The following is a 57,671-nucleotide window of genomic DNA, read 5'->3' as shown; positions in this document are numbered from 1 at the left end:
CTCACCACTCCCCGTCCCGCACCACGGGGCGAGGACGAGCACGCGGCGGGTCGAGGGGGGCCGTGGGGGTGACGGCCGGTGGGGCTGGTGGACGGGGCTGTGGCTGGACTCGGTGAACGGGGGCACGGGCGGGCCCAGTGGTCACGGGCGGGCCCAGTGGTCACGGGCGGGCCCAGTGGTCGAGGTCGCGGGCGGGCGGGCCGGTGGTCGAGGCCGGGGCAGCGGGCAGGTCCCGTGGTCGAGGTCGAGGTCGCGGGCGGGCCTGACAGCCAAGGCCACACGCGGCCTCCGGACGGGCGCAGGCCAATCCCTCGGCCGGGGGCGCGGACAGGCCCGGTGAGCAGGGGCGTCGGCAGGTCCCGTGGTCAGGGCCGCTACGGGGCGGGGCCCGTGCACGGGGGCGCGGGCGGGACCGGTGAACACGGCCGTGGCCGGGACCGATGGCCGATCGCCGTGGGCGGCCCGGTGGCGAGGTCGCCAGGGCCGCCGATCGTCCGGCAGGTCGCCCCCTCCGCCGGGCGACCACCCACCCGGACTCCTCCGTCGGCGCCGCACCCCGGCCCGGATCCCCTCGGTCCCGCCGGGCCCCCAGGCGGTCGCGTCCTCCGTCGGGCGGCCGCCCGACGCGAACCTCACCCGTGGGACCCGGGCCGGCAATGACCACCGCTCGGCGCGGGCGCGGCCTGGATGGCCTCAGGCGCGGACACCGTACGGGTGGCGCGGCGACGGCGGCGCGGGGCACCCCGGCCACGGGCTCGCCCCCTCCGCCGGGCGAGCGCGCGGGCGAGCCCCTCGCCGGACGAGGCGGAAAGGATCCGCGCCCCCGCCGGCAGGCGCTACGCCTTGCTGTGGGAGAAGAGCTTGAGGACCGGGACGCCGACCTTGTGGCGGGCTCGGGAGGCCCAGTCGCGGTGGAAGAACTCCTCGACGTAGTGGGGGTCGGTCAGGACGATGACCTCGTCCGCGTCGACCTCCTCCACCCGGGTCTTCAGGGCGTCGAGCGGGTGGTCCTCGACGAGACGCCCCTCGGCGGCGCAGCCGGCCTGGTGCAGGGCCGTGAGCGAGACCGCGAGGGCCTGCTCGGCGGGGCCTCTGGCGTCGTCGCCCTCGGGGACGTCGCGTTCCTTGGCCGCCTCGTCCAGCTCACCCATCGCGACGTCGTCGATGGCCCGCAGCAGGCGGTCCGCCTGGTCCCCGCGGGGCTGGAGCAGCACATGGAAGGAGACCTCTTCGTCGCCGTGCAAGGTCGTGACGAACTCCACGTCGGCGGACGTCAGGGCCTTCTCGATCATCAATACGCTCGTGAACACGACGGGCGCCCTTCTTCTCCTACCGTGGCCCGCCCGGGAGCGGGTCACTGGGGACCTGCGGAAACCATCCTGCCCCGTGGCCGCACGGGGTCTGCGAGTTTTAGTGTGCCCAGCGGAAGCGAAACGGAACGACTCATTCCGCCGAGTGTCGGCGACACCGGTACCGGGAGAAGAGGAATCCGTCCTCCTCCAGAAGAGATGCCAGGTCGAAACGTTCCGGCACGACAAGAGTGGAACCCCTCGCGATGCGCTGCGCATCGCCCGCCGTGAGCATCGGAGACAGCGTCAGGCAGAGCTCGTCGAGCACCTGTGCGGCGATGAACTGACCCAGCATCCGCGGCCCGCCCTCCGTGAGCAGCCGCCGGTGCCCGCGCTCGGCCAGCGCCTGCACCGCCCGGTCCGGATCCACCGCCCGGCCCTCGCCCGCGATCAGCACCTCCGCGCCCGCCTTGCGCGCCGCCTCGACCCGGTCGGGCGCAGCCCCCGCGCCGGTGATCACGTACGTCGGGACCAGCGGCTGCGTGAAGAGCGGAAGGCTGAAGTCCAGGTTCAGGCTGCCGGTGATCACGGCGATCGACGGGACCGGACCCTGCCCCGCCGCCTCCCGCCGCCCGGCGAAGGCCTCCCGGGCGCGGGCCGGCCGGTACCCCTCCAGACGGACGGTCTCGGCCCCGACGACGACCACGTCGGCGAGTGCGCGCAGGACGCCGAAGATCCGCATGTCGGTCGGGCAGGAGATGGGCTGGGAGCGGCCGTCGTGCTGGGCCGCGCCGTCCAGGGTGGAGACCATGTTGGCGCGCAGCCACACGTCCCCCTCGGCCAGGTCGGGGTAGGCGTAGGCATCCGCGAGCGCGTCGAGGCCCCACTCACCGTCCGTGGGGCCGTCCCGCCCCTCCCGGCCCTGGTGATCTGCTGTTTCGTACGTCACAGGGAACAGGCGTCGCATGGGTGCAGTCTGGCACGGCACCTAGACTGAGGAGCTGTGTCGTCCTCCACCGAAGCCGCAGACATCCGCCATGCGGGTACCGCCCCCCTGACCGACGCGGGCCCGCTGTCCCTGTGCGCACGCGAACCGCACGTCCCGGCGGAGCGCCTCGTCGCCGAGATGGTGCCGCCGCCGCGCTTCAGCTCGGCCCGCTTCGAGACGTACATCCCGGATCCGAACCAGCCGAGCCAGACGCAGGCCGTCCAGATCCTCGGCTCCTTCGCCGCCGGGCTCGGCGCGCCCGCCGCCGGCAAGAAGCGCGGCCTGTTCGGCTTCGGCCGCAAGCCGGCCGTCGCACCGAGCGCCCCGCGCGGCGTCTACCTCGACGGTGGCTACGGCGTGGGCAAGACCCACCTGCTCGCCTCCCTGTGGCACGCCACCGCGGCGCCCGCCGAGCAGAAGGCGTTCGGCACCTTCGTCGAGCTGACGAACCTGGTGGGCGCGCTGGGCTTCCAGCAGACCGTGAAGACGCTGAGCGGCCACCGGCTGCTGTGCATCGACGAGTTCGAGCTCGACGACCCGGGCGACACCGTGCTGGTCTCCAGCCTGCTCGGCAAGCTGGTCGACGCGGGCGTCGCCCTCGCCGCCACGTCGAACACGCTGCCGGGCAAGCTCGGCGAGGGCCGGTTCGCCGCCGCGGACTTCCTGCGTGAGATCCAGGGTCTGTCCGCGCACTTCCGCCCGCTGCGCATCGACGGCGAGGACTACCGCCACCGCGGCCTGCCCGAGGCCCCGCCCCCGTACTCCGAGGAGCAGGTCACGAAGGCGGCGTACGCCACCGAGGGCGCCTCGCTCGACGACTTCCCGCATCTGCTCGAACACCTCGCGCGCGTGCACCCCAGCCGCTACGGCGCCCTGACGGACCATCTCTCGGCGGTCTGCCTCACCGAGGTCGGCGCGATCCCCGACCAGTCGACCGCCCTGCGGCTCGTGGTCCTCGCCGACCGCCTCTACGACCGCGAGATCCCGGTCCTGGCCTCGGGCGAGCCCTTCGACAAGCTGTTCAGCGAGGAGATGCTGAACGGGGGCTACCGCAAGAAGTACTTCCGGGCGATATCCCGTCTGACGGCACTGGCCCGCGACGCCAAGGGGCTCGTGCGGAACTGAAGCCTGACGGGCAGGCCCCCGACCGGGGCCGCGCCGCGTGCTACGCGCGTGGTTCCCGTGGCGAAAGTCGCGTGATAGACACAGCCGGGTCACAGTTCCTGTCCGCCAGCAGGAGGTTGCACCCATGTCACGCACGTCAGATGCACGGCAGTCCGCAACACGACGTCAGATGCTCGCCCGGACCGGCGCCTTGGGCGCGGGCATCGCCTTCGCCGGGAGCCTCGGGGAGCTGTTCGCCGGTTCGGCGGCGGCGCAGGGCCGCAGCGGTTACGGCGACCTGGTGCCCGACCCGGCCGGGCTGCTCGACCTGCCGAAAGACTTCCGCTACAAAGTCCTCTCGCGCGAGGGCGATCCACTGCGCTCCGGCGAGGGCAAGGTGCCCAGCAACCACGACGGGATGACCGCCCTCGAGGGCAGAGGCGGCCGGGTCCACCTGGTGCGCAACCACGAGAACCGGGTCACGGCGAAGATCGGCGTCCCGACCGTCGAGGGACTCACCTACGACCCGATGGGCAAGGGTGGCTGTACGGCCCTCACCCTCGACCGCGACAACAACGTGCTGTCGGAGCGGGTCGGCATCGCCGGCACCGCGGTCAACTGCGCGGGCGGGCCCACCCCTTGGGGCACCTGGCTGACCTGCGAGGAGACCGAGGACAAGGCGGGGACGAACGGGTACACCAAGGACCACGGCTTCATCTTCGAGGTCGACCCGGCCGACCCGCACCGCTCGGGCGCGGTGCCGCTGACCGCGATGGGCCGCTACCAGCACGAGGCGATCGCGATCGATCCCCGGCGCGGGATCGTGTACGAGACCGAGGACTCGTTCCAGTCGCCGTTCGGCCTCTTCTACCGCTTCCTGCCGAACCGGCCCGAGGGCGGTCTCGGTTCGCTGCGGGCGGGCGGCCGGCTCCAGGCGATGCGGGTGCCGGGGGTGCCGGACCTGTCCGCCGTGCAGGAGACCGGCGCGAGCTTCGACGGGATCGAGTGGGTCGACGTGCCCGACCCGCTGGCCGCGCAGACCCCGATCCGCAACCAGGACTTCGGCCCGAAGGGCATCACCCACGCCCAGAAGCTGGAGGGCTGCTACTGGGGCGGGTCCTGCGTCTACTTCGTGTCCTCGTACGCGCGCAGCCGCGAGGGTTCGGCCGGTGACCACTTCGGGCAGATCTGGCGCTACGACCCGGCCGCCCGCCGCCTCACTCTCGTGATCGTCTTCGGGCCCGGCACCGACCTCCAGCTGCCCGGCGAGGAGCCGGACAACATCTGCCTCGCGCCGAGCGGCGGCCTGATGGTGTGCGAGGACGGCGCGGGCGCGCAGCACGTGTTCGGCGTGACGCGCCGGGGCGAGGTGTACGCGATGGCGCGCGGCCGGCAGAACATCGGGACGCCGGACGCGCCGGAGTGGGGCGAGTTCGCCGGCGTCACCTTCTCGCCCGACGGCGACACGATGTACGTCAACTGCTACACGCCCGGGACGACGTTCGCGGTGACCGGCCCCTGGCACCGTTAGGGTCGGTCCGCCCGCGGGTTCTCCCGGGCGACCGGGAACCCGCGGGTGGAGGCCTGACATGACCAGCAAGTTCACGGAACTGGCGATCGACTGCGCCGATCCGGAGGGGCTCGCCGGGTTCTGGTGCCTCGTGCTCGGCTACGTGGTGCAGGGGCGCGAGGAGGGCCTGGTGACCATCGGCTCGCCCCAGGTGCCCGAGGGCAAGGAGCGGCCGGGGCCGGTGCCGCCGACGCTCACCTTCGCGCGCGTGCCCGAGGGCAAGGCCGTGAAGAACCGGCTGCACATCGACGTGAACCCGACCGACACGGACCAGGCCGGCGAGGTGGCCCGGCTGCTCGCCCTCGGTGCCCGGCACGCGGACGTCGGCCAGGGCGACGACGTCAGCTGGGTGACCCTGCACGACCCGGAGGGCAACGAGTTCTGCGTGCTGGCGACCCGCTGTTCCTGAGCGGCGCGGGTGGCGCGCCGGGCCGCCGCGGAGCAGGATCGAGAACACCTGCTCCGGTCCGAGAGGTCCGGTCCGAAAGGGGTGCGCGGTGGCGAAGAACGGCGGCAAGAAGGGCGCGGGGAAGACCGGGCGGCAGCCGGGGCCCGTCCCCCTGCGCGAGCTGCTGCGGGTTCCCCGGGACGAGCGCGTCGACCTGTCGTCCTACGACGCGGCCGGCACGCCCGGCGGTCCGCCCGACAAGGCCGCGGGCGTCGCGGCGAGCGCCCGCGCGGGCGAGCGGCTCGCGGAGCTCCAGGAGCGGTTGTGGGCGGCCGGTTCGGCGGGCGGCGACCGGCGCCGGGTGCTGCTGATCCTCCAGGGCATGGACACCAGCGGGAAGGGCGGCACGGTCAAGCACGTGATCGGCCACTTCAACCCGTCCGGCTGCCGCATCAAGGCCTTCAAGGCGCCGACGGCGGACGAGCTCAAGCACCCCTTCCTGTGGCGCATCGCGCGGGCGCTGCCCGAGCCGGGCGAGATCGGCATCTTCGACCGCTCCCAGTACGAGGACGTCCTGATCGCCCGTGTGCGCGACCTGGCCCCGCGCGACCGGCTGGCCCGCCGCTACGACGAGATCAACCACTTCGAGAAGTCCCTCGCCGAGGACGGCGTGACGCTCGTGAAGTGCTTCCTGCACATCTCGTACGCGCAGCAGAAGCGCCGCCTCCTGGAGCGGCTCGACAACCCGGACAAGTACTGGAAGTTCAGTCCGGGCGACATCGAGGACCGGGCGTTGTGGCCCGCCTACCAGGAGGCGTACGAACGCGCCCTGGAGCGCTGTTCGACGGAGACGGCTCCCTGGTATGTGGTCCCCGCCGACCGGAAGTGGTACCGGAACTGGGCGATCAGCCACCTCCTCCTGGAACATCTGGAGGAGCTCGATCCGCAGTACCCGAAGGCGGAGTTCGACGTGGCGGAGTGCCGGGACCGGCTGCTGGCGATGCCGTGACGTGAACGCGCCGCACGGCGACCGCAGTTGAGGGGTTGCCCCACATGCCCCGCCGGTCGCGTGGGCAGGGTGGCCGTATGACTTCACCATCCGCACACACATGGGAATTCACCGACGACCGCGGCCACCGGGCCGCAGCCCCCGGCGTTCCGGAGCGGATCGTCGCGTACATCCAGGCCGGGGCCGGGCTGCACGATCTCGGGGTGACGCCCGTCGGCATCTTCGGCTCCTACCATGACGGGGAGCGGGCGGACCGGGCGAAGGCCGGCGCGCTGCCGCTCGGGGAGGTGGCGTATCTGGGCGCGGGCGCGGGGCTCGGCCTCGACGACGTGCTCGGGGTGCGCCCGGATCTGGTGGTGGCGCTCACGTACGGGGGCGGGCAGGTGTACGGGATCGAGCCGGACACGGCCAAGCACCTGGAGGAGCAGGTCCCCGTCGTGGTGTTCGACGTGGGTCAGGGGCGGAGCCTGGCGGACGTGCGGGAGCGGTTCGCGGAGCTCGGCGCCTCGCTCGGGGCGGGCGAGGCGCCGGCCGCGGGGGCGGCGCTCGCGCGGGCCGAGCGGGACCTGACGGAGGCCGCGGGCGCGGCGGGCGGAGCGCGGGTGCTCGCGCTGTCGCCGGGCGGGCCGGACAGCGTGCATCTGGCGCGGCCCGCGAAGTGGCCGGACCTGAGCGCGCTCACCGCCCTCGGTGTGGCGACGGTCGAGCCGCCCGAGGGCCCGGGGGCCAACTGGCACACGGGCGGCTGGCCGGACGCCGCCGCGCTCGCCCCGGACGTCGTCCTGCTGGACGCCCGGGCGAACGCGGCGCCGGAGGCGGCGTACGGGACGGACCCGGCGTGGGCGGCACTGACCGACCGGGCGACGGTCCTGCCGTGGAACCCGGAGATCCCACCGAGCGCGACGGCCCACGCGACGCTCCACCGGAGCCTGACGGAGGCGCTGCGGGCACGACGCGACTGAGCCGGGACAACCGGCGCCGAGCGGCCTTGCGCCGGTCGGACCAATGACGCGAGGGGCACGGGGCCGGAAGCCGAAGCCTGCCCGATGTGCCGCATTAATAGGCTTATCGTCTCGGCGTGATCAACTCCGTACGCCGCACCGTGTCGACCTGCGTCCTCGCCGCCCTCGCCCTCGGTGCCGCCGCCTGCGCGGGCGACGGCACCGGGCCCGCGCACCCCGCCCGCGCCGACCGGCCCGCCAAGAGCCCGACGGCCGCCCCCTCCCCCGCGGGCGCGCCTACGCTCGCCCCCGGACCCGGGGGCCTCACCCGCGTCTTCAAGAACGCGCCCCGGTCGAAGGAGCGCGTCGTGGCGCTCACCTTCGACGCCGACATGACCGCCGACCAGGGCCCGCGGGCCGCGGCCGGCGAGCACTTCGACCACCCGCAGCTCATCTCCACGCTCCGCAGGCTGAAGGTGCCCGCGACGGTCTTCATGACGGGGCGCTGGGCCGACCAGTACCCGGCCGAGGCCCGTGACATCGGCGCCGACCCGCTCTTCGAGGTCGCCAACCACTCGTACAGCCACTACGCCTTCACGAACGACTGCTACGGCCTGCCCACGGTGCCGCCCGCCCGGATGCGCACGGACGTCGAGCGGGCGTTCACCGCGTTCCGCAAGGCCGGGGTCGAGCACGTCGTGCCGTACTTCCGCTTCCCCGGCGGCTGTTACGACAAGCAGGCGCTGCGGGCCCTCGCCCCGGCCGGGGTGACGGCCGTGCAGTGGGACGTGGTGAGCGGCGACGCGTTCGCCACCGACGCGGACGCCGTGTCGCGGCAGGTGCTCGACGGGGTGCGGCCGGGTTCGGTCGTCGTCCTGCACTGCACGCGCAGCGCGGCCCCGACGACGGAGCGCGTGGTGCGCACGGTCGTGCCGCAACTGCGCGCGAAGGGCTACCGGTTCGTACGGGTCTCCCAGCTGATCGGGGCCGCGCGCCACGGGTGAGAGGCGTGCCCTGCGGTCAGCGGCGGGACGCCAGGGCGCAGGCCGCCGCCGCGCCGGCCGCCGCGAGGGCGAGCGCGCCCAGGAAGGGCAGCGCGGGCAGCGGGATCTCGCCCCGCTGGGAGCCGGTGATCAGGGCGGTCACGGCGGAGCGCGCCGGGGAGCCGGGGGCCACGAGGGCGAGCAGGGTGCCGAGCAGGAGCGCGGCCACGCCCGCCCCGGTGCCCCGGATCACCGGCCATGTGGTCAGGGCACCCACGGCGGTACCGGCGAGGGCGCAGGTCCAGGCCGTGAGAAGCCCGGCGCCGGCCGCCGGCAGGACCGCGACCGGAACCCGGTGGTCGGTGCTCACGCCGTCCGCGAGGAGCGCCACGACGAGAGTGGCGAGGGCGCCGAGCAGGGCGGTCGCGAGCAGGGCGGTGAGCAGGCTCGCGAGGTGCGCCCGCCAGGGCGTGGTCGCCGCGGCCGTGCAACCGCGGGCGGCGGGCGGCTCGTTGGAGACGCAGATCCGGGCGAGCCAGGCGCCCGCAGGCAGCAGGCCCGCCGCCGCGTAGCCCAGCGAGTCGAGGACCGGCTGCCCGCCCTGGAGCCCGACCGCCAGGACCGCCGCGTACAGCACGACGGGCGCGAGCCAGCGCTGGGAGCGCAGCAGAAGCCCGGACTGGTAGGCGAGCAGGGCCGTGGTCATCGGGCCTCCGGGGAGCTGGGCGATTCGGTCCGGACGGCGACGACGTGCCACGGTGGGTGGGCTTCCAGCAGCGCGCGCAGGACGGCGTCGGAGTACGGGGCGGACGTGGTGACCCGGACGGTACGGGCGTCGAGGCGGGTCAGCGTGTGCGGCTGCGGAAGCCCGGCCGGATCGTGCGCCGGACCGGTCGCCTCGACCACCACGAAGTCCTCCCCGACGACGCGGGGCCCACTCGGCGCACCCCGCCGCACCGCGTCCGCCACGCCCGCCGGGTGCCGCTGATCATCGTCTGCGTGGACGAGGACGCCGCCGACCGCCACGCCCCCGCCCGACGGGTCGCGGCCGGCGAGTTCGCAGCCCACCGACTCCCGGTCCGGCACGGGCACGACCCGGCCCCCGGCGCCGGTTCCGGCGGGGTCGGGCCCCGCCGGTTCACTGTCCGGCACGGGCGACACCCGGCCCCCGGCCACCTCGTACACCGCGTCAGCGGCACCCGCCAGGCGGCGCGGGTCGTGGTCCACGTAGACGACGGCGCCGCCCGCCGCCGTGCGCTCGGTCACGGCACGGTCCAGCTCGTCGCGGGCGGCGGGGTCGAGGCCCGTCCACGCCTCGTCCAGGACGAGCAACTCCGGTGCGGCGAGCAGGGCTTGAGCGACGGCCACCTTCTGGCTGCTGCCCTTGGAGAGTTCGGCGAGCGGGGTGTCCGCGTACGCGGCGGCGCCGAAGCGCTCCAGTTGCTCGCGGGCCCGCCGGTTCGCCTCGGGGCGGGCGAGGCCGTGGACGCGGCCGAGGTGGGTGAGGTAGCCGAGCGCGGTGAACGGCAGGGCGGCGGGGAAGCGTTCGGGGACGTAGGCGGTACGGGGGCGGCCGAGGACGCGGCCGGCGCCGGGGGCGTCGATCCCGGCCAGGACGCGCAACAGGGTCGACTTTCCGGAGCCGTTGGCGCCGCGCACCCGGATCAGGGCCCCGGCCGGCACGTCGAGGTCGACGTCGCGCAGGACCCAGGGTCCGCGGAGCCCGTAGCGGCGTCCGACGCGGCGGAGGGCGAGCGGTCCCGCGGGCGGTGCGGTCGGGGTCGGCATGGCGACCATCGTGGCGCATCGCGGGCGCGGGCGGGGCGGCAGGGCCGAAGCGGGCGCCGGGCGCGGATCGGTGGCTGGCAGACTGGTGGGTGTGACCAGCGACGACGACCTGAGCCAGGACCTGGACGGCCTCGACCGGGACCTTCCGCCCGCCGACAGCCCGTTCCGCACCGAGCCCACGCCGCGTGACGAGGCGCCGCAGTTCGTGCTGCCGCTCGTGGCGCGGATCGAGCGGGCCGAACCGCCGGCGCGCACGGCCGCCCTGGAGACCGCGGCGCGCGCCGTCCTCGTGCTGCTGTCCGACGACCGCGCGCTCGGCGACGGGGAGTGGGCGCGGGCCGTGCGGGACTGGCAGGACGCGCGGATCCGCAAGGTGGTGCGGCGGGCCCGGGGCGCCGAGTGGCGGCGTGCCGAGGCGCTCGACGGCATCACGGTCACGGGCGGCGGGGCGGAGGTGCGGGTGTTCCCGCCGGTGCCGCTGGACGGCTGGCCCAAGGACCTGGCCCGCCTCCAGGTGTCCGGCACGGACCTCGACGACCCGGAGCCGCCGCCCGCCCCGGACCCCTCCGCGCCGGTCCTCTGGCTCAACCCCGACCTCGGGATGACGGCGGGCAAGGCGATGGCGCAGGCCGGGCACGGCGCGCAGCTGGCCTGGTGGGCGCTGTCCGAGCCGCAGCGCAAGGAGTGGCGCGAGGCGGGCTTCCCGCTGGCGGTCCGCACCGCCGACCCGGCCCGCTGGGAGCCGCTGACCCGGGCCGGTCTGCCGGTGGTGCGGGACGCGGGCTTCACGGAGATCGCGCCGGGTTCCTGCACGGTGGTGTCGGAGGGCGGCACCCGGTACGCGCCGCTGGGCCGCGTGACGCGGTAGTCCCGGCCACGGCCGAACCTCAAATGTTGCTCTGAACGTCCTCGCTCGTGGATTCGGGCGCGCGCGGCGGGGTCATGACACCTGCACGCGGCAGCACGACCACGCGGCAGAGGGGGACGGACATGGAGCGCCTGACAAGGCTGGGCACGGGGATCGGCTGGCGGCCGGAGATCGCGGAGATCGTCGAGGCCATGCCCGGCATCGACTGGGTCGAGGCCGTCGCCGAGAACGTGTGCCCGGGCCATCTGCCCGAGTCGCTGGTGCGGCTGCGCGAGCGCGGCGTCACGGTCGTGCCGCACGGCGTCTCCCTCGGCCTCGGCGGCGCGGACCGGCCCGACGAGGGTCGGCTCGCGGATCTGGCGGCTCGCGCGCAGGCGCTGGGCGCGCCGCTGGTCACCGAGCACATCGCGTTCGTACGGGCCGGCGGCGAGCGCACGGCGTCACCGCTCCTGGAGGCCGGTCACCTGCTGCCCGTGCCGCGCACCCGGGACGCGCTCGACGTGCTCTGCGCGAACGTGCGGATCGCGCAGGACGCGCTGCCGGTGCCGCTCGCGGTGGAGAACATCGCGGCGCTGTTCTCCTGGCCGGGCGAGGAGATGACGGAGGGCCAGTTCCTGTACGAGCTGGTCGAGCGCACCGGGGTCCGGCTGCTGATCGACGTCGCGAACCTGCACACCAACCACGTGAACCGGGGCGAGGACCCGGCGAAGGCGCTGGCCGAGCTGCCCGTCGAGGCGATCGCCTACGTCCACGTGGCGGGCGGCTTCGAGCGCGACGGCGTCTGGCACGACAGCCACGCCCACCCGGTCCCGGAGCCGGTCCTGGACATCCTGGCCGACCTGGCCTCCCGGGTGAGCCCGCCCGGCGTCCTCCTGGAGCGCGACGAGAACTTCCCGGACGACCCGGCGGAACTGGGCCGCGAGGTCGAGCGGATCCGCTCGGTGGTGGCAGCGGCCTCGGCCCCGGCCGCACCCGGCCACCCGGCCGAGCGGCCCGACCCCGGGCCCGTCGCCGAGCCCACCCGTGGTCGCGTCGCCCTCGCCCAGGCGGCGCTGCTGTCCGCGCTGGTGGCCGGTACGCCCGCGCCGGAAGGGTTCGACCGGGGGCGACTCGGGGTGCAGGCGCGGGCGCTGGCCGGAAAGCGGGCCGATGTCGTCGCCAAGGTGGCGCCCGAGCTGCCGCAGATCCTGGGCGCGTCCGCGTACCGGGCGGCGTTCCTGGGATACGCGCAGCGGCGGCCGATGACGGCCGGCTACCGGCGGGACGCGCTGGACTTCGCCGAGGACCTGCTGCTGGGGCAGCGGGTCACGGAGCCGGGGGCCCGGCGCCGGCTGACCGACTGGTGGCTGGACCGGTCGGGCCCGGCCCCGCTCTCGGGCCGCCCGGTGGCCCGAGCCCTGCGGGCCGCGCGGTTCGCGCTGCGCCGGGGATGAGCCGGTGCACCGGTGGGCGGGCTGACCGGTTTCGTCGCCGGGTGCGCCAACGTGGGGGCTGGTCGCGCCCCGCGGCGGAGCCGCTGATGGACAGAGCCCCGCGCCCCTGAAATGCAGACCCTTCGGGCCGCATTTCCCCGATGGCGGCTCCGCCCCGCCTCGCCCCGACCCGCGCGGAAATCTCGTCCGCATATTGAACGGGCCATAGCGGTTACCCGGAGACCTGCCGTAGAAACTCTCCATGTTCTGGCTCCTGTTCCTGGTACTGGCCGGCGGCCTCGCCCTGGTCACGTGCGGGCGGCTGTGCCTCGCCGCCGTGCGGGCCGCCGACGCCGAGCGCGCCGCGGGCGACGGCGAGGGCCCGCACGAGCGGGTGCTGTCCCTCTACGAGACGGCGTTCCTCTCGGGCGGCCCGCGCCGCGTCGCGGACGTGGCGCTCGTGTCGATGGCGCGCAACCGCCGGCTGCTGCTCGCGCACACCGGCTGGGCGACGGTCGTCGACCCGGTCGGCGTCGACGACATGGAACGCTCCGTGATCGGCGCGATCGGCCCGGAGGGTCAGTCGCGGATAGCGCCGGTGCGCTCGGCCACGGCGTCGGGCGACGCCGTGCGCACGCTGACCGCGCGTCTCGTGGCGGCCGGCCTCGCCACCCCGGACACCACCCGCATCACGGTCGCCGCGGGCGTGGCCCAGGTGAAGGCGGCGGCCGTGACCATAGCGGTCCTGGCGGCGGTCGCGACGCTGATGCCGGGTCAGGAACCGCCCAGGAACATGCCGGTGGCGCTGTGGTTCCTGCTGCCGCTGCTGCTCACCCTGTGCTGCCTGTTCGTCGCCCGGTTCGAGATCCACCCGTACACCCACTGGGCCTCCCCCACCGGTCAGCGCCTGCTCTCCGCCCTGCCCGACGGTACGGGCAGCCTGCTCGCGGTGGCGCTGCGCGGGGTGCCGGCGGTGGACGACCCGGCGCTGCGGTCCGCGTTCGCCCACCCGGCACGCGAGCCCGGGGACCGTCTCTGAGCCGCACGGGTCCGGCGGCGCATCGGGGTCATTGATCCGACACCGGCGGCCCGGTGCTTTACTTCGCCAACTACCGCCCCAAGGATCCCTTTTGTTCACGACGAAAGGGATGACCCCGAGCGATGAGAGCAGCAGCGTCCGCCTCCGCCCGCTACGCCGCCGCGGGATCGCTGGTCCTGGCCGCGTTCGCGGCCGGCCCCGCCCCCGCCGCGGGCGCCCTGCCCGCCGGTCCCGACGACGCCCGCGCGCGGGGCACCGCGCTCGCCGCCGAGCGGGCCGCGGAGGCCGGGATCCGGTTCGGCGCCTGCCCGGCCGCCGAGAACCTGCCGGAGCCGCTGACCTGCGGCACCGTCACCGTCCCGCTCGACTACGCCGCCCCCGACGGCAAGAAGATCAAGCTCACCGTCAGCCGGGTCAAGGCCACGGGCAGGGCGGGCGGGAAGAAGGTGGCCCGGCAGGGCTCGTTCGTCTTCAACCCGGGCGGCCCCGGCGGCAACGGCATGTACTTCCCGCTCGCCGGGATGATGCCGGAGTGGAAGCGCATCGGCGCCGCCTACGACCTCGTCGGGTACGCGCCGCGCGGCGTGGGCCGCTCCGCGCCGCTGTCCTGCCGGGACCCGAAGCACCTCGGCAAGGGCCCCACGCTCGCGCCGACCCACCCCTCGGAGTCGTACAAGAAGGAGCGGATCGCCCGCGCGAAGTCGTACGCGCGGGGCTGCGCGGAGCGCAATCCGGACCTGGAGCACTTCACGACGCTGAACAACGCCCGGGACCTCGACGTCCTGCGGGCCGCGCTCGGCGAACAGCGGCTCACGTACATGGGCGCTTCCTACGGGACCTACATCGGCGCCGTGTACGCGACGCTGTTCCCCTCGCACGTGCGCCGGATGGTGTTCGACTCGGCGGTCGACCCGTCGCCCGGGCGCGTCTGGTACCGGAACAACCTGGCCCAGTCCGCCGCGTTCGAGCGGCGCTGGGCGGACTTCCGCACCTGGGTCGCCGAGCACGACGACACGTACGGCCTCGGGAAGACGCCCGAGGCGGTGCAGCGGACCTACGAGGAGGTCCGGGCGGAGCTCGCGCACACGCCCGCCGGGAAGAAGGTCGGCCCGGGCGAACTGCAGTCCGCGTTCCTCCAGGCCGGCTACTACGACGACTACTGGCCGATCCGGGCGCTGGCCCTGTCCGAGTACCGGGCGGGCAATCCGGAGCCGCTCATCGGCCAGGCCGCGCCGGTGGCGTCGCCGATCGCGGCGAAGGAGAACGAGAACGCGGGCGCGGTCTACACGGCCGTCGAGTGCAACGACGCGCCGTGGCCGGAGGACTTCCGCGTCTGGGACCGGGACAACACGCGGCTGGCGCGCGTGGCCCCGTTCGAGACGTGGGACAACGCGTGGACGAACCTGCCCTGCGCCTACTGGAGCGGCCCGCGTCAGCAGCCGCTCGACGTGCGGACGCTGCCGGGCGCGCTGCCGCCGACGCTGATCCTCGCCGCGGAGCGGGACGCGGCGACGCCGTACGCGGGCGCGAAGGAGATGCACCGGCGGATCGCCGGGTCCGTGCTCGTGACCGAGCGGGACGCGGGGACGCACGGCGTGGGCGGCGGCCCCAACGCCTGTGTCAACGGGCATCTGGACGCGTACGTCCTGGACGGGCGGCTGCCCGAGCGGCGGTCGGCGTCCTGCGCGGCGCACGCGGCGCCCACGCCGCTGGGCTCGGGCGGGCCGCCGGAGAAGGCGCTGCGGGCCCGGTGACCCGCGCGTGAGCACGCGTGAGGGGCGGGGCCGCCGTGGCCCCGCCCCTCACCCATGCCTCAGGTCCGTGCCGCCGTCGCTCAGGCGAGGCCGGCGACCAGGTCGGCGACGCTCTTGCGGCGGCCCGTGTAGAACGGGACCTCCTCGCGCACGTGCCGACGGGCCTCGGAGCCGCGCAGGTGACGCATCAGGTCGACGATGCGGTCCAGCTCGTCGGCCTCGAAGGCGAGGATCCACTCGTAGTCGCCGAGCGAGAACGAGGCGACCGTGTTGGCCCGCACGTCCGGGTAGCCGCGGGCCATCTTGCCGTGGTCGGCGAGCATCTTGCGGCGCTCGTCGTCGGGCAGCAGGTACCACTCGTAGGAGCGCACGAACGGGTAGACGCTCACGTAGTTCCGGGGCGTCTCGTCGGCGAGGAACGCCGGGATGTGCGAGCGGTTGAACTCGGCGGGGCGGTGCAGCGCCATGTTCGACCACACCGGCTCCAGGGCGCGGCCCAGCTTGGTGCGGCGGAAGAGGTTGTACGCCTCCTGGAGCTGGTCGGCGGTCTCGGCGTGCCACCAGATCATGAGGTCGGCGTCGGCGCGCAGGCCGGACACGTCGTAGGTGCCGCGGATCGTGACGTCCTTCGCGGCGAGCTGGTCGAACAGCTCCTGGACCTCGTCCGCGTAACCCGCGCGGTCCTCGGGCAGAACGTCCTTCAGCTTGAAGACGGACCAGAGGGTGTAGCGGATGACCTCGTTGAGGTCCTTGGCGAGCTTGCCCTTGTTCGGGATCCGGGCAGCCTCGGGGGTGGTCGTGGTGTCGTCGCTCATGCCCTTATTCTCCTGCTCCGCCGTGCAGGCTCTGCACCGGGTTCGCCTCCAGGGCCGCACGGCCGCTCGCGTCGCCGCGCAGCTCGTCCACGGCGGCGTACGCGCTCGCGATGCAGGCGGGCACGCCGACACCGTCGTAGGCGGCGCCGCACACGGCGAGACCGGGCAGCTGCCCGATGAAACCGCGGATCCGGGCGACCTTGTCCGTGTGCCCGACCGGGTACTGGGGCAGGCCGTCCTGCCAGCGCGTGACGTGCGAGGCGACGGGCGAGGCGTCCAGGCCGGTGGCCTCGCGCAGGTCGTGGCGGGCCACCTCGACGAGGTCGGCGTCGTCGCGGCCGAGGTCCTTCTCGTCGCCGTAGCGGCCGACGGAGGTGCGGACGATGTGCAGGTCCGGGTTCTCGGCGGCGATCCAGCCCCACTTCTGGGAGGCGAACGTGGCGGCCTTGATGGTGTGGCCGTCGACGGGCGGTACAAGGAAGCCGCTGCCCTCGGGGAGTGCGGCCGTGTCCTTGGCGTAGGCCAGGGTGATCAGGGCCATGGAGGCGTACTCGATGCCGCGCAGTTCCTGGGAGGCCATGGGGGCGGCCGTGCGCAGGAGGCCCGCGGCCGGCGTCGCGGGGAGGGCGACGACCACTTGGTCCGCTTCATAGGTGCGGCCCGATTCGGTGACCACGCGCCATTGGGGTGCAGGGGGCGTTGTCGAGCGCGCGTTCGTGGTGGCTGATCGCGCAGTTCCCCGCGCCCCCAAGGACGTTGCCCGCTCCCCCAGAATGATCTTGCCGCCCCTGCGGCGCACCGACTCCGCGACAGCGATCGGCAGCGTGCCGATGCCGCCCTCGATGCCCATGAAGACCGGGCCCTGCTGCTGGGTGCGGGCCGTCTTGGCCTGGAGGGCCCGGACCGCCGCGGTGAGGGAGCGGTGGTGGCGGGCCTCGGCGAAGAGCTGGGGGACGGCGCTGCGCAGGGAGATCTGGTAGGCGTCGCCCGCGTAGACGCCACCGAGCAGCGGTTCGACGAGGCGGTCGACGACCTCGCGGCCGAGCCGGGCCGCGACGTACTCGCCGACGGCGACGTCCTCGCCCATCTCGGTGGGCGGCAGGTCGGCGTCGAGCTCGATGCGGCGCAGGCCCTCGTCGGAGAGGACGCCGGCGAGCGCCTCGGCGGTGCCGGGGACGCCCATGACGTGGCCCTTGGGCAGGGGGCGCAGCGCGCCGCGGGTCCACAGGGAGGCGGTGGCGGTGCCCGGTGGCTGGAGCCGGTCGCCGAGGCCGACCTCGCGCGCCAGGCCGACCGCCTCGGGGCGGCGGGCCAGGAGCGACTCGGCGCCGAGGTCGACGCGGGCGCCGGCGATCTCGCCCGCGCGGAGCTTGCCGCCGAGCCGGTCGGAGGCCTCCAGGACGGTGACCCGTACCGGTTCGTCGCCGTCGAGCAGCCGGTGGGCCGCCGCGAGTCCGGTGATGCCGCCGCCGATGACGAGGACGTCCTTCTGCCGCCCGCTCGCCGTGGATGTGTCCGCTTCCGGTGTCTCCGCTTCGTGCATGACCCCACTCTCTCAGAAGGGCTCCGGCTCACCGACGTGTCCCGAACGTGACCGCTTCGGGACCGTGCGGCAACCACCCGAAGGGCGGCTCGCGCGTCGAAGGGGGCGTCCATGTCGGTTCCGTTCCACGGGTCCTGGGGGTACGTCCATGCGTGCTGGTGCTGCACGACGGCTGCGGCCGGTTCATGTTCTGGTGGTGCCGTTGCTCGGCGCCGTGCTGGCGGTCGCGGGCTGTTCGGCGGGGGGTGACTCCGGCGCGTCGGAGAAGGCTGCCGCGGCCGACGCCAAGACGGGCGGCGGGTCCGCCGCGCGGGACGGCGCGGCGGCGCCGTCCGGCGAGTCGGCGGCGAGAAAGTCGCCGAAACTGACCGGGGTCCACATCATCCGCACCGCGCATCTGACGGTCCGGGTGAAGGACGTGCCGCAGGCGCTGGACCGGGCGCGGTCGCTGGCCGAGGAGTCGGGCGGCATCGTCGGCAGCGAGACCACCGACCGCGACGGCCACGGCCGCGAGCGCACGCTCGTCACGCTCCGGGTGCCGCAGGAGTCGTACGCGGACGTGCTGGAGCGGCTGTCGGGCAGCGGGAAGCTGCTGGAGCGGAACGTGACGGCGAAGGACGTCACCGACCAGGTCGTCGACGTGGACAGCCGGATCAAGTCCCAGCGGGCCAGTGTGGCGCGGGTGCGGGAGCTGATGGACCGGGCGACGAAGCTGAGCGACGTGGTCACGCTGGAAGGCGAGTTGAGCAACCGTCAGGCCGAGCTGGAGTCGCTGCTCGCGCAGCAGGCGTCGCTGAAGGACCGGACGACGCTGGCCACGATCACGCTGCGGCTCACCGAGTCGGCGCCCGCGGGGGCCGGTGACGAGGACGACGGTCCGGGGTTCCTGGACGCGCTGGCGGGCGGCTGGGACGCGTTCGTGTCGGTGTTGCGCTGGATCGTGATCGTTCTCGCGGCGGTGCTGCCGTTCGCGGCGGTCCTGGCGCTCGCCCTGTTCCTGTGGCTGCGGGTGCTGCGGCCCCGGCTGCCGCGCCGCCCCGCGCCGGTGGCCCCGCGGCCGGGCTCGCTGCCCGCGCACCCGGCGCGCGGCTCCGACGACGAGCGGGAGTGACGCGGCCCGGCGCGGTGCGCGCACGTAGCGTGGGCGCATGAGTGCTGGAGAACGTGTGCGTGAGCGGCTCGTGGTCATCGGCGGCGACGCGGCGGGCATGTCCGCCGCGTCGCAGGCGCGGCGGCTGCGCGGCCCCGACGAGCTGGAGATCGTGGCCTTCGAACGGGGGCACTTCTCGTCGTACTCGGCGTGCGGCATCCCGTACTGGGTGGGCGGCGACGTCGAGGACCGCGACCAGCTGGTCGCGCGCTCGCCCGAGGAGCACCGGGAGCGCGGCATCGATCTGCGGATGCGGACCGAGGTCGTGGAGATCGACGTGGCCGGGCGCCGGGTGCGGGCGCGCGAGGTGGACGGCGCGGGCGAGTACTGGACCTCGTACGACAAGCTCGTGATCGCGACCGGGGCGCGGCCGGTGCGGCCGGAGTTGCCGGGGATCGACTCGGCGGGTGTGCACGGGGTGCAGACCCTGGACGACGGGCAGGCGCTGCTCGACTCGCTGCTCGCGGCGAAGGGGCGGCGGGCGGTCGTCGTCGGGGCCGGCTACATCGGCGTGGAGATGGCCGAGGCGCTGATCCGCCGCGGTTACGAGGTGACGGTCGTGAACCGGGGCGCCGAGCCCATGTCGACGCTCGACCCCGACATGGGGCGCCTGGTGCGCGAGGCGATGACCGGGCTCGGGGTCACGATGGTCGACGACGCCGAGGTCACGAAGATCCTCGCCGGGGACGACGGGCGGGTGCGGGCGGTGGCCACACGGGACGCCGAGTACCCCGCGGACGTGGTGGTGCTCGGCATCGGGGTACGGCCCGAGACCTCACTGGCGCGGGCCGCGGGGCTGCCGGTGGGCGCGTTCGGCGGGCTGCTCACGGATCTGTCGATGCGGGTGCGCGGGCACGAGGACATCTGGGCGGGCGGCGACTGCGTCGAGGTGCTCGACCTCGTGTCGGGGCGCGAGCGGCACATCGCGCTCGGCACGCACGCGAACAAGCACGGGCGGATCATCGGGACGAACGTCGGCGGCGGGTACGCGACGTTCCCCGGGGTCGTGGGCACGGCCGTCAGCAAGGTCTGCGACCTGGAGATCGCGCGGACGGGCCTGCGGGAGAAGGACGCGCGGCGCGCGGGCCTCCAGTACGTGACGGTGACCGTGGAGGCGACGGGGCGGGCCCGGTACTACCCCGGGGCGGCGCCGATGACCGTGAAGATGCTGGCCGAGCGGGGCACGGGGCGCGTGCTCGGGGTGCAGATCGTGGGGCGCGAGGGGGCGGCGAAGCGCGTCGACGTCGCGGCGGTCGCCCTGACCGCCGGCATGACGGTGGAACAGCTGACCTCCCTGGACCTCGGCTACGCCCCACCCTTCTCCCCCGTCTGGGACCCCATCCTGGTCGCGTCCCGCAAGGCGGTGAGCGCAGTACGCAACGCCTGACCGGCACCCTTGCCCTGCCGCCGACGCGCCCCTGGGGCACGCGGAGCGTGCCTCCCAGGGGCGCGGGGAACTGCGCGAGAAGCCCCACCGGGCGGCACCCGGCGACGATCGTCGGCCCCTACGGCGGCGAGCCGCAGCCGAGGCCGACCCGAACGCCAGGGCTACTTGGCCGTCTGCGTGTGGACGTAGTCCACGAGGCGGGTCAGGGCGTCGGGGTTGGTCGTGGGAAGAACACCGTGGCCGAGATTGAAGACGTGGCCCTCCAGCCCGGCCGCCGCGTCGAGCACCTCACGCGTCTTGACCTCGACCGCCTCCGGCGTCGAGAAGAGGATCGCCGGGTCGAGGTTGCCCTGGAGCGCCTTGCCGGGGCCGACACGCCGGACGGCCTCGTCGAGCGGGACGCGCCAGTCGACGCCGACGACGTCCGCCCCGGCCTCGCCCATGAGCCCGAGCAGCTCACCGGTGCCGACACCGAAGTGGATGCGCGGCACGCCGTAGCCCGCGACGGAATCGAAGACCTTGGCGGATGCCGGCATCACCGAGCGGCGGTAGTCGGCCGGGGCGAGCGCGCCGACCCACGAGTCGAAGAGCTGCACGGCACTGGCACCGGCCTCGATCTGCACCTTCAGGAAGGCGGAGGTGATCTCGGCGAGCCGGTCGAGCAGGTCGGCCCACAGCTGCGGGTCGCCGTACATGAGGGCCTTGGTGTGCTCGTGGTTGCGCGACGGCCCGCCCTCGACGAGGTAGCTGGCGAGGGTGAAGGGCGCGCCGGCGAAGCCGATGAGCGGGGTGGAGCCGAGCTCCGCGGTGAGCAGGCCGATGGCCTCGGTGACGTAGGCGACGTCGTCCGGGGTCAGGTCGCGCAGCTGCGCGAGGTCCGCGCGGGAGCGGATCGGGTTCGCGACGACGGGGCCGACCCCGGGCTTGATGTCGAGGTCGATGCCGATGGCCTTGAGCGGCACGACGATGTCGCTGAAGTAGATCGCGGCGTCGACCTTGTGGCGGCGCACCGGCTGCAGCGTGATCTCGGCGACGAGTTCCGGCCGCATGCAGGACTCGAGCATCGGGATGCCCTCGCGCACCTTGAGGTACTCCGGCAGCGAGCGCCCGGCCTGCCGCATGAACCACACCGGCGTGTGCGGCACGGGCTCGCGCCTGCACGCCTTGATGAAGGCGGATTCCCTGGTGGCTTCGATCGTCGCTGACGGCTGCTGGCCCGTGGCCTCGGTATTGGCACTCACACCGGAGAGTCTCGCACGGCCGCCGCGCGGGCCGAGACGGTGTCCTTGGCGGGTGTCCCTGCCTGCGCGCGGCGCGACTTCCCCTTAATCTTCCCCGCATGGCTGCGGCTCAGGGACGACGGTCCGACGGCCCGGACGGGCGGTCCGGGATGAGTGAATCGGTGCGGGAGGGGCAGAACGCTCGGGACATGAACGCTGCACACGAGGACGACCCCACCCCCCTTCCGTTCCGCACGGCGGTCGACGCCCTGCGGTCCGCGCGACTGCGTCCGGAGATCGAGATCGATCCCACCCGCCCGCCGCAGCGCCTCGCCCCCTACTCGTACGCGCTGGAGGCGGCCGTCGTCGACGGCGAGGAGGATCTGGCCGACGGCCGGCTCGTCCTGCTGCACGACCCGGCCGGGCACGAGGCCTGGCACGGAACGTTCCGCCTGGTGACGCTGGTGCGCGCGGAGCTCGAACCGGAGATGGCGGCCGATCCGCTGCTCCCCGACGTGTGCTGGTCGTGGCTGACCGGCGCGCTGCAGGCCCGCGGGCTGGGCTACGGCGAGCCGTCGGGCACGGTCACCCGGGCCAGTTCGCACTACTTCGGCGGGATCGGCGACCGGCCGGCCGCCTCGCAGATCGAGATCCGGGCGTCGTGGACGCCGCGCGAGGGGCTCGGCGGGGTGCCGGACACGGCGGCGCATCTCGCGGCGTGGTGCGAGCTGCTGTGCCAGGTGGCGGGGCTGCCGCCGGTGCCCTCCGGTCAGCCCGGGTCGGACGGCTCGGTGGTGACGCTGCCTCAGCGCCGGGGGCCGCGCCCGTCCTGAAAGGTGTCGTGTGCAGGGGCTTTTTTCGGCCGCGTCGGGCGAGTGTCCGACGCGGCCGACGCTCGTTTGCCCCCACGGGACGATCACGGCCGCTCCGGTTCGGATCGCTTCGATCTTCGTTCGATCTTCGGATGATCGATAGTGCGTCCGAATTGCGTGAATTGTTACTCACCAAATCGTGATCTTTCTCTAAAGCCAGGCAGGTTTGGTGCCGAAGACCTCTGTGACCTTGAAAGCACGGTTCATCCCGGCTTCATCCCCAGAGCCGGCTCCGTCCCGCACCCCAGGAGGCCTGGTGTCCGTTCTCCTCGAGCAGCCCTCAAGCCTGGTCGCCTACCGCCCGAACAAGCCCACCGCGATGGTGGTCGTGGCCGACCCGCGCGTCCGCTCCACCGTCACCCGCCATCTGTGGGCGCTCGGTGTTCGCGACGTCATCGAGGCCTCGTCCGTCGCGGAGGCTCGTCCCCGCATCGGCAACCCCCGTGACATCTGCGTCGCAGACGTCCATCTCCCCGACGGCTCCGGCCTCACCCTGCTCTCCGAGACCCGGGCGGCGGGCTGGCCCAACGGCCTGGCCCTGTCCGCCGCCGACGACATCGGCGCCGTGCGCAACGCCCTCGCGGGCGGCGTGAAGGGCTACGTCGTCACGGGCACCCGGACCAACGTCGGACTGCCCACCCGCCCCGGCGCCGCCCCGATCGGTTCCGCCGCCGCCCGTATGCACCGCCGCCCCCCGGGTGCCCCGAGCCACCCGGGCGGTTACCGGGAGCTGTCGGGCCGTGAGGTGGAGGTCCTGCGGCTCGTCGCCGAAGGCCAGTCGAACAAGGCGATCGGCGTCTCCATGGGCCTGTCCGCCCTGACCGTCAAGAGCCACCTCGCCCGCATCGCCCGCAAGCTCGGCACGGGCGACCGGGCCGGAATGGTGGCGGTCGCCCTGCGCACCGGAATCATCCACTGATCACAGACTGGCCGGATCCTTCCGGTTCACACGCCTTCAGCGCCCGTCGACGGAACGTTCCGTCGACGGGCGTCGTCGGTTGACAGATACCCTTGATCTGTAACGCATCCTGACTGACCTGCACTTTCAGTCAGGCAGCACCATGATCAGGGCACATCGGGGGCACATTGCCGAGCACCTTATCGACGGCCGCCCTGGTCGTGTCCTCGTCGGTGGGCCACAGGTGGGTGTAGGTGTCGAGCGTGATGGAGGGCTTCGAGTGCCCGAGCCTCCGCTGGACGGTCTTCACGTTCTCGCCGCGCTTGATCAGCAGGCTCGCGTAGTAGTGACGCAAGCTGTGCATCGTCGTCCCCGAGGGCATGCGCTCCTCCGTCCCTGCGGCTTCGAGAGCGGCGTTCGCGCGCCGCACGACGCCCGACCATGTCCGACCCCACGGTGAGCGCCGCATGGGCCGCCCAGCGGCGTTCGCGAACACCAGACGCGCGACGCGCTGCACCGGCTTGAGCGGATTCGAACGGTCCCAGACCTCGACTTCCCGGGCCGGGTACTCGGCGAGGTACGCAGCGACGGCATCGACTGCGGCCTGAGCCAGCGGCACCGTCCGAGTCGACTCATGAGTCTTGGGAAGACCGAGGTACGGGCCACCGGATCCGGTCTCCGTGACCTCGGAGAGCTGCTGCTCCACCCGCACCTCGCGGCGAAGGAAGTCGATGTGACGCACTTCGAGCCCGAACAGCTCCCCCTGCCGCAGCCCGGACGCCGCTGCGAGAAAGATCACAGCACGTTCTCGTGATGTCGGAGCCGCGCCGATGAGCGCGCGCACGGCTTCGTCGGTGGGTGGCACGACCTCGGGCCGCCGGTACACGGGGAGCTTGATGCCGTCGCAGGGTGAGGTGCGGATGTTCCCGTCTCTCACCGCCATCCGCATGACGGCCTTGATGATCGCGTACGTGTTCTTCAGGCTCAGGGGCGCGAGTACCTCGGAGCGCCCCTTCACCCACGCACTGATCTCCGACGGGCGGATGTCCGCGATCGGCCTGTCGCCGAGCGCCGGATAGATGTGGTTCTCCAGCCGTTGCCGGGCACTCGCCGCCGAGGTCGGACGGTGGTGAGCAACGGCCCTCCACCGTTCGGCCACCGTGCGGAACGTCTCTTGACTCGCCCGGCGGTCTACGAATTCACCTCGGTTGAGATCGGTCTCGACGGCAGCAGCCCGCGCGTCCGCCTCCGGCCGGCGCGCGAAGTTCTCCTTACATTGCCGCCGCGTGACGTCGCGGTACCGCACCTGCCAGCGCTTGCCCTTTCCGTGGTCGGCGGACGCCACCAGAGGCCTGGTCTTACTACTGTGCTCCCCGCAGGGCTCCGCTCCGGCCTGCGGCCGGGAAAGGTGCCACCTGTCAACCACCTGAGCCATCGTCAACATCTCCCTCCAGGGCCTCTACAGCCCATTGGGTGGGCTGCGAAAAGACGACTCGCTGCAGCTCTTCCTCTGTGAGGTAAGGCTGGTTCGCCGCCAGCCACGGGAGCCGGTCAACCCAGTCCGCCCGGGCAGCGAGCGGCAGTTGACCGTGCATCCAGCGCCAAGCGACCTGCCAACTCGGGACGGTCAAGTGCTCCGCCAGGGGTACGGCACCGCCTGGATCTTCGCGAGGCAGCATCAGCGTCACCGGAGACACCCCCAGCGCGGCCGCCAGGGCAACGAGGTCGTCCGCATCGACACGACGGTCTCCGTTCTCGATCCGCGAGAGGCCCAGGGTCGGAATCGGTCGGCCCACCAAGTTCGACAGTCGCCGGGAAAGCTCGGCCAGGGTCAGATTCTGCTCCTCACGAAGGACCTTCACGTTCTCCCGAACGACGTCACCGACCGGACCGAGCGGATTCCTCTTGGATGCCATGCCCCCAGATTGGCATCATCATGAGCGCATATCAACCCTTTTTGCTTTCTTCTCGATACCTCTTGACATGCAAAATTTGACAGGTCCAGCCTCGATAGGGACCGCAGGGCGCATCACGCCGAGCCCACACACCACTGGTGGACACCTTGATGAAGGCACGCCCCGCCGCCGAAGTGGCATTCGCCGACGAGGGCGACTGATCGAAAGCGGGCAGCGGCCCTGACGACACCCCCACCACATCCCCTTGGACAACCAGTCCGCCCCCTTCCCCTCAGCCCAGCTCGTCAACGCAGCCTGTTGCAGCTCAGCCTGGCCATACGGCGCTTGCAAGCCATTCGCTGACAGCAGTGCCCACCTCCGCATGCCTCGCCCCCGGTCACAAGCTCGGCGAAACATACGTCCGCGCCAGATTCCAGTGCCCACTGGTTTCAGCCATGGGGCGGTGACCATGCACGACAAGGGCGGCAATCGGCTTTCACACTGGTCTCGCTCGCCTCACCCACTTCGGATGCGGCGGACAGGGAACGCGTCGGCTGGGCCTGGGGCCCACTCCCGCCCCAGAGCGCAGTGCGCTCCGGGTGGCGCGTCCCACCCAGGGTCTGGGGCACCGAGAAGGCGACGGCACGAGCGTCGGCCTGTTTCGGAGTCTGAGCCTGTGGGCGTCGCCTTTCCGGGGCCACATCCCCCGTCCCCGGAAAGGCGGCACTCCCTAGCCGGTCTGAACGCATCGGTCGGGGACATGCTGTGTGGGTCCCATCCCAAGGGCAGGGGAGTGTCCGCCGAGCCCTGCAGAGTCCGCTCCTCAGACGATGGTGGAGTGTCCTGCATAGACGGGCGTGTGCCGGCACCACCGGCCTCGGGAGGGGCCCACCGGGCAGGCAGACTCGGTTACGGGACGGTGGCTTCGCGCCAAGTCCCGCACCTGGGGGTGAGTGAGTACAGGTACTCATGTGCAGTAGTAGCAAACGCCACTAGTGTCACGGCGGTTGGCCACAAACCACGGGGTGTTGAGGAGGGCGAGCGAGTGTCCACGGGGGACAGCAGCTCCTGGTCGTCGGGCATCGCCGACGCGGCCATGAACGCCGCGAACGCGGCTGCCGACATGATCACGGAGCTGACGTCATTCACGAAGTTCCAGAAGCGAATCGACGAGCTGATCCGCGACCTCAAGGAATCACCCGCGAGCGCCCACCGGGTCGGGACTGACCAGCCCGCTCGCGGCAGCTTCGGCGGCGGCGAGGGAGCCTGGGGCTCGGCCGACGTGCTCGGCGGCGCCCACGAGAAAGTGATCAGCGAGCTGGAGAAACTCTCCAAGCTCCTGTCCGATTCGATCGAGGGCATGGGCATCGCAGTCGTCGCCTCCCACAAGGGCTACGAAAACGTCGATGCCGACGTTCGCGACCGCCTCCGCGCCATCACGACGGAGGCCAAGAAGAGCTACGGCGGCGACTACGTGCCCGACCTTCCCAAGCGCGGAGACAAGAGCAGCGCCGAGGGCAGCAGCACATCTGCGGCGGAAGCATCAGGCGGCGAGACCGCGGGAGGCATCTGAGATGGGCAACAATCCGTTCGACGGTATGACCCACGAAGCCATGCTGGCCTGGCTCGACAAGGCGGATCCCGCCCAGGTCCAGGCCGGTGCGGACAAGCTGATCGCGGCGGCCAAGGAGATCGAGAAGATCGCTGGCGAACTCAAGACCCGCCCGCAGTATGTGGAGTGGAAGGGCAAGGGCGCCGACGCGTTCCGCGCCTGGGGCGGCGACCTGGCCAACGCCACCCTGCGCATCGCCGACTACAGCGATGATTCCGGCCAGTTCCTGTCGCATGCCGCCGAGGCCATCGCCCGTACGCAGTCGTCCATTCCCCGCGACGACGGCGGCGCCCAGGCGAACATCGACGCCGCGAAGTCCGCACCGAACGACCCGGACGCGGCGAAGGTGCTGGCGAAGGCCACGGCGCAGAAGGAGGCGGTACGCGAGCAGGCGGCCGCCGAGATGACCAAGCTGGGGCAGGCGTATCAGCAGTCCGCGGAGCGGATGAATGCGCTGGAGCCTCCGAAGATCCCACCGCCGCCGGATGCGATCGTGCCGGGAGCCCAAAGCTTCGGTGGAGGCAGCGACAGAGAGCTGCCTGGGGCAACTGGCGCCAACAGCACATCAGAAGGGTCTGGACACGTAGGTGGCGCGCCGATGGGCGGGAGCGCGCATGTCGTGCAGGCTCCGCCGCCAGAACACCGCGGCGGGGTGTCGGCAAGCACCACGCCTCACGTGGAACCTGTCAGCGTTCCGCACACCACCATCGACTCCGCGGCCACGCTGCCTGACACTCGGACCACGGGCCCAGTAGGCGGAACGTCGCAGCCCGTCCACAGTCCGACTGCGCACGCTCCTGGTCTTCCGACCGCACCGGTGCCACCGATGATGGGTGGCGCCAAGAGCACCGTGAGGCCGGTCGGTGGGACGGCGAAGAGGCTGCCGTCCGGGACTTCGCAGGTACCAGGTCAGGGCCGGTCTGTGGCCACCGCGCGGCCCACAGCACCCGTCCAGGGAACCACTGGGCCGAGAGCTGGCGCCACCGGGTTCGCAGAGGGCCGCGGACCAGCATCCGGCACCGGAAGAGCAGCAGGACCTGCCACCCCGTACGGCCGCACGCCTGGAACCTCCAACGGAGTCCACGGTGGCCGCCCCTCCCAGCCTCAGCCCGGGAGACCGACGCCGTACCGCGGCACGGTCGTCGGCCGGGAGGCCTCGGGCGGCACCACCGCCGGCGGTCGCCCTGCGCAAGGGAGTCAACCTGTCGGCCGGAGTGTCCAAGGCACGTCCACAGGTAGCCGAATCGTGCCCGGAACTCAGTCTGCGGCCCGGTCAGGGCCTGCCGCCCAGCCCGGTACCGGCCGCGCAGTCACGCCGTCAAACCAGGTACCGGCGGGAGGACGCCCCTCGACACCAGGACGTGGCGTCGTCGGCGCCCCGCCCGCGCGGCCCGCCTCCCGTACGAACACCGGCGAACGCGCAGTACCCGGCAGCGCCGCTCTGTCCCGAGACGGCATCGCGGGCGGCTCCGGCTCCCCGAACCGGGATCCCAAGAGCCGCCGCAAGCAGGAGCGACGAGATCAGCGCCCGGGCTTCGTGGCCGAGGACGAGGAAACCTGGCTGCCGGACGGACGCCGTATCGTGCCCCCAACCGTCGACTGACAGCCCGCACCGCAGGAAACGGAACCGTTCCTATGCACAGCTTTCGCCCCCACGTCCGACGCACGGTCGTGGCTGCCGCCGCACTGCTCCTGACCGGCATCGCAACTGTCCCTGCTCACGCGGCGTCCGTCCGCGACGAGCAGTGGCACCTCGACGCCATGAAAGCCGAGGGGATGTGGAGGATCAGCACGGGCAAGGGCATCACCGTTGCCGTCATCGACACCGGGGTGAAGGCGGATCACCCCGACCTCAAGGGGCGCGTCGTGCCCGGCAAAGACCTGGCCACCAACGAGACGGGTGACGAGCGCACCGACTACGACGGCCACGGCACAACAATGGCTGGGCTGATTGCGGCAACCGGTGCGAGGGGGGCACAGACCGGTTCCTTCGGACTCTCGCCCGGAGCGAAGATCCTCCCTGTGCGTCTTCCTCGTGCTGACCAGCTCCCGGGCGCCGAGAGCGACAAAGTCTTTGTCAAAGCCGCATCAACCGCGATCCGTTTCGCTGCCGACCAAGGCGCCAAGGTCATCAACGTCTCGCAGGGATCGACACTCAGCACACCGCAGCTGACTGCGGCAGTGAAGTACGCGTTGGACAAAGGATCTCTGGTCTTCGCCGGCGCCGGCAACGAGGGAGCATCGGGCAATCCGGTCATGTACCCGGCAGCAACACCCGGGGTAGTGGGCGTCGCTGCCATCGGCAAGGACCTCAAGCGGACCTCGGAGTCCGAATACGGACCGCAGGTGGACATGGCCGCACCCGGCGAGGGCATGGTCACAGCCTGCGCCGGCAAGACCGGCCTCTGCACATCGCACGGCACGAGCGACGCCACTGCTCTCGCCTCTGCCAGCGCTGCACTCATTTGGTCCGCGCATCCGGACTGGACGAACAACCAAGTGCTCCGCGTCATGCTGAACACCATCGGCGCGCCAGTCGACGGCTCGAAGCGCACGGACGCCATCGGCTACGGCATCGTCCGCCCCCGCATCGCCCTGACCAACCCCGGTGACCCGGGTCCTGCCAACCGGTATCCGCTGCCGGACTTCCCGGTGAAGGCTTCAGCAGCTCCGTCAGCGTCGCCCGCCACCGCAGCAGGTGGCACGGACCAGACAGTCGCCGCCAAGGACGGCTCGTCGTCGAACACGACGGTCTGGGTGGCTACCGGGGTCGGAGGCGTGGCTGTCGCTGGCGCAGTCACCGGTCTCGCAGTGATGCGGCGCCGCAAGCACGCGGCCGGATCCGGACATGTTGCCGGCCCCCAGGCGCCGTACGGTCCGCCGCCGGCCTACGGCCCGAGCAGCACGAACGGCCAGGATGAGCGGCGATCGTTTTAGGCCGCGGCGGAATCACGTGCCCGTGTTCCGCCAACGGTGCGGGACGTAGGTACGGATACTCAGGGCCGGTTTGAGTGATCCGGCGGACGTGACGCAGCGCACCCGGCCCGTAACGTCTGTCTCGGCAACCTCACAAGACACGCACAGTGGAAACGGGGCTCTCCCGGGCTCGGCCCGGGACACGGGGAGGACGATCGCCGATGGCGTGGGACGAGTGGGAACAGCTCAAGGCGCAGGCCGCCGAGCGGCACACCACGCACATGCAGCTCAACGGCCTTCAGGGCGAGGGGGGCTACTCCAAGCCGTCAGGCGGCGGGGGTGGCGACAGGCTCAAGCACAAGGGCGGCCCGTGGACGGATGCGTCCCGTACCTCGGATGAGCTTCACCGGAGCACACGCTCCACCCGAGGTGACCTGGACAAGGCCCACGACGGGATCGGCGGTGGCCTCACGGGCCTGGCCAGCCTCGGCTCCCTCAAGGCGGTCAGCAAGTCGTGGCAGGAGCGCCTTGGCCGGGTCAGTCACGAGTGTGGATCGCTGGAGCCCAAACTGCGCAAGGTGGCGGTGGACCTCGGCGAGCTGGACGCCGAGGTGGGGAACAAGGCCAGGGCTGTTAGCGTGCCGGGCACGAGGAGGGGCGAGTAGACGATGGCTGCGGAATCCGCACTGACCTGGCAGCAGCTGCGTGACCTGAAGCTGTCGGAGCTGACCGACGCCGCCGACGGCTGGGGCACCGCGTCCAAGTTCGCCGACCACGCGCGTGAACGTGTCGACGCCGACATGAGTGGTCGGCTCGCCAAGACGCAGGACTCGGAGTCCGCCCGCTCAGCGGTCAAGCGCATCAAGCGGCTCAGCGACAACTACCACTACATCCAGACCGAAGCCGGGCTCATCCGCGGCACCCTGGATGCTCTCGCCACCGAACTCAGCGCCCCGCAGAAACGCCTCAACGGTGCACTCGCTGAGGCGTTCACCCTCGGCTACACCGTCAACGACAACGGAAGCATCACCTACCCAGCCGGCGGCGAGAACGGTGCCACCGGCGACCCGGTGCCCGGCGGGGCCGTCATGGGCAACAACGGCACCATCGGTGCCGGAAACCCTGGCCTTTACCAGGACGCGGACGGTAAGTACGACCCTGCACTCGGGCCGGCCGCACCAGGTTTGCAGAGCCCTAACCCTCACCGCGCCAAGGCACAAGGCATCGCAGACCGCATCGCCCATGCCCTGCATGAGGCACGCGAGATCGACGAGCGCTACAGCGCAACACTCCAAAAACTGAAGGCTGCTCCCGGTCTCCAGGTCACCTCTGATACCTGGGCCGACGTTTCCAAGGATATGGATGTCGTAGCGGAATCAGCCGGCAGGGACATCCCGAGGGATGCATCACCGAAGGAACGTAAGGAGTGGTGGGACGGCCTCAGCAAGGCTGAGCGCGCTGAATACCTTGCCGCATTCCCAGAACTGATCGGAAGCCTGGACGGAATCCCCGCGGTTGCGCGCGACGAGGCCAATCGAGCAAACCTTGAACTACTCATCGGGAAGCTGGAGGGGCGCACGGACGAGAAGTCGCAGACCATGCTGGACGGACTGACCACGATCCAGTACCAGCTCGAACATCCCGATCGCAAGTTTCCACCTCCTTATCTTCTAGGGATCGGCGACCAGGGCAACGGGCGAGCGATTGTGAGCTACGGCAATCCGGACACGTCGAGAAATGTCTCCGCATACGTTCCGGGACTAAGCACGTCACTTGATCACCACTTCGCTACGGCAGATTTGCAGCGAGCCGCAGATACCGCCAAGGGTGCGCAGAGATTCGACAAGTCCAGCGCATCCATCGTATGGCTGGGTTACGACGCACCCCAGAGCATGGACGTGATGGGCGCTCACGATGCGAGGGCCGGTGCACCCGCATACAACCAGTTTATGGCGGGAATCGCAGCAACCAACGAAACCAGCGATCCTCACATCACCGCCATTGGCCACTCTTACGGCTCGCTCACCGTTGGGCAAGCCGCACAAACGAAGGGTGGAATCCCTGGCGCTGATGACATCATCCTGGTTGGAAGTCCGGGCACAGGCGCAGACACAGCTGATCAACTGAACGTCGGAAAAGATCACGTATTCGTCGGCGCAGCAGATAACGACCCAGTCACGAAACTTCCCACTCGCAAGGAAGAGCACGGAATGGTGAGTGGAGCAGTCCACGGGAGCGGATTCCTGGGGACTCTTATCGGCGGCGCATTGGGTTACGAAACCGGCGGAATAACCGATGACCCCGATGATCGCTGGTTCGGCACGGATCCCGCCAGCCGCGACTTCGGCGCTCACCGCTTCGCCGTGGACGACGGCCCGAAACCGTTCCGCGACGCCCACGACCCAACTCCCGCTCACTCCAACTATTTCAATCCAGCCAAAGACAGCGTGTCTGCCGAAAATATCGGGAAAATCGTCGCTGGACACCCTGAAAGCATTTCCACGGAGCGCCCCCGATGAAGAGGTACCCGCGGTTCATGGCCGCTGCCCTGACCTGCCTCCTATTGGTCACGGGCTGCAACACCGTGCGTGACGCCGTACATTCTGATTCACCCGAGAGGCGCGGGACGAAGACAATGGATATCACCATGCAGGAGGCCGCCGAACACGAGGACGCCATCCTGGATGCAACCTTCGCTGCGATCAAGCCACCGGTCCATTGGACACACAGCGGCACATCAAAGGGCGAGAACGACGTATCTCGCGAGCGCATGGTCATGACCGTGATCTCCGAAGAGCGCCTGGGTAACTTTATTGGCGTGGTGCAGAGGTCATGGGAGCACAAGGGTTACCGCATGACCTCGGTGAACAAGGATAAGGAATTTCCCGCGATGCACTTCCAGTCTTCTGACGGGTTCGGAATCAGCCTGATCGTCGGCGATCAGCGTCAGGTTTCCTTCATTGTCGACTCTCCGAGGGTAAAGAGTTCGAGCGTCAGCGAGCCGACTACACCGCCGAACGGGCCCGACTATGACTATCCCATCCCGCGCCCCAACGTCAGATCTGACTTTTGGTCCTCGGACGAGCCGATTCCCACTGGCAAGCCCAGCACCAGCTGACCGCTCGACACCGCCACAGACCGCCCCACAGGAACGAGCGCGGAAATGAACTCATGGAATACACCTGGAAGGCATTCACCGCCGGCGTAGCGACGCTCGTCGCAGTGTCGATCGTCGGCATACTCGGATATCAGCAAATTTTCACGAAAGGGATCGACCGGCTCCCTGGCATGGTTTGCGACAAGTCGGTGGACAGAGGAATCATCGGAACCCTACTACCGGCGTCCAGGTCCGCCGATCAAGATGCCGGAGCAACTGGAACGGGGGAAGATTTCCTCTTCGGCTGCAGAGTCAGCACAAGCGGGGATTCCATCGTCTCGGGCGAGGTTCGAGTATCGGACGCATCCATTACTTCATGGGTCGACCACTATCGACACAGCGAGAAAGTGACCCGCGTTTCCGTCGGAAAAGTCGAGGCATTCGCTACGTCCAGACTCGCCACCGTGTACGTCCCATGCACCCCGAAGGATCTCAAAAGGTCCGATGCGCAAGAATCCTATGCCCTGACAGCCGATGTCTCAGTCATTGGCGAAAGCCGAGCAAAAGGCGCCGCCCTGCGTCAGGCCCTTGCGGACTTCGGTTACCAGATGACCAAACACGCTTACGATCTTGCCGGGTGCAGCCCGAAACGGACCTTCGCGCGAGAGTTGCCGAGGTTCGGGAGCTGATGCCCAGCAGCTTCTCGGTTGTCTCGCGTCCATGAGTGCATCCAGCAAGGGTTTCAGCCTCGACAGCTCGTCAGTGCCGGGCGCGCGTCGTCGTCGCATCCTGCTAGTCACGCGGAGAAGCGGTAGGCCTCGGGCCGTCCTCACACCCTCTCCAACAGGGGCACACCCGGCCAGGTAAGCCGCCCTGCCCGCTCAAGATCAGGGCACATTCAGGGCACATGAGGCGGAGAAGTGGTGCGATCCACTGTGACGTACCGAGACGTGTTTGCGCAGGTCAGGGGACGATTGGCCGGAACATGCAGGTCAGCAGTACGTACGTGAAGATACCCTTGACAGGTGACAGACGCCCAAGAGACCGCAGCAGCCAGCACCCCGACCGAAGGGACAGCGGTCCCGCTGCTCGAGCCGCGCGAGGGCATCCCGCCGGTGATCGCCGACGAGGCCGCGCTCGCCGAGGTGGTCGCGGCCTTCGCCGCGGGCACCGGCCCGGTCGCCGTCGACGCCGAGCGCGCGTCCGGCTACCGCTACGGGCAGCGCGCCTACCTGGTGCAGCTGCGGCGCGAGGGCGCGGGCTCCGCGCTGATCGACCCCGTCGCCTGTCCCGACCTCTCCGCCTTCGGCGCCGCCGTCGCCGACGCCGAGTGGGTGCTGCACGCCGCGACGCAGGACCTGCCGTGTCTGCGCGAGATAGGCATGATCCCGTCGAAGCTGTTCGACACCGAGCTGGCCGGGCGTCTCGCCGGGTTCCCCCGGGTGGGGCTCGGCGCGATGGTGGAGAACGTGCTGGGCTACGTGCTGGAGAAGGGTCACTCCGCGGTGGACTGGTCGACGCGACCGCTGCCCGAGCCCTGGCTGCGCTACGCGGCCCTCGACGTGGAGCTCCTGGTCGACCTGCGCGACTCCCTGGAGAAGGAGCTCGACCGGCAGGGCAAGCTCGACTGGGCCCACCAGGAGTTCGACGCCATCGCCTCGGCCCCGCCCGCCCCGCCCCGCAAGGACCCCTGGCGCCGCACCTCCGGCATGCACAAGGTGCGCCGGCGCCGGCAGATGGCGGTCGTACGGGAGCTGTGGACGGCGCGGGACAAGGTCGCGCAGCGGCGTGACGTGTCGCCGGGCAAGGTGCTCGGGGACGCGGCGATCGTCGAGGCCGCGCTCGCGCTGCCGGCGAACGTGCACGCGCTGACCGCGCTGCCCGGCTTCGGGCACCGGATGGGCCGCCGTCAGCTGGAGCAGTGGCAGGCCGCGGTGGACCGGGCGCGGGAGCTGCCCGAGTCGGAGCTGCCGCAGCCGGGCCAGCCGCTGACCGGTCCCCCGCCGCCGCGCGCCTGGGCGGACAAGGACCCGGCGGCAGCGGCGCGCCTGTCCGCGGCGCGGGCCGGGGTGTCGGCGCTGGCCGAGCAGCTGAACATGCCGCAGGAGAACCTGATCACGCCCGACACGGTCCGCCGCGTCTGCTGGGAGCCGCCGGTTCCCGCGGACCCGGACACCGTGGCGGCGGCGCTGGCCTCGCACGGGGCGCGGCGCTGGCAGGTCGAGCAGGTGACCCCGCTCCTGGTGAAGGCGCTCGCCACGCACGTGTGAGCGGCGCCCTGCGGGTCTGTTGCAGGATCCGGACATCGTCGCCGTGTCGGACGGGCTCGGAGATCACTAGTTTCTGAGCATGTTCAAAAACAGGTGGGGAGCGGTCCGGCAGGAGTACGCGGACTGGGTGCGGGACTTCGAGGAGGCGCGGGAGCGGCGGGCCGCGCAGGGTGACCCGGACTGGTCCCGGGGGTCCCGGCTCCCCCGCGCCCTGGTGCGCAGCGTGCAGCGCTTCCAGGTCGGCGAGGACGGGGACGGCGGGGCGCTGCTCGCGAAGGCGGCGCGGGCCGGCGACCCCTCGTACACGCGGGCGGCCCGGCTGTTCGTCGCCGAGGAGCAGAACCACGCGCGGCTCCTCGCGGAGGTGCTGCGGGCGGCGGGCGCGCCTACGCTGCGCTCGCACTGGAGTGACGCCGTCTTCGTACGGCTGCGGCGGCTGCTCGGGCTGCGGCTCGAACTCCTTGTGCTGATGATCGCGGAGGTCGTGGCCCTCAGGTACTACCGGGCACTGCGGGACGGGTCGCCGGATCCGCTGCTCGCCGAGGTCGCCGGGCGCATCCTGGGCGACGAGGAACGGCACGTGCCCTTTCACTGCCGGCGCCTGAGGGAGGGGTTCGCCGGGCTGCGATCGCCTGCGGGGCGGCTGGTCGGGGCGTGCTGGTTGCTGATGCTCGGCGCGGGCGCGGTGGTGGTCGCCGTCGATCACGGTGCGGCTCTGCGGCGCTGCGGGGTGCGCCGTCACGCCTTCGTCCGCGACGTCACCGGGACAGGCAGGGGGCTCCTCCCCACCTTCGCCGACTGCCGCTGAGTGGGGGCTGATCGCGCAGTTCCCCGCGCCCCTGAGATGCATGGCGCTGCGCGCCGCATCTCCCCGACAAAGGCGCAGGGCACCTTTCATCTGGGGAAGGCGCGGCGAAGCCGCTGCCTTCCAGGGGCGCGGGGAACTGCGCGACCAGCCACAACGAGAGCCGCAGCCGCCCGACCAACAGAACCCCGCACACGAGGAGGCGGGACCCGTCCCGAGCGGCCAGCGGAAGTGTGACGTTCGCCGCTCCGGGCGCGGGGGCTGGGCAGCATGGTTACTCACAAGTAGCATGAAGGGGTGAGCGCGCGCTCAGGTGCGCGCCGCGGCAGTGCCGTCCCGCATCTTGGAGGAGAGCCATCGTGCCTCGTACCGTCAGGGACGTCGTCTTCGTCGACGGCGTCCGCACCCCGTTCGGCAAGGCGGGCCCGAAGGGCATCTACCACGAGACCCGGGCCGACGACCTGGTCGTCAAGGCGATCCGCGAGCTGCTGCGCCGCAACCCGGCCCTCGACCCGGCCAAGATCGACGAGGTCGCCATCGCCGCGACCACGCAGATCGGCGACCAGGGTCTGACCCTGGGCCGCACGGCCGGCATCCTGGCCGGGCTGCCGCAGTCGGTCCCCGGCTACTCGATCGACCGCATGTGCGCCGGCGCGCTGACCGCCGTGACGACGACCGCCGGTTCCATCGCGTTCGGCGCCTACGACGCCGTCATCGCCGGTGGCGTCGAGCACATGGGCCGCCACCCCATGGGTGAGGGCGTCGACCCGAACCCGCGGTTCGTCAGCGAGAAGCTGGTCGACGAGTCCGCCCTGTTCATGGGCATGACCGCCGAGAACCTGCACGACCGCTACCCGACCATCACCAAGCAGCGCGCCGACGAGTACGCCGTGCGCTCGCAGGAGAAGGCCGCGAAGGCGTACGCGAACGGCAAGATCCAGCAGGACCTGGTCCCGATCTCCGTGCGCAACACCAACGCCGAGGTCGGCGAGACCGGTTGGGGTCTCGTCACCGCCGACGAGCCGATGCGTCCGGGCACCACGCTCGAGAACCTCGCCGGGCTCAAGACGCCGTTCCGCACGCACGGCCGTGTCACGGCCGGTAACGCCGCGGGTCTCAACGACGGCGCCACCGCCTCGATCATCGCCTCCGAGGACTTCGCCCGGGAGAACAACCTCCCGGTCAAGATGCGCCTCGTCTCCTACGCCTTCGCCGGCGTCGAGCCCGAGGTCATGGGCTACGGCCCGATCCCGGCCACGGAGAAGGCCCTCGCCAAGGCCGGCCTGTCGATCTCGGACATCGGTCTGTTCGAGGTCAACGAGGCCTTCGCCGTGCAGGTGCTCGCCTTCCTGGAGCACTACGGCATCGCCGACGACGACGCGCGCGTCAACCAGTACGGCGGCGCCATCGCCTTCGGTCACCCGCTCGCCTCCTCCGGCGTCCGTCTGATGACGCAGCTGGCCCGCCAGTTCGAGGAGCAGCCCGAGGTCCGTTACGGCCTCACCACCATGTGCGTCGGCTTCGGCATGGGCGCGACGGTCATCTGGGAAAACCCGCACTTCGAGGGGGACAAGTGAGCACCACCGCCGAGCTTCTGAAGGGTGCGGCCGAGCTGTTCCCCGGCGAGGTCGTCACGTCCGCGCACGTACGGCACCTCGAACTGCCCCACGGTGCGGGCCGCTTCGCCCTCATCACGCTGGACAACGGCTTCGACCACACCAAGCCGACCACCTTCGGCCCGGGTTCGCTGGCGAACCTGAACGTCGCGATCGACCAGGTCGAGGCGGAGGCCAAGGCCGGTGAGATCGTCGGTGTCGGCATCACCGGCAAGCCGTTCATCTTCGCCGTCGGCGCCGACCTCAAGGGCGTCGAGCTGCTGAAGAACCACGACGACGCGCTCGCCATCGGCAAGGGCGGCCACGAGGTCTTCAAGCGCCTCTCGGATCTCGCCGTGCCGACGTTCGCGTACTACAACGGTGCCGCGATGGGCGGTGGCGTCGAGGTCGGTCTGCACTGCTCCTACCGCACCGTCTCCAAGGCGCTGCCCGCGTTCTCGCTGCCCGAGGTCTTCCTCGGTCTGGTCCCCGGCTGGGGCGGCTGCGCGCTGCTGCCGAACCTGATCGGCGCCGACAAGGCCGTCTCGGTCATCATCGAGAACAGCCTGAACCAGAACAAGCAGCTCAAGGGCAAGCAAGTCTTCGAACTCGGCATCGCGGACGCGCTGTTCGAGGGTGCGGACTTCCTGGAGCAGTCGCTGATCTGGACGGCGAACGTCCTGAACGGTGACGTCAAGGTCGAGCGCGAGGGCATCGACCGCGGCGAGGCCTGGGACCAGGCCGTCGCGCGCGGCCGGTTCATCGCCGACTCCAAGGTGCACGGCGCGGCCCCGGCCGCCTACCGCGCCCTGGAGATCATCGCCGCCGCCAAGGACGGTGACCTGCAGGCCGGGTTCGACGCCGAGGACAAGGCGCTCGCCGACCTCATCATGGGCGGCGAACTGCGCGCCGGCATCTACTCGTTCAACCTGGTGCAGAAGCGCGCCAAGCGCCCCGCCGGCGCCCCGGACAAGAACCTGGCGCGCCCGGTCACCAAGGTCGGCGTCGTCGGCGCCGGTCTGATGGCCTCGCAGCTCGCCCTGCTGTTCCTGCGCCGCCTGGAGGTGCCGGTCGTGCTGACCGACATCGACCAGGAGCGCGTCGACAAGGGTGTGGGCTACGTCCACGCCGAGATCGACAAGCTGCTCGCCAAGGGCCGCGTCAACCAGGACAAGGCCAACCGCCTCAAGGGCCTGGTCTCCGGTGTCCTGGACAAGGCCGAGGGCTTCTCCGACGCGGACTTCATCATCGAGGCCGTCTTCGAGGAGATCGGCGTCAAGCAGCAGGTGTTCGCCGAGGTCGAGGCCGTCGCCCCGGCGCACGCGATCCTCGCCACCAACACCTCGTCCCTATCGGTCTCCGAGATGGCGTCGAAGCTGAAGCACCCCGAGCGGGTCGTCGGCTTCCACTTCTTCAACCCGGTCGCGATCCTCCCGCTCCTGGAGATCGTGCGCGGCGAGCAGACGGACGACGCGGCGCTCGCCACGGCGTTCGGTGTCGCCAAGAAGCTGAAGAAGACCGCCGTTCTCGTGAAGGACGCCCCGGCGTTCGTCGTGAACCGCATCCTCACCCGCTTCATGGGCGAGATCCAGAACGTCATCGACGAGGGCACCTCGGTCGAGGTCGCCGAGAAGGCCGTCGAGCCGCTCGGTCTGCCGATGTCGCCGCTGGTTCTCCTGGAGCTCGTCGGCCCGGCCATCGGTCTGCACGTCTCCGAGACCCTGAACCGCGCCTTCCCGGAGCGCTTCACCGTCTCCCCGAACCTCGCGGCCGTCGTCAAGGCGGGCAAGCGTGGCTTCTACGTCTACGACTCCGGCAAGCCGGAGCTGGACCCCGAGGTCGCCGCGCTGCTGAAGCAGGGCGACGTCGTCCTGACCGAGGAGCAGGTCCGCGACCGCGTGCTCGACGCGGTGGCCCAGGAGATCGGGCTCATGCTGGAGGAGGGTGTCGTCGCCGAGGCACAGGACATCGACCTCTGCCTCATCACCGGTGCGGGCTGGCCCTTCCACCTGGGCGGCATCACGCCGTACCTGGACCGTGAGGGTGTCTCCGAGCGCGTCAACGGCAAGAAGTTCCTGGAGGCGGGCGTCGCCAGCGTTCCCGCGTAGCGGGTCGCCGGCCCACCGGCCACATGGCTGAGGGGCGCGGGTGACCGCGGATCAGTTGTTGCTGATCCTCGGTCCCCCGCGCCCCTTTTCGCGCGTCGTCCTGCGGGCCGTTACAGGCGCTTGGCGCTGCGCAGCAGGCCGGCGTAGAAGCCGTTGCCGTCGATGCGGGAGGCGCCGCCCTTGTCGCCCATGGTCGGCCCGTTGACCTCCTTGCGGCTGGAGATGAAGACGCGGTGGCCGTCGGTGTCCGTGCCGAGGTACAGGGCGACGTGGTCCATGTGGTTGCCCGTGCGGTGGTCCATCTTGAAGAAGAGGAGGTCGCCGGGCTGAACGACGTCGATGTTCTTCGGGCGCGTGTACCAGGGCGCGGGGCCCTGGAGCTTGATGACGTCGACGCCGATGTCGGAGCGGGCCATGCCGTCCGCGGTGCGCCGCAGACCGTCGCCGATCTTGTTGGTGGCGGCCAGCGGGAAGCGGCCCCGGTAGCCCCAGATCATGCGCATGAAGCCGGAGCAGTCGAGCGAGCGCAGGCGCTCCTGGTGGGCCTGCAGGGTGGTGCCGTCGCGGAAGGTGTACGGCGTGCCGAGGTAGTCGTAGAAGTCGTTCTGTTCGAGGCGGTCGACGCCGTCCTCCTTGAACGGGCCGAAGAACGCGTCACCCGCGTACTGGAGTCCCTCGTCGTCCTTCTTCACCGGAGCGCCCTCCACGTACTGGAAGGCGTACGCGAAGATGTCGTCCTCCTCGCTGCCGTAGAACTCCTTGAACCAGTCCTTGAACCACTTCTCGTTCTCGGCGCCCTTGCGCCAGGTCTCCGGCATGAGCCGCACCCAGTCCTCCGTCACGACGCGGGACTTGGTGTTGGCGGGCTCGCTGAAGGTGCGGGAGGGGCCCTTGAGGGTGGCGGTGCGGGCGCCGTCGGTGAACGTGGCGAGCACCTGGCCGGCCTCGCCGCGCAGCACGGTCCGCTCGGGGTTCTTCAGCCGCTCCCAGGTCTGCTTGCCGCCCTTCTGCCCGGTGCTCGACTGGAGCTGCGGGGAGTCGGTGACGGCCTGCACGGCGGGCGCCTTGGCCTGCTCGTCCTTCTTCAGCTCGACGGTGAGCCAGCCGCTGGCGCCGAGCAGGGCGAGCACGGTGACGGCGTGCAGGACGGGGCGCTTCTTCTTGGGGGCCATGAGGTCTGCTCCGGTCGCAGTCGAAGGGTCGGCGGTCAGGCGGACGGCATGAAGCCGAGGAGAATGCCCGCGGTCAGGACGACGTACGCCATGAGCGTCACGGAGCCGGTCGCGAGGAGGGTGGGTCCCTTCGGCTGGCGCACCAGCTGGTAGCCGATGAGGCCGGGCACGATGAAGCCGAGGGTCTGGTTCGCGTACATGAGCGGGAACTCCAAGGAGAGCACGATCATGACCGTGGCCTGGAGGGTGACGCCGAGCAGCACGACGGCCGCGAAGAGCCGCTTGCCGTAGAGGATCACGAACTTCTGCATCAGCAGGGTGCCGGCGTAGGTGAGGACGGTGACGCCGACGACCATCGCGGCGCGCTGGAGGTCCTCGACGAGGGTGAGGGCCAGCCAGCCGGGGGTGATCATGCCGCCGGGCGACAGGTTCGTGGTCAGGTAGCAGACCAGGGAGAACAGCAGGCCGATGGCGATGCCCACCGCGGCGATCTCGGGGGTGAGGACGGAGGGGATCAACGGTGCTGCTCTCCTGCGGAGTCGTGCCACGGGTCGTGCGCGTCGGCGGGCGGGACGGGCGGCACCACGGGCTCGAACAGGCCGCGCGGGGCGACGGGTTCCGGGTGGGCGCCCTGGTTCTGCTGCGGGGGGTACTGCTGCTGGTGCGTCTGCTGCTGCGGGTACGGGTTCCGGGCGTCGCGCTGGACCGGCACCGCCGGGGGCGTCGCGTACCGCGTCTCGTACGCCTGCGGGTACTGCTGGTACGGGTCGATGCGCGGGGCGTACAGCTGGACCGTCTCCACGTGCTCGCGGTGCGGCGCGGCGGGGTCGGCGGTGGCGCCTTCGGCGGGGTCGGCGGGGTCGGCGGTTTCGTCCGCGGGGAGCTCGGCGAGGTACTCCAGGAGGTGCTCGCCCTGGCCGTGGATGTTGCCGATCGCCACGAGCGAGGAGTCGGAGCCGAGGCGGCCGAGCAGCTGTCCCATGAACTCGTCGGGGTCGCGGCGGTCGCCGCCGAGGTCGACGGCCCGGTCGCGGTAGGCGGCGGGGATGGCGTCGATCGCGGACTTGGCGGGGTGGCCGATGACGAAGACGTGCTCGGGGTCGAGCTCGGGGATGATCTCGCCCATCTGCCCGTTGCGCTCGACGCGGTCGGGGCGGCAGTTGATGACGACGCTGAGCGGCCGGTGGACGGCGCCGAGGTCGAGCAGCTGGTTGATGTTCATCAGCGTCGACTCGGGGTCGTTGGCGGCGAAGACGTTGGCGAAGCGGAGCTTCTTGCCGTCGGGCGTGCGGTAGCGCTCCACGGAGAGGACGCCCGGGTCCGGCGGGGCGTCGTACATGCCCTGGAGGGCGGTGGCCCGGTCGACCCCGAGGAGGTCGGCGACGACGAGGGCGATGGCGACGTTCTCCTTGAACGTGAACCAGCTGAAGCCGCGCAGCTCCTCGTCGGTGACCATCTCCGGGTCGGCGTAGACCAGCCGGCAGTTCCGGGCGTCCGCCTCCTCCTGGAGGATGTGGAAGCGGTCGACCTCGGCGGTGACGCAGATGCCGTTCTCCGGCATGGAGCGGCACAGGGAGCGGGCGACGTCGTCGAGGGTGGGGCCCATCTCGGCGAGGTGGTCCTCGCGGACGTTGCACAGCACGCCGATCGTGGAGCGGATCAGCTTGGACTGGTTGATCTCCTGGAGCGCCGGCATGACCGCCATGCACTCGATGACGAGCGCGTCCGGGTGGTAGGCGGCGGCGCGCCGCACGATGCCGATCTGCTCGACGACGTTGGCGATGCCGAACTTGCGGTAGACCGGCTCCTCGGTGGCGTCCGGGTGGATGAAGCGGGCGGCGGTGCCGGTGGTCTTGGCGACCGTCGTCAGGTCGCCGCCGCGCAGGGCACCCGCGCACAGGCGGGTGATGGAGGACTTGCCACGGATGCCGTTGACGAGCACGCGGGTCGGAATGTGGTCGAGGTTGGTGAAGTGGCGCCGCTGTTCGATCACGCCGGCGATCAGCAGGACGGCGCCGCACACCACGAGCACGACGTAGAGGAAGAGCACGGTGGTTACTGGTTCCTTCCGGCTCCGGCGGGGCTGCGTGGCGCGCCGCCCGGCCGTCGCTGCTGGTGCCGCTGTTCCTCCAACTGCTGCCGTACGAGTTCGAGGCTGCGCGTGACGGCGCCGACCTCGTCGTGGTGGCGGGGGAACAGCACGGTCTTGCGGTCTCCGTCGGCGAGTTCCTCGGCCTGCCGGGCGAGGGCCCGCAGGGGACGGACGACGACGATGTGCAGCCAGCCGAGGCAGGCCGCGGCGGCGGTGATGCCGAGGAGTCCGGCGAGGACCGTGCGGTTCTGCCGGGTGTACTCGGGGATGGCGAGGCCGGAGGCGGGCTGCCAGCTGACGACGGTCCAGCCGAGTTCCTTGGCGGCGCCGCCGCCGACGAACGGGGCGGCGGCCGCGATACGGATGTCGCCGCCGTCGCGGAACAGGACGCCGCTGGGGCGCGCGCTCAGGCCGACCTTCTGGTTGGTGCCCTCGACGAGTTCGTCGAGGCGGCTGCCGGGCAGCTTCTGGAAGGCGAGGTAGCCGGTGTTGCCGCCGATGACGCGGCGCCGGTCGTCGACGACGCGGACGTCGCCGAGGCCGGGCCGCTTGAGCAGCGCGTTCAGGAAGTCGAGGCGGAACTCGCCGACGACGGCGCCGCCGCCCCGGCCGGGCAGTCCCGCGGTGCCGACGACGACCGGCTTCTTGCCCTGGTCGTCGAGGACCCGGATGGGCCGGGTCGAGGGGGCCTTCCCCGCGGGGCTGTGGACGTCGCCGCCGGCCTTGGCGACGACGGCGCCGTGCGCGTCGAGGACGTACAGGGCGTCGTAGCGCTGGTGCTCGTTCATGGTCTGGCGGAGCACCTCGGTCATCTCGGACGGCCGGGTGCGGTCGCCGAGCAGCGAGGCCACGGACGCGAGGTCGGCGTGGCCCTCGTTGAGGGCGCGGCGCACCCGGTCGCTGAGGGTGTCCGTGCGTTCGCGCTGGTCGTTGACCATCTGCTGGGGAACGACGACGGTGTCCCCGGCCCGGTTGAGCAGGAGCAGCAGCGGGCCGCTCCACACGAGCAGGAACACGGCGGCGACCGCGAGCAGGGCGCGCGCCCCGAAGCGGCGGTGCCCGGCAGGGGCCTGGCCGGCGCCGGCCTCGGGGCTCTCGCCGAGCAGTTGGCGGCGCAGCCGTTCGAGGGCGGCGCCGATCCGGGCGGCCTCGCCGCGCCGGGGCACGGTGACCGGGCGGGTGAGGTCGCCGCGGGTGATGCGGCGGCTCTCCAGGAACAGCCGCAGCAGGGGGCGCTGCACGGTGCCGAGCAGGAAGGCGACGGCGAGGCCGCCGACCACGAGGAGCGCCGCCGCGGCAAGGAGTCCGAAGACCGGGCTGGTGGTGACCTTCGGGTCCTCGGCGACCTTCGTCATGGCGACGACGCTGAGGCCGAGGCCGGTGGCGACGGTGGACTCGCCGGGTTCGGCCGCGGCGAGCGACGCGTAGCCGGCGATCTGGCGTTCACCGAGGTAGCGGTCGCCGGTGAGGCTGCCGCTGACGCCGAGGTAGCCGCCGGAGCCGGGGGCCTTGGACTTGACGGGGTGCTGGCCGGCGCGGTCGGCCGCGGTGGCGGCGAAGGCCTTCAGCTGGCGGTTCGACTCCTTGACCTCGGCGCGCTGGAGGTCGGTGAGGACCTGCTCGGGCTCGGGGATGCCGTCGCTGCTGAGTACGGCGCCGGTGGCGTCGATGACCGCGATGGAGCGGAAGTTGCCGAGGCTGATGCCGGGGAACTTGAGGCTGGTGGAGGTGACGAGCAGCTGCTGCGGCTGTCCCTTCCAGGTCAGCAGGGCGAAGGAGAGGAGCCGGGTCTCGCCGTTCTGGAGGCGGACCATGCGCGGGGCGAGGCCGTTCTCGGCGGAGAGCTTGGTGCGGTCGACGGCGGTCAGCGGCACGTTCTCGCCGCGGGCGGCGAGGAGTTTGCCGGACTGGATCTCGACGACGGCGCTGCCGGTCCACTTCTGGTAGACGTTGCCGATCTTGTCGAGGACGGCGTCGGCGGGCACCGGGTCACCGGCGCTGAACAGGGCGGCGGTCCGGGTGAGGTCGGTGACGCCTTCGTCGACGGAGGCGCGCAGGGCGATGGCGCCGTCCTCGGCGAAGTGCTGCTGGGACGTCATGACGGCCTTCGGCACGCGGTCGTCGGAGACGCGTCCGAGGGTGAGGGCGGTGATGCCCGCGAGAGCGAGGAGCAGGGCCGACAGCACGGCGATGGGGGGACGTATGCCACCCAGCAGGGACATGTCGGCACGTCGGCGGACCTTGTGCCGCCGCTTCGTGCGCGAAGCGGCCAACGGAGGGCTCCTCTTCTCGGGAACTGACGGAAGTCTTCTCGGGGAACTGGCTGATCAGGGAACTGACGGAAAGCAGGACGGACCCCGCGTGCGCACGGGAGCGCGGGCACGCGCGGAACGATCCGGAGGTCCGACCTCCGGAACCGGAGGTTCGACTTCCAGAGCCGGGCAAGGGTTGTACAAGAAGTAGGTAGACGTGAGCCAAGTCACGCAGAAGCGGACGTTTGGCGATCAGAACCGGTCACGACCGGGGCCGGGAGGGCCCCGTGCTCACTCCGGCAGGCTCTCCAGCGGAGCCAGGCCGTCCTTGGCCGCCCCGCGGTTCATCATCGTGCCCTCGGTGCGCTCGAAGGCGAGGCGGTAGCGGGCGCGCTGCTGCGCCGTCAGCTCGCGGTCGTCGCGCAGGGCGGCGGCCACGTCGATCAGCCGGTGGTCCGCGACGGCCCCCTCCGGCAGCTTGCCCGCCTCGTCCGGGTCCGGCGGGATCTCGGTGAACGTCGGCACGTACCTGGCCCGGACGTCCCAGTCCTCGCCGTCGCGGGTGAACTCGAACCAGCCGATGACCCCTTCCTCGGTCAGGCCGGTGGGCACGTCGTGCCGGGCGATCTCGTTGCCGAGCCCGTAGGCGATCCAGGTGCCGTCGACCTTCTCCATCGGCTGGACGACGTGCGCGTGGTGGCCGATGACGAGGTCGATCCCGGTCCGCTCGGCGATCTGGCGGCCGAGCCGGAGCTGGGAGCGGCTGGGGTTCGGCTGGTTCTCACGGCCCCAGTGGATGGAGAGGATCACGACGTCGGCCCCGGCCGCGCGGGCCCGCTTCTCCGCGGCGGCGATCCGGTCCAGGTCGATCTGGTTGGCCAGCCAGGGCTTGTCCTTGGGGATCTCGTTCCCGTTGAAGCCGAACGCGTAGGCGATCTGGGCGACCTTCACGCCCTTGACGTCCATGATCAGCGGCTTGGCGGCCTCGGCGGCGCTGCGCGCGGAGCCGGTGTGCTTCAGGCCCGCCGCGTCCAGCACGTTCAGGGTGTTCACGACGCCGGCGGCGCCGTGGTCCAGCGTGTGGTTCGAGGCGGTGGAGCAGGTGTCGTAGCCGATGTCCTTGATCGTCGTGGCGATCTGCGGCGGCACCCGGAAGGCGGGGAAGCTCTCGAAGGGGCCCTCCGGCCTGCCCGCGACCGGCTCGAAGTGACAGATCGCCAGGTCGGCCCTGCTGATGACGGGCTGGACACCGGCCATCATCGGGCCGAAGTCGAGCCCCTTCTCCCCCTTGCCCGTCACGATCGCGTCCTTGCGGGCCTGCTCGGTGAGCTGGGGGTGGATGAGGATGTCACCGGCGGCGGCGACGGTGAAGGTCGGCTTGCCGCCCGCAGCGGCCTCGTCGTCGTCCGAACCGAACGGCCCGCAGGCCGCGGTGCCCGCGAGGAGGACGGTGAGAGCGGCGCCGGGTATGCCGAAGCGGCGGCGACGGGAGGCGGAGCGAGGACGTCTGATCACCGAGCTATCTTTATACAACTATGACGGCCAACCGGACGAATACGGTAACAATTGCAATAATCCTCGGCCTTGCCGTCGCCGCGGGCGCCCTGCTCACCGCCTGCGCCGGTGGCCGGGGCGACGCCGGGGACACCGCGGACGCCCACACCGGCGCCCGCACGGGGACCGATCTGCTGACCCGGGTGACGGACTGGACGGCGCGCTTCGGCCCGGACACGGGGTACCGCCCGCCCACCCGGCGCGACCGGACCGCGCTCGCGCACGCCGTCGGCCTGCTGCTCGACGGACGGCGTGAGCAGGCCGAAAAGGCCTTGTCCGACGAGGACTTCACGCTCCGCACGGTCGTCGACACCGCGCGGGGGAAGCGGTACACGGAGATCGCCGACCGCTCCGACGAGGGGCCCGCGCCGCGCGGCTGGGGCCGGCTGTACGTCGCGGACGACGGCACACCGACGAACCGCCGCTGGACGGTGCAGGTCCCGCACCCGGTCGCCGACCGCGGCACGGAGCGGGTCGGCGTCGGGGTCCTGCGCGGTACGCCGGGCGGCATCCTGCTGATTGCAGGCGCGCATCGCAAAGCCGGTGCCGCGGACGCGGCGGACGTCGCGCACCGCCGGGACACCGTCTTCGACGCGATCGTCGACGAGCTGGCGGGCCGTTCGCTCCCCGCGGTGCAGGTGCACGGGTTCGCCGACTCCTCCGCCCCGGGCGAGGACGTGATCGCCTCGACGGGCAGCGGCTCGGTCGCCCGCCCGGAGGGCCGCCGGCTCGCGGACGCGCTGCGGCACGAGGGCTTCGCCGTCTGCCGGGCCTGGGCGCGCTCCTGCCCCCTTGAAGGCCGGACCAATGTGCAGGGCCGCGCGGCGTCGGCGGACGGGGTGCCGTTCCTGCACGTCGAGCTGAGCAACCGGATCCGCACGGACGAGGGGCTCACCGCCCGCGCCGTCACCGCGCTCGGCCGGGTCGCCGGACTGTGGCGCGCAGGGGACGGCCTGTCATGACGACGCTGGTGGTGGACGGTGCGAACGTGGTCGGGTCCGTCCCCGACGGGTGGTGGCGCGACCGCAAGGGCGCCGCGGTCCGGCTCCGCGACCGCCTGGTGGACTACGCGGCCGAGCATCCGGGAACCGACGTGATCCTGGTCGTCGAGGGCGCCGCGCGCGGGGTCGAGTCCGTGCCCGGGGTGCGGGTGGAGTCGGCGCCGGGCAGCGGGGACGACCACATCGTGGAACTCGTGGAACGGCTCGGCGGGCCCTGCACCGTGGTCACCGCCGACCGCGAACTGCGCTCCCGGGTGGAGGTGCTGGGTGCGCGGACCGTGGGGCCACGCACCGTGCGGCCCTCAGAGCCGCCGCCAGTGGGGTGACAGGGTGAGGCCCGGCCCGTCCGGGTCCTGGCGGGTCAGGCGCGGCGCCCCGTCGGCGCCGCGGATCGCGACGACGACGCGGCCGAGGGCGTCGAGCACCAGGGCCGGGTCCCCGGTGCAGGCCACCCCCGTGTCGGACCACCACATGCCGTGCTCCTCGGCCTCGGTGGCGCAGACGCCGAGCAGCAGCGTGCCGGCCGCCCCGCGCTGGGCGAGGACCGTGCAGTCCTGGCCGTCGACGCGGGCGCGCAGGGCCGCGAGGGCGCCGTCGCCGGGCGAGCCGCCGAGCGGTACGGCGGGCCCGCCGCGCCGCTGGGCCACGACCGACGCGGAGTCCGGGTCGGTCCAGTAGTACGTGAGGCGCCCGGGGCCCGTCTCCAGGGCCGTGCCGGACCCGGCCAGCGCCCCGCACGCGTGCGGGGCGTCCACAGGGCTCAGGGTGCCGTCCGGAACGTCCTGGACCCAGTGGCGTACGCCCCCTTCGGAGGGCACGGCGACCTCCACGTGCCCGTCCGACGTGGCCGCGGGGACCGGGCCGTCGCCGAGCCGGGAGCCGCGCAGGTCCTCCCAGCGCCCCCACCTGCCGTCCTTCTGCTCCCGGCGCAGCTGCAGCCCGCGCCCCGCGTTGCGCAGGAAGACGAAGACGGTGCCCCGGGTGTCGACGGCGGCGGTGGGCACGCCGGCCTTCCGGCCGTTCTCCGCGGTGCGGTACGGATTGCCGAGCGAGCGCCACTCGGTGACGGGGCGTCCGGACTGGTACTGGATGGCGTGCACGATCTCGACGCCGGGGTCGTCGGCGCGCGGGCGCCGGGCGAAGAGGTGCACGATCCCGTCGGCGCCCTGCGCGATCACGTGGTCGGTCAGGTGCTCGGCCGGGAAGAAGTCGGGGCCGGTCCATTCAGGGCCGCCGGGCCGCCGCTCGGTCCAGCGCAGCAACCCGTCGTCGGAGGGCGCGTGGAGGGTGAGCCGGCCGTCCTTGCCCCGGGTGAGCCAGCGGCCACGGGCCGTCCCCGAGAGCGGGTGCCCTATCGCGTCCTTGGCATCTCCGGCGGGTGCGCCGTCGACGGCGCGGGCTAGGCCCGCGGAGTCCGTCCCCCTCCTCCGCATGGCTGGGTTCACCTTCCCGTTCCCGCCGCGTCGACTGCACGGCATCCCCGCTCGACGCGCACATCATAGGCACGCGTCGAACGCTTCTGCGATCAGCGCTTGCCGGGGTTCAGGCGGCTGTTGCGGCGTCCGTAGAGGAAGTAGACGACCATGCCGATGACCATCCACACGCCGAAGCGGAGCCAGGTCTCGCCCGGCAGGTTCAGCATCAGCCACAGGGACGCGGCGATGGAGATGATCGGCAGGACCGGGACCCACGGGGTGCGGAAGGCGCGGGGCAGGTCGGGGCGGGTGCGGCGCATGACCATCACGCCGACCGCGACGACGACGAAGGCGAAGAGGGTGCCGATGTTCACCAGCGTCGCCAGTTCGTTGATGCTGGTGAAGCCGGCCACGATCGCGATGATCACGCCGAGCAGGATGGTCGGCCGGTACGGGGTGCGGAACTTCGGGTGGGTCTTGGAGAAGAAGCGGGGCAGCAGTCCGTCGCGGCTCATCGCGAAGAAGACGCGGGTCTGGCCGAGCAGCAGGATCAGACAGACCGTCGTGAGGCCGATGGCGGCGCCGAAACTGATCACGCCCGCGTAGAAGGGATGCCCGGCGGCCTTGAACGCGTCGGCGAGCGGGGCGCTGACGGACAGTTTCGTGTAGTGCTCCATGCCGGTGACGACGAGGGCGACGGCCACGTACAGGACGGTGCAGATGAGGAGCGAGCCGAGGATGCCACGAGGCATGTCGCGCTGGGGCAGCTTGGTCTCCTCGGCCGCGGTGGCCACGACGTCGAAGCCGATGAAGGCGAAGAAGACGATGGACGCGGCGGTGAAGATGCCCATGACGCCGAAGTTGGTGGGCGCGTAGCCGAACATCAGCTGGACCAGGGGGGAGGTCTCCCAGGAGCCGCCGGTCTCCGGGGTGACGGCCTTGGGGATGAACGGCTTGTAGTTGTCGCCGACGATGAAGAACAGGCCGGCGACGATCACGATCATCACGACGGTGACCTTGATGGCGACGACCAGGCCGGTGATCCGCGCGGACAGCTTCATGCCGAGGACCAGGACCGCCGTCAGGACCAGCACCAGGAGGAAGGACAGGATGTCGAAGGTGCCGCCCGGCACGTCCGGCCCTTCCAGCGACGCCGGTAGGTGCCAGCCGATGTTGTCCATCAGGGACCGCACGTAGCCGGACCAGCCGACGGCGACCACCGCCGTGCCGAGCGCGAACTCCAGGACCAGGTCCCAGCCGATGATCCAGGCGGGCAGCTCGCCGATGGAGGCGTAGGCGAAGGTGTACGCCGATCCGGCGACCGGCACGGTGGACGCGAACTCGGCGTAGCACAGCGCCGCGAGCGCGCAGACGATGCCGGCGGCGACGAAGGCCAGCGCGGTCGCGGGTCCCGCGTTCTCCTTGGCGACCTTGCCGGTGAGCACGAAGATGCCGGTGCCGATGATGACGCCGACGCCGAAGACGGTCAGGTCCCAGGCGGAGAGGGACTTCTTGAGCGCGTGCTCGGGTTCCTCGGTGTCGCGGATCGACTGCTCGACCGTCTTGGTCCGGAACAGGGACCGGTTCCCGTTCCCGTTCGACTGCTGGTCGACGCTCATCGGCGTACCTCCGTACCCATGGCCGTACGCCCATGATTGGGGCAGTCGGCGGCGGGCGCGCGTCGAGACCGGGTCCTTTCACACGATCGGGCCGGTCGTGACCTCCTGTGGAGGTCCGGCCGGCCCGGGGGCGTGCGCGGGTGCGGGTCAGTCGCGGGCGGGCTCCACGGCGGGGGCCGTCTCGCGCTCGTAGCGGCCGTCCAGCTTCGCCACGAGGCCGGTGACCTGGCGGGCGATGTCCGGGGCGGTCAGGCCGATCTCGGCCATGATCTCCTTGCGGGAGGCGTGGTCGAGGAAGCGCGGCGGGATGCCGAAGTCGCGCAGCGGCACGTCGACGCCGGCGTCGCGCAGCGCCTGGGCGATCGCGGAGCCGACGCCGCCGACCCGCGAGTTGTCCTCGACGGTGACGACGACGCGGTGGCGCTCGGCCATCGGGGCGAGGGCCTCGTCGACCGGCTTGACCCAGCGGGGGTCGACGACGGTCGTGGTGATGCCCTGCTTGTCGAGCAGGTCGGCGATCTCCAGGCACATCGGGGCGAGCGCGCCGACGGAGACGAGCAGGACGTCGGGCCGGTCGCTGCCGGGCTCGCGCAGGACGTCCATGCCGCCGGCCTTGCCGACGGCCTCGACGGCGGGGCCGACGGCGCCCTTGGAGTAGCGCACGACGGTCGGCGCGTCCTCGACCTGGACGGCCTCGCGCAGCTGGGCGCGGACCTGGTCGGCGTCGCGCGGCGCGGCGATGCGGATGCCGGGCACGACCTGGAGGATCGACATGTCCCACATGCCGTTGTGCGAGGCACCGTCCGTTCCGGTGATGCCGGCCCGGTCCAGGACGAAGGTGACGCCGCACTTGTGCAGGGCCACGTCCATGAGGAGCTGGTCGAAGGCGCGGTTGAGGAACGTCGCGTAGACGGCGAAGACGGGGTGCAGGCCGCCCGCGGCGAGGCCGGCCGCGGAGGTGGCGGCGTGCTGCTCGGCGATGCCGACGTCGTAGACCCGCTCGGGGAACTCCTCGGCGAACTTCTTCAGGCCGACGGGCTGGAGCATCGCGGCGGTGATCGCGACGATGTCCTCGCGCTCGCGGCCGAGGCGGACCATCTCGTCGCCGAAGACGGAGGTCCAGTCGGCGCCGGACGCCTTGATCGGCAGGCCGGTGTCGGGGTGGATGGGGCCGATGCCGTGGAAGCGGTCGGCCTCGTCCTCGACGGCCGGGCGGTAGCCGCGGCCCTTCTCGGTGAGGCAGTGCACGATCACGGGGCCGCCGAAGCGCTTGGCGCGGGTCAGCGCGGACTCCAGGGCCTCGATGTCGTGGCCGTCGATCGGGCCGACGTACTTGAGGCCGAGGTCCTCGAACATGCCCTGGGGCGAGATGAAGTCCTTGAGGCCCTTCTTGGCGCCGTGCAGGGTCTCGTAGAGCGGCCGTCCGACGACGGGGGTGCGCTCCAGGATGTCCTTGCCGCGGGCCAGGAAGCGCTCGTAGCCGTTCGTGGTGCGCAGGGTGGCCAGGTGGTTGGCGAGGCCGCCGATCGTGGGGGCGTAGGAGCGCTCGTTGTCGTTGACGACGATGACGAGGGGGCGGTCCTTGGCGGCCGCGATGTTGTTGAGCGCTTCCCAGGCCATGCCGCCGGTGAGGGCGCCGTCACCGATCACGGCGACGACGTGGTCGTCGGCGCGGCGCAGCTCGTTGGCCTTGGCGAGGCCGTCGGCCCAGCCGAGGACGGTGGAGGCGTGCGAGTTCTCGATGAGGTCGTGGTCGGACTCGGCCTGCGCGGGGTAGCCGGACAGGCCGCCCTTCATCTTCAGCTTCGAGAAGTCCTGGCGGCCGGTGAGCAGCTTGTGCACGTAGGACTGGTGGCCGGTGTCCCACAGGACCTTGTCCTTGGGGGACTCGAAGACGCGGTGCAGGGCGATCGTCAGCTCGACGACGCCGAGGTTGGGGCCGAGGTGGCCGCCGGTCTTCGAAACCGCGTCCACGAGGAAGGTCCGGATCTCTCCCGCCAGCTGGTCCAGCTGCTCCAGGCTGAGCCGGTCCAGATCGCGCGGTCCCGTGATGCGGGTCAGCAGCGGCACCCGTGCCTCCTTGCAATAGAGCGGTGTGTAGCTGGCAGGCCTGTCCGAGCTTGCCGGGTCCGTCGAGTCTAATGTTCCGCCGCCGGGGGTGGCGGGCGGGCCGGGCGTTCGGGGGGTGTCCCCCGGACGCGACGGTGCCCGGCGTCCTCGTCGACGCCGGGCACGGTCTGCCAGGTCAGGCGGTCAGGCGCGACCGGCCGACTTCTGGGTCTTGCGGGTGATCGAGTCGATGACGACCGTGGCGAGAAGCACACCACCGGTGATCATGTACTGGATCGGCGTGGCGATGCCCTGGAGGGCCAGGCCGTACTGGATCGAGGTGATGACGAGGACACCGAGCAGCGCGTTCCAGGTGCGGCCGCGGCCGCCGAAGAGGCTGGTGCCGCCGATGACGGCCGCCGCGATGACGTTCATCAGGAGGTCGCCGGAGCCGGCGCTCTGGTTGGCCGCCGCGATCTTGGAGGCCCAGAAGAGGCCGCCGACCGCCGCGAACAGGCCCGCGATGGCGAAGACGGAGACCCGCACCGCCGTCACGTTGATACCGGCGCGGCGGGAGGCCTCGACGCTGCCGCCGAGCGCGAAGACCTTGCGGCCGTACGCGGTGCGGCGCAGCAGGAAGTCGCTGCCGACCAGGACGATGCCGAAGAGCAGCACCGCGAGCGGCAGGCCCTTGTACTGGTTGAAGATCACCGCGACGCCGAAGACGGCGATCGCGAGGAGCACGGTGCGCATCAGGATGTCGCTGAGCGGCCGGGACGGGATGCCCGCGAGGGCGCGGCGCCGGTTGCCCAGGTACGTCGGCACGAAGTAGGCGAGGACCGCGACGACGGCCAGGCCGTAGGCGGCGGCGACGTCGGAGAAGTAGTAGCTGGTGAGCTTGCCGACGACGCCGTCGCTGTCGATGTTGATCGTGCCGTTGGAGCCGAGGATCTGGAGCATGAAGCCGTTCCAGAACAGCAGGCCGGCCAGCGTGACGGCGAAGGCGGGGGCGCCCACGCGGGCGAAGAAGAAGCCGTGCACGGCGCCGATGACGGCGCCCGCCGCGAGGGCGGTGAGCACGGCGAGCCACTCGTTGACGCCGTGGGTGATGCTCATCACGGCCATGATCGCCGAGGAGACACCGGAGACGGAGCCGACCGACAGGTCGATCTCGCCGAGCAGCAGCACGAAGATGATGCCGACGGACATCATGCCCGTGGCGACCATGGCGACGAAGATGTTGTTGAGGTTCTCCGCGCCCAGGAACGCCGAGTTCAGGCTCTGGAAGATCGCGCAGATGACGATCAGGCCGGTGACGACCGGTATCGCGCCGAGGTCGCCGCCCTTGATCTTCCGCTTGAACTCGCTCAGGTAGCCGGCGAAGCCCTGCTCGCGCACGAGCAGGCGGGGGTCGACGGCCGCGACGGACGCGCCGGCGGCGGCCGGGGCCGCGTCCACGGTCCCCGGGGTCTTGTCGAGGCTCGGGTTGGTCTTGTCGACGCTCACTTCTGAGCCTCCCCGTTGGTGCGCGCCGCACGTCGGGTCACCGCGTTGTCCGTGGCGCCGGTGATGGCGGAGATGATCTCTTCCTGCGAGGTGCTCTTGACCTCGAAAACGCCGTTGTTGCGCCCCAGGCGCAGGACGGCGACCTTGTCGGCCACGGCCTTCACGTCGGCCATGTTGTGGCTGATCAGGATGACGGCGTGGCCGCGCTCGCGCAGCCGCTCCACGAGGTCGAGCACCTGTGCGGTCTGCTCGACGCCGAGGGCGGCGGTGGGCTCGTCCAGGATCACCAGCTTGGGCTCGCCGAGCATGGAGCGGGCGATGGCCACGACCTGGCGCTGACCGCCGGAGAGCGAGGCGATGGGGATGCGCACGCTCGGGATGCGGATCGACAGGGTCTCGAGCAGCTCGCGGGAGCGGCGCTCCATCTCGACCTCGTCGAGGACACCGCGGCGCTTGATCTCGCGGCCCAGGAACAGGTTGCCGACGACATCGATGTTGTCGCAGAGCGCGAGGTCCTGGTAGACGGTGGCGATGCCCAGACCCTGGGCGTCCTGCGGCTTGTTGACCGCGACGGCCCTGCCGTCCCACTCGATGACGCCGTCATCGATGGGGTGCACGCCTGCGATCGTCTTGACCAGGGTGGACTTTCCGGCACCGTTGTCGCCGACCAGGGCGACCACCTCACCGGCGTGGACCTCAAGCTCTACGTCGGTGAGCGCCTGGACGGCACCGAATCGCTTGGAGACCCCGCGCAACGCCAGCACGGGCGTAGCGGACACGTGAACCATCTCCTTCGCCGCCAAAGGCCTGACCCGGCGGGAGGTTGTACAGAAGTGAAGTCTGAGAGGGGGGTGTTCGTCCGGCGCCCCGCCGTGAGCTTGCGGGGCTGTCGGCGGCGGGGCGCCGGACGTTCAGGGGGCGCGTGGGCGCCGGACCGGTTAGTTCAGGCCGATCTTGTCGCAGGCGGCCTTGTACTTGGCCGTGCAGATCTCGCCGAGGGTGTAGTACCCCTCCTTGACGACCGTGTCCTTGATGTTGTCCTGGGTCAGCGAGACGACCGGGACGATGACCGACGGGATGCCCTTGTCGGTGCCGCTGTCGACCGTGCCGGCCTTCAGGGCGCTGTCGACCTTGCCGGTCTTCGCGATGGAGACGGCCATCTTGGCGACGGTCTCGGCCTCCTGCGGGTACGACTTGAAGACGCTCATGTACTGGTCGCCGGTGACGATGCGCTGCACGCCGGCGAGCTCGGCGTCCTGGCCGGTGACCGGGGGAAGCTTGCTCAGACCCGCGGCCTTGAGCGCGGTGATGATGCCGCCCGCCATGCCGTCGTTGGCCGAGTAGACGCCCTTGATCTTGTCCTTGCCGATCGCGGAGATGGCGCCTTCCATGTTGGCGTTGGCGTTCTCCGGCTTCCACTCCTTGGTGTCGTAGGACTTGGCGATGTCCACCTTGCCCTTGAGCACCGAGAGCGCGCCGTCCTTGAAGTCCTTGGCGTTCGGGTCGGTGACGGCGCCGTTCATCATGACGATCTTGCTGCTCGGCTTGGCGTCGCCGCCCATGGCCTTGAGCAGCGCCTCACCCTGCGTCTTGCCGACCTCCTTGTTGTCGAAGGAGGTGTACGCGGCGATGGGGCCCTCGGCCAGGCGGTCGTACGCGACGACGGGTATGCCCGCGTCCTTGGCCTTCTTCACGCCACTGGCGACGGCCTTGTAGTCGACCGCGTCGAGGATCAGCACGTCGACCTTCTTGGTGATCATCGTGTCGATCTGCTGCGACTGCAGGCTCGCGTCCTGCTTGGCGTTGAGGTACTCGACCTTGCCCTTGCCGTTGGTCAGATCGCTGATCTGCTTCTCGATGATCGGCTTGTCGAACTTCTCGTAGCGAGCCGTCTGGTTCTCCGGCAGCAGCAGGCCGACGGTGATGGCGTCGCCCTTCTTGCCGGCGGTCTTCTCGGTGTCGCTCTTGTCGCCCGACTCCTTCGCGCTGCCACAGGCGGCGAGGGACACGGCCATGGCGGTGGCACAGAACGCAACGGCGGCACGACGCATACGCGTGTTCACTTCAGAAACCTCCCTGACGAGGCCGCGACATTGCGGCCGAGGTAGCCGGAAGTCAACTCGGCCGCAACCCCATCGTCAAGGAGTAAATCCTTAACGAGATGGCAACGGTGTCATGCGTTCTCTAAGTGAAGGCAGGTGTGGGCGCGGACGCGGTCCCGTCCAAAAGGGTTGAATCCCCCATCTCGCTGAGGGCCAGGGCGAGCGCCCCGAGAACCTCCGCGCGACCGCCCAACGCCCCTGGCAGCACTGAGAGTTGACGCGCCGCGCTCGGGATCGCGTAGCGGCTCACCGACTCCCTTATGGGGCCGAGGACCAGCTCCCCGGCCTCCGCCAGGTCGCCGCCGAGGACGACCCGGGAGGGGTTCAGCAGATTGCACAGATTCGCGACGCCGGAGCCGATGTGACGGCCCACGTCGGCGATGACCCGACGACAGCCCGGGTCGCCGTCCCTGGCGAGCCGTACGACGCCCTCCATGGTCAGATCGGTGCCGTGGCTCGAGTGGAGCAGCTGGAGCACGTAGCGGGCCGCCGTGAAGGTCTCCAGGCAGCCGCGGTTGCCGCAGCGGCAGACCGGACCCGACTCGTCCAGCGTGATGTGCCCGATCTCGCCCGCGGTGCCGCCCGGGCCGCGGTAGATCGAGCCGTCGATCACCAGACCGGCACCGACACCGCTGGCGACCTTGATGTACGCCAGGTCCCGCACCCCGCGCCCGCTGCCCCAGACGAGCTCGCCGAGGGCGCCCAGGTTCGCGTCGTTGTCGACGTGCACGGGCACGCCCAGGCGGCGGCCCAGCTCCTCGGCGGGCTTGGTGCCGGTCCAGCCCGGCAGGATGGACGTGGAGCCGAGCGTGCCGCTCTCCACGTCGATCGGGCCCGGGACGCCGAGTCCGACGCCCGCGACCTTGGAACGGTCCACGCCCGTCGCCGCGACCAGGCGCTCGACCAGCTGCTCGGCGCGGTCGAAGCCCTGCGCGGCGCTCGCGTCGACGTCCAGCGGCTCCGCCTCCTCGGCGAGCACCTGGTGGGCCAGGTTGCCGATCGCGACGCGCAGGTGCGTGTGGCCGAAGTCGACGCCGATGACGATGCCCGCGTCGCCGCTGAGCGACACGCTGCGGGCCCTGCGCCCGCCGGCCGAGGTGGGCGTCACCTCGACCGTCCCCCCGTCCTTGAGCTCCCGGACGATGTTGGAGACGGTCGCCGCCGACAGGCCCGTCGTGCGGGCGATCTCGGCCTGTGTGAGCGATCCCGCGAGGCGCACGGCGCGCACGACCCGCTCCAGATTGGCCCGGTGCAGCGACGACTGCGACCCCGGAGTCTCCATTGACTCATCCCACCCTTTAGCCCTTTGGCGGGCGGCCCCCGTAAATGAGCCGTCCGTGGCCCGCGTCACACGGACAGTGACCGGGCCTTGTACAAGTTATGAACTCCAAGCTCCGCTGAAGGGGCCCATGGCGTCAAGCCCTTGACAGAAATCGGTTCCTCTACCGATACGCATGTAAGACAGGGGTCGGGGGGCCCCCCGGGGGGGGGGGGGGGGCGCCCCCCCCGCCGTGGGGGGGGGGGGGGGGGCCGCGGGGGGGGGCCGCCGGCGCGGCCGGCCCCCCCCCGCCCCCCCCGCCCCCGGCCGGAGCT

General features: G+C 71.4%; 48 protein-coding genes. 27 read left to right on the top strand and 21 right to left on the bottom strand.

Annotated features, from left to right (window positions below; translation table 11 throughout):
- Positions 1-836: 836 nt before the first annotated feature.
- A complete protein-coding gene (locus ACZ4E1_RS08425) occupies positions 837-1,310 on the bottom strand; it encodes an indole-3-glycerol phosphate synthase (RefSeq protein WP_467537044.1) in 474 nt (157 codons plus the stop codon).
- A 133-nt stretch (positions 1,311-1,443) separates the two neighbouring features.
- Positions 1,444-2,256 (bottom strand): pyrimidine reductase family protein, encoded by an 813-nt coding sequence (locus ACZ4E1_RS08420; protein ID WP_467537042.1) that lies wholly within the window; start codon positions 2,254-2,256, stop codon positions 1,444-1,446.
- A gap of 87 nt (positions 2,257-2,343) precedes the next feature.
- Between ACZ4E1_RS08420 and zapE the strand changes: the two genes are divergently transcribed.
- From zapE to ACZ4E1_RS08390, 6 genes are all read left to right on the top strand, one after another.
- Positions 2,344-3,402: a cell division protein ZapE gene (zapE, locus tag ACZ4E1_RS08415; RefSeq protein ID WP_467537598.1), complete on the top strand. Its 1,059-nt coding sequence runs from the start codon at positions 2,344-2,346 to the stop codon at positions 3,400-3,402.
- Positions 3,403-3,571: 169 nt separating this feature from the next.
- Positions 3,572-4,912, top strand: coding sequence for an alkaline phosphatase PhoX (locus ACZ4E1_RS08410; protein WP_467537040.1), 1,341 nt, complete (start codon positions 3,572-3,574; stop codon positions 4,910-4,912).
- Positions 4,913-4,970: 58 nt separating this feature from the next.
- Entirely contained in the window at positions 4,971-5,360 is a 390-nt protein-coding gene (locus tag ACZ4E1_RS08405) for a VOC family protein (protein WP_467537038.1), read from the top strand.
- 88 nt (positions 5,361-5,448) lie between these two features.
- Positions 5,449-6,348, top strand: a complete 900-nt coding sequence (locus ACZ4E1_RS08400; RefSeq protein ID WP_467537036.1) for a PPK2 family polyphosphate kinase — start codon at positions 5,449-5,451, stop codon at positions 6,346-6,348.
- Between the two features lie 77 nt (positions 6,349-6,425).
- On the top strand, positions 6,426-7,310 hold the full coding sequence (locus ACZ4E1_RS08395) for a TroA family protein (RefSeq protein ID WP_467537035.1): 885 nt from the start codon (positions 6,426-6,428) through the stop codon (positions 7,308-7,310).
- A 116-nt stretch (positions 7,311-7,426) separates the two neighbouring features.
- A complete protein-coding gene (locus ACZ4E1_RS08390; RefSeq protein ID WP_467537033.1) occupies positions 7,427-8,293 on the top strand; it encodes a polysaccharide deacetylase family protein in 867 nt (288 codons plus the stop codon).
- A gap of 16 nt (positions 8,294-8,309) precedes the next feature.
- Here the strand turns inward: ACZ4E1_RS08390 and ACZ4E1_RS08385 are convergent, their stop codons facing one another.
- Together ACZ4E1_RS08385 and ACZ4E1_RS08380 are read right to left on the bottom strand one after the other, a co-directional pair.
- A complete protein-coding gene (locus tag ACZ4E1_RS08385) occupies positions 8,310-8,978 on the bottom strand; it encodes an ABC transporter (RefSeq protein ID WP_467537031.1) in 669 nt (222 codons plus the stop codon).
- Positions 8,975-10,060: an ABC transporter ATP-binding protein gene (locus tag ACZ4E1_RS08380; RefSeq protein WP_467537029.1), complete on the bottom strand. Its 1,086-nt coding sequence runs from the start codon at positions 10,058-10,060 to the stop codon at positions 8,975-8,977. Before ACZ4E1_RS08380 ends, ACZ4E1_RS08385 begins: the two co-directional genes overlap by 4 nt.
- 109 nt (positions 10,061-10,169) lie before the next feature.
- Between ACZ4E1_RS08380 and ACZ4E1_RS08375 the strand changes: the two genes are divergently transcribed.
- The 4 genes from ACZ4E1_RS08375 (at position 10,170) to ACZ4E1_RS08360 (ending at position 15,133) form a co-directional block, all read left to right on the top strand.
- Positions 10,170-10,928, top strand: coding sequence for a peptidyl-tRNA hydrolase (locus tag ACZ4E1_RS08375; protein WP_467537596.1), 759 nt, complete (start codon positions 10,170-10,172; stop codon positions 10,926-10,928).
- Positions 10,929-11,050: 122 nt separating this feature from the next.
- Positions 11,051-12,361, top strand: coding sequence for an MbnB/TglH/ChrH family RiPP precursor modification enzyme (locus ACZ4E1_RS08370; RefSeq protein WP_467537028.1), 1,311 nt, complete (start codon positions 11,051-11,053; stop codon positions 12,359-12,361).
- A 241-nt stretch (positions 12,362-12,602) separates the two neighbouring features.
- Complete coding sequence (locus ACZ4E1_RS08365) at positions 12,603-13,379, top strand: TIGR04222 domain-containing membrane protein (protein ID WP_467537026.1); 777 nt, start codon at positions 12,603-12,605, stop codon at positions 13,377-13,379.
- A 122-nt stretch (positions 13,380-13,501) separates the two neighbouring features.
- On the top strand, positions 13,502-15,133 hold the full coding sequence (locus ACZ4E1_RS08360; protein ID WP_467537024.1) for an alpha/beta hydrolase: 1,632 nt from the start codon (positions 13,502-13,504) through the stop codon (positions 15,131-15,133).
- A gap of 80 nt (positions 15,134-15,213) precedes the next feature.
- Here ACZ4E1_RS08360 and hemQ read toward each other — a convergent pair whose 3' ends face one another.
- Together hemQ and hemG are read right to left on the bottom strand one after the other, a co-directional pair.
- Positions 15,214-15,948 (bottom strand): hydrogen peroxide-dependent heme synthase, encoded by a 735-nt coding sequence (gene hemQ, locus ACZ4E1_RS08355; protein ID WP_188336330.1) that lies wholly within the window; start codon positions 15,946-15,948, stop codon positions 15,214-15,216.
- A 4-nt stretch (positions 15,949-15,952) separates the two neighbouring features.
- Positions 15,953-17,491, bottom strand: a complete 1,539-nt coding sequence (hemG, locus tag ACZ4E1_RS08350; protein WP_467537021.1) for a protoporphyrinogen oxidase — start codon at positions 17,489-17,491, stop codon at positions 15,953-15,955.
- A 148-nt stretch (positions 17,492-17,639) separates the two neighbouring features.
- On the opposite strand from hemG, the gene ACZ4E1_RS08345 reads away from it, so the two are divergent.
- The gene (locus ACZ4E1_RS08345) at positions 17,640-18,602 is read left to right on the top strand and encodes a DUF4349 domain-containing protein (protein WP_467537020.1); all 963 of its coding nucleotides are present in this window, start codon (positions 17,640-17,642) and stop codon (positions 18,600-18,602) included.
- 37 nt (positions 18,603-18,639) lie between these two features.
- Positions 18,640-20,028 (top strand): FAD-dependent oxidoreductase, encoded by a 1,389-nt coding sequence (locus ACZ4E1_RS08340; protein ID WP_467537018.1) that lies wholly within the window; start codon positions 18,640-18,642, stop codon positions 20,026-20,028.
- 161 nt (positions 20,029-20,189) lie between these two features.
- Here ACZ4E1_RS08340 and hemE read toward each other — a convergent pair whose 3' ends face one another.
- Positions 20,190-21,269 (bottom strand): uroporphyrinogen decarboxylase, encoded by a 1,080-nt coding sequence (gene hemE / locus ACZ4E1_RS08335; protein WP_467537016.1) that lies wholly within the window; start codon positions 21,267-21,269, stop codon positions 20,190-20,192.
- 188 nt (positions 21,270-21,457) lie between these two features.
- Here hemE and ACZ4E1_RS08330 point away from each other — a divergent pair, with 188 nt between their 5' ends.
- Both ACZ4E1_RS08330 and ACZ4E1_RS08325 read left to right on the top strand, forming a co-directional pair.
- Positions 21,458-22,081, top strand: coding sequence for a DUF3000 domain-containing protein (locus ACZ4E1_RS08330; protein WP_467537014.1), 624 nt, complete (start codon positions 21,458-21,460; stop codon positions 22,079-22,081).
- A 295-nt stretch (positions 22,082-22,376) separates the two neighbouring features.
- On the top strand, positions 22,377-23,039 hold the full coding sequence (locus tag ACZ4E1_RS08325; RefSeq protein WP_353945341.1) for a response regulator transcription factor: 663 nt from the start codon (positions 22,377-22,379) through the stop codon (positions 23,037-23,039).
- Between the two features lie 130 nt (positions 23,040-23,169).
- Here ACZ4E1_RS08325 and ACZ4E1_RS08320 read toward each other — a convergent pair whose 3' ends face one another.
- Complete coding sequence (locus ACZ4E1_RS08320) at positions 23,170-24,363, bottom strand: tyrosine-type recombinase/integrase (protein WP_467537013.1); 1,194 nt, start codon at positions 24,361-24,363, stop codon at positions 23,170-23,172.
- A gap of 73 nt (positions 24,364-24,436) precedes the next feature.
- Positions 24,437-24,934, bottom strand: a complete 498-nt coding sequence (locus tag ACZ4E1_RS08315) for a helix-turn-helix domain-containing protein (protein WP_467537012.1) — start codon at positions 24,932-24,934, stop codon at positions 24,437-24,439.
- A 1,024-nt stretch (positions 24,935-25,958) separates the two neighbouring features.
- Here ACZ4E1_RS08315 and ACZ4E1_RS08310 point away from each other — a divergent pair.
- From ACZ4E1_RS08310 to ACZ4E1_RS08260, 11 genes are all read left to right on the top strand, one after another.
- Positions 25,959-26,486 (top strand): hypothetical protein, encoded by a 528-nt coding sequence (locus ACZ4E1_RS08310; RefSeq protein ID WP_467537594.1) that lies wholly within the window; start codon positions 25,959-25,961, stop codon positions 26,484-26,486.
- A 1-nt stretch (position 26,487) separates the two neighbouring features.
- On the top strand, positions 26,488-28,128 hold the full coding sequence (locus ACZ4E1_RS08305) for a WXG100 family type VII secretion target (RefSeq protein ID WP_467537010.1): 1,641 nt from the start codon (positions 26,488-26,490) through the stop codon (positions 28,126-28,128).
- Positions 28,129-28,196: 68 nt separating this feature from the next.
- Complete coding sequence (gene mycP, locus ACZ4E1_RS08300; RefSeq protein WP_467537008.1) at positions 28,197-29,462, top strand: type VII secretion-associated serine protease mycosin; 1,266 nt, start codon at positions 28,197-28,199, stop codon at positions 29,460-29,462.
- A gap of 200 nt (positions 29,463-29,662) precedes the next feature.
- On the top strand, positions 29,663-30,106 hold the full coding sequence (locus ACZ4E1_RS08295) for an amino acid ABC transporter permease (RefSeq protein ID WP_467537007.1): 444 nt from the start codon (positions 29,663-29,665) through the stop codon (positions 30,104-30,106).
- A 3-nt stretch (positions 30,107-30,109) separates the two neighbouring features.
- Entirely contained in the window at positions 30,110-31,960 is a 1,851-nt protein-coding gene (locus ACZ4E1_RS08290; protein ID WP_467537006.1) for an alpha/beta hydrolase, read from the top strand.
- Positions 31,961-31,977: 17 nt separating this feature from the next.
- Entirely contained in the window at positions 31,978-32,559 is a 582-nt protein-coding gene (locus ACZ4E1_RS08285; RefSeq protein WP_467537005.1) for a hypothetical protein, read from the top strand.
- A 53-nt stretch (positions 32,560-32,612) separates the two neighbouring features.
- A complete protein-coding gene (locus ACZ4E1_RS08280; protein WP_467537003.1) occupies positions 32,613-33,227 on the top strand; it encodes a hypothetical protein in 615 nt (204 codons plus the stop codon).
- 336 nt (positions 33,228-33,563) lie between these two features.
- Positions 33,564-34,808: an HRDC domain-containing protein gene (locus ACZ4E1_RS08275; protein ID WP_467537002.1), complete on the top strand. Its 1,245-nt coding sequence runs from the start codon at positions 33,564-33,566 to the stop codon at positions 34,806-34,808.
- 79 nt (positions 34,809-34,887) lie between these two features.
- Entirely contained in the window at positions 34,888-35,616 is a 729-nt protein-coding gene (locus ACZ4E1_RS08270) for a ferritin-like domain-containing protein (protein WP_467537001.1), read from the top strand.
- Between the two features lie 356 nt (positions 35,617-35,972).
- Positions 35,973-37,190, top strand: a complete 1,218-nt coding sequence (locus ACZ4E1_RS08265; RefSeq protein ID WP_467537000.1) for a thiolase family protein — start codon at positions 35,973-35,975, stop codon at positions 37,188-37,190.
- Positions 37,187-39,316, top strand: a complete 2,130-nt coding sequence (locus ACZ4E1_RS08260; protein ID WP_467536999.1) for a 3-hydroxyacyl-CoA dehydrogenase NAD-binding domain-containing protein — start codon at positions 37,187-37,189, stop codon at positions 39,314-39,316. Before ACZ4E1_RS08265 ends, ACZ4E1_RS08260 begins: the two co-directional genes overlap by 4 nt.
- A 110-nt stretch (positions 39,317-39,426) precedes the next feature.
- On the opposite strand, the gene ACZ4E1_RS08255 is transcribed toward ACZ4E1_RS08260, so the two are convergent.
- The 5 genes from ACZ4E1_RS08255 to ACZ4E1_RS08235 all read right to left on the bottom strand — a co-directional run bounded on the left by ACZ4E1_RS08255 (position 39,427) and on the right by ACZ4E1_RS08235 (position 46,347).
- Positions 39,427-40,488, bottom strand: coding sequence for an NlpC/P60 family protein (locus tag ACZ4E1_RS08255; RefSeq protein ID WP_467536998.1), 1,062 nt, complete (start codon positions 40,486-40,488; stop codon positions 39,427-39,429).
- A gap of 35 nt (positions 40,489-40,523) precedes the next feature.
- On the bottom strand, positions 40,524-41,006 hold the full coding sequence (locus tag ACZ4E1_RS08250) for a poly-gamma-glutamate biosynthesis protein PgsC/CapC (protein ID WP_399130199.1): 483 nt from the start codon (positions 41,004-41,006) through the stop codon (positions 40,524-40,526).
- Positions 41,003-42,538 carry a poly-gamma-glutamate synthase PgsB gene (gene pgsB, locus ACZ4E1_RS08245; protein WP_467536997.1) on the bottom strand — a complete coding sequence of 512 codons (1,536 nt, stop codon included), beginning with the start codon at positions 42,536-42,538 and terminating at the stop codon, positions 41,003-41,005. The genes ACZ4E1_RS08250 and pgsB overlap by 4 nt, the downstream gene beginning before the upstream one ends.
- 5 nt (positions 42,539-42,543) lie before the next feature.
- The gene (locus ACZ4E1_RS08240; RefSeq protein ID WP_467537593.1) at positions 42,544-44,802 is read right to left on the bottom strand and encodes a HAMP domain-containing protein; all 2,259 of its coding nucleotides are present in this window, start codon (positions 44,800-44,802) and stop codon (positions 42,544-42,546) included.
- Between the two features lie 321 nt (positions 44,803-45,123).
- Positions 45,124-46,347 carry a CapA family protein gene (locus ACZ4E1_RS08235; protein ID WP_467536996.1) on the bottom strand — a complete coding sequence of 408 codons (1,224 nt, stop codon included), beginning with the start codon at positions 46,345-46,347 and terminating at the stop codon, positions 45,124-45,126.
- Between the two features lie 20 nt (positions 46,348-46,367).
- On the opposite strand from ACZ4E1_RS08235, the gene ACZ4E1_RS08230 reads away from it, so the two are divergent.
- Entirely contained in the window at positions 46,368-47,348 is a 981-nt protein-coding gene (locus tag ACZ4E1_RS08230; RefSeq protein ID WP_467536995.1) for a hypothetical protein, read from the top strand.
- Complete coding sequence (locus tag ACZ4E1_RS08225) at positions 47,345-47,713, top strand: PIN domain-containing protein (RefSeq protein WP_467536994.1); 369 nt, start codon at positions 47,345-47,347, stop codon at positions 47,711-47,713. The genes ACZ4E1_RS08230 and ACZ4E1_RS08225 overlap by 4 nt, the downstream gene beginning before the upstream one ends.
- Here the strand turns inward: ACZ4E1_RS08225 and ACZ4E1_RS08220 are convergent.
- From ACZ4E1_RS08220 to ACZ4E1_RS08190, 7 genes are all read right to left on the bottom strand, one after another.
- A complete protein-coding gene (locus tag ACZ4E1_RS08220) occupies positions 47,690-48,820 on the bottom strand; it encodes a PLL family lectin (protein WP_467536993.1) in 1,131 nt (376 codons plus the stop codon). The two genes, ACZ4E1_RS08225 and ACZ4E1_RS08220, sit on opposite strands and share 24 nt — an antisense overlap.
- 92 nt (positions 48,821-48,912) lie before the next feature.
- On the bottom strand, positions 48,913-50,421 hold the full coding sequence (locus ACZ4E1_RS08215; protein WP_467536992.1) for an amino acid permease: 1,509 nt from the start codon (positions 50,419-50,421) through the stop codon (positions 48,913-48,915).
- Between the two features lie 147 nt (positions 50,422-50,568).
- Positions 50,569-52,491: a 1-deoxy-D-xylulose-5-phosphate synthase gene (gene dxs / locus ACZ4E1_RS08210; RefSeq protein WP_467536991.1), complete on the bottom strand. Its 1,923-nt coding sequence runs from the start codon at positions 52,489-52,491 to the stop codon at positions 50,569-50,571.
- A gap of 183 nt (positions 52,492-52,674) precedes the next feature.
- A complete protein-coding gene (locus ACZ4E1_RS08205; protein ID WP_467536990.1) occupies positions 52,675-53,976 on the bottom strand; it encodes a sugar ABC transporter permease in 1,302 nt (433 codons plus the stop codon).
- Positions 53,973-54,764 (bottom strand): ATP-binding cassette domain-containing protein, encoded by a 792-nt coding sequence (locus tag ACZ4E1_RS08200; RefSeq protein WP_467536989.1) that lies wholly within the window; start codon positions 54,762-54,764, stop codon positions 53,973-53,975. The genes ACZ4E1_RS08205 and ACZ4E1_RS08200 overlap by 4 nt, the downstream gene beginning before the upstream one ends.
- 150 nt (positions 54,765-54,914) lie before the next feature.
- Complete coding sequence (locus tag ACZ4E1_RS08195; protein WP_467536988.1) at positions 54,915-56,039, bottom strand: substrate-binding domain-containing protein; 1,125 nt, start codon at positions 56,037-56,039, stop codon at positions 54,915-54,917.
- A 121-nt stretch (positions 56,040-56,160) separates the two neighbouring features.
- Positions 56,161-57,360: an ROK family transcriptional regulator gene (locus ACZ4E1_RS08190; RefSeq protein WP_467536987.1), complete on the bottom strand. Its 1,200-nt coding sequence runs from the start codon at positions 57,358-57,360 to the stop codon at positions 56,161-56,163.
- Positions 57,361-57,671: the final 311 nt, after the last annotated feature.

Source organism: Streptomyces sp. NPDC025806, from assembly GCF_055558275.1.
The sequence above is the reverse complement of the archived record's forward strand: the minus strand, read 5'-3'. Positions and strand labels throughout refer to the sequence as shown.

Bases quoted from the DNA above. Each gene is read 5' to 3' on its own strand.
- ACZ4E1_RS08420 (WP_467537042.1), bottom strand. From the start codon at position 2,256: ATGCGACGCCTGTTCCCTGTGACGTACGAAACAGCAGATCACCAGGGC.
- ACZ4E1_RS08410 (WP_467537040.1), top strand. From the start codon at position 3,572: ATGCTCGCCCGGACCGGCGCCTTGGGCGCGGGCATCGCCTTCGCCGGG.
- ACZ4E1_RS08405 (WP_467537038.1), top strand. From the start codon at position 4,971: ATGACCAGCAAGTTCACGGAACTGGCGATCGACTGCGCCGATCCGGAG.
- ACZ4E1_RS08395 (WP_467537035.1), top strand. From the start codon at position 6,426: ATGACTTCACCATCCGCACACACATGGGAATTCACCGACGACCGCGGC.
- ACZ4E1_RS08385 (WP_467537031.1), bottom strand. From the start codon at position 8,978: ATGACCACGGCCCTGCTCGCCTACCAGTCCGGGCTTCTGCTGCGCTCC.
- ACZ4E1_RS08380 (WP_467537029.1), bottom strand. From the start codon at position 10,060: ATGCCGACCCCGACCGCACCGCCCGCGGGACCGCTCGCCCTCCGCCGC.
- ACZ4E1_RS08370 (WP_467537028.1), top strand. From the start codon at position 11,051: ATGGAGCGCCTGACAAGGCTGGGCACGGGGATCGGCTGGCGGCCGGAG.
- ACZ4E1_RS08365 (WP_467537026.1), top strand. From the start codon at position 12,603: ATGTTCTGGCTCCTGTTCCTGGTACTGGCCGGCGGCCTCGCCCTGGTC.
- ACZ4E1_RS08360 (WP_467537024.1), top strand. From the start codon at position 13,502: ATGAGAGCAGCAGCGTCCGCCTCCGCCCGCTACGCCGCCGCGGGATCG.
- hemQ (WP_188336330.1), bottom strand. From the start codon at position 15,948: ATGAGCGACGACACCACGACCACCCCCGAGGCTGCCCGGATCCCGAAC.
- hemG (WP_467537021.1), bottom strand. From the start codon at position 17,491: ATGCACGAAGCGGAGACACCGGAAGCGGACACATCCACGGCGAGCGGG.
- ACZ4E1_RS08345 (WP_467537020.1), top strand. From the start codon at position 17,640: ATGCGTGCTGGTGCTGCACGACGGCTGCGGCCGGTTCATGTTCTGGTG.
- ACZ4E1_RS08340 (WP_467537018.1), top strand. From the start codon at position 18,640: ATGAGTGCTGGAGAACGTGTGCGTGAGCGGCTCGTGGTCATCGGCGGC.
- ACZ4E1_RS08330 (WP_467537014.1), top strand. From the start codon at position 21,458: ATGAACGCTGCACACGAGGACGACCCCACCCCCCTTCCGTTCCGCACG.
- ACZ4E1_RS08315 (WP_467537012.1), bottom strand. From the start codon at position 24,934: ATGGCATCCAAGAGGAATCCGCTCGGTCCGGTCGGTGACGTCGTTCGG.
- ACZ4E1_RS08305 (WP_467537010.1), top strand. From the start codon at position 26,488: ATGGGCAACAATCCGTTCGACGGTATGACCCACGAAGCCATGCTGGCC.
- ACZ4E1_RS08295 (WP_467537007.1), top strand. From the start codon at position 29,663: ATGGCGTGGGACGAGTGGGAACAGCTCAAGGCGCAGGCCGCCGAGCGG.
- ACZ4E1_RS08290 (WP_467537006.1), top strand. From the start codon at position 30,110: ATGGCTGCGGAATCCGCACTGACCTGGCAGCAGCTGCGTGACCTGAAG.
- ACZ4E1_RS08285 (WP_467537005.1), top strand. From the start codon at position 31,978: ATGGCCGCTGCCCTGACCTGCCTCCTATTGGTCACGGGCTGCAACACC.
- ACZ4E1_RS08280 (WP_467537003.1), top strand. From the start codon at position 32,613: ATGGAATACACCTGGAAGGCATTCACCGCCGGCGTAGCGACGCTCGTC.
- ACZ4E1_RS08270 (WP_467537001.1), top strand. From the start codon at position 34,888: ATGTTCAAAAACAGGTGGGGAGCGGTCCGGCAGGAGTACGCGGACTGG.
- ACZ4E1_RS08255 (WP_467536998.1), bottom strand. From the start codon at position 40,488: ATGGCCCCCAAGAAGAAGCGCCCCGTCCTGCACGCCGTCACCGTGCTC.
- ACZ4E1_RS08240 (WP_467537593.1), bottom strand. From the start codon at position 44,802: ATGTCCCTGCTGGGTGGCATACGTCCCCCCATCGCCGTGCTGTCGGCC.
- ACZ4E1_RS08230 (WP_467536995.1), top strand. From the start codon at position 46,368: ATGACGGCCAACCGGACGAATACGGTAACAATTGCAATAATCCTCGGC.
- ACZ4E1_RS08225 (WP_467536994.1), top strand. From the start codon at position 47,345: ATGACGACGCTGGTGGTGGACGGTGCGAACGTGGTCGGGTCCGTCCCC.
- ACZ4E1_RS08220 (WP_467536993.1), bottom strand. From the start codon at position 48,820: ATGCGGAGGAGGGGGACGGACTCCGCGGGCCTAGCCCGCGCCGTCGAC.
- ACZ4E1_RS08215 (WP_467536992.1), bottom strand. From the start codon at position 50,421: ATGAGCGTCGACCAGCAGTCGAACGGGAACGGGAACCGGTCCCTGTTC.
- ACZ4E1_RS08200 (WP_467536989.1), bottom strand. From the start codon at position 54,764: ATGGTTCACGTGTCCGCTACGCCCGTGCTGGCGTTGCGCGGGGTCTCC.
- ACZ4E1_RS08190 (WP_467536987.1), bottom strand. From the start codon at position 57,360: ATGGAGACTCCGGGGTCGCAGTCGTCGCTGCACCGGGCCAATCTGGAG.